46 protein-coding genes (2 of these 46 only partly in view) are annotated in these 57,671 nt (G+C 53.3%); 28 read left to right on the top strand and 18 right to left on the bottom strand.

Going from position 1 to position 57,671, the window contains the following annotated elements; genetic code table 11:
* From clpB to BM123_RS03195, 4 genes are all read left to right on the top strand, one after another.
* Nucleotides 1–1,214: the end of an ATP-dependent chaperone ClpB gene (gene clpB / locus BM123_RS03210; RefSeq protein ID WP_090165376.1), read on the top strand. It extends 1,411 nt beyond the left edge of the window; the window shows 1,214 of its 2,625 coding nt (coding positions 1,412–2,625); the start codon falls outside the window, past its left edge; it ends in the stop codon at nt 1,212–1,214.
* A 247-nt stretch (nt 1,215–1,461) separates the two neighbouring features.
* On the top strand, nt 1,462–2,025 hold the full coding sequence (locus tag BM123_RS03205; protein WP_090165435.1) for a UbiX family flavin prenyltransferase: 564 nt from the start codon (nt 1,462–1,464) through the stop codon (nt 2,023–2,025).
* Between the two features lie 264 nt (nt 2,026–2,289).
* Nucleotides 2,290–2,649 (top strand): hypothetical protein, encoded by a 360-nt coding sequence (locus tag BM123_RS03200; protein ID WP_090165375.1) that lies wholly within the window; start codon nt 2,290–2,292, stop codon nt 2,647–2,649.
* A 238-nt stretch (nt 2,650–2,887) separates the two neighbouring features.
* Nucleotides 2,888–3,256 carry a hypothetical protein gene (locus tag BM123_RS03195; protein ID WP_090165374.1) on the top strand — a complete coding sequence of 123 codons (369 nt, stop codon included), beginning with the start codon at nt 2,888–2,890 and terminating at the stop codon, nt 3,254–3,256.
* A 64-nt stretch (nt 3,257–3,320) separates the two neighbouring features.
* On the opposite strand, the gene BM123_RS03190 is transcribed toward BM123_RS03195, so the two are convergent.
* From BM123_RS03190 to BM123_RS03180, 3 genes are all read right to left on the bottom strand, one after another.
* A complete protein-coding gene (locus BM123_RS03190; RefSeq protein ID WP_090165373.1) occupies nt 3,321–4,217 on the bottom strand; it encodes a DUF4249 family protein in 897 nt (298 codons plus the stop codon).
* A 201-nt stretch (nt 4,218–4,418) separates the two neighbouring features.
* Nucleotides 4,419–6,803, bottom strand: a complete 2,385-nt coding sequence (locus BM123_RS03185; RefSeq protein WP_090165372.1) for a TonB-dependent receptor — start codon at nt 6,801–6,803, stop codon at nt 4,419–4,421.
* 442 nt (nt 6,804–7,245) lie between these two features.
* The gene (locus BM123_RS03180) at nt 7,246–8,154 is read right to left on the bottom strand and encodes a hypothetical protein (protein ID WP_090165371.1); all 909 of its coding nucleotides are present in this window, start codon (nt 8,152–8,154) and stop codon (nt 7,246–7,248) included.
* A gap of 144 nt (nt 8,155–8,298) precedes the next feature.
* Here BM123_RS03180 and BM123_RS03175 point away from each other — a divergent pair, with 144 nt between their 5' ends.
* From BM123_RS03175 to BM123_RS03160, 4 genes are all read left to right on the top strand, one after another.
* Complete coding sequence (locus BM123_RS03175) at nt 8,299–8,820, top strand: RNA polymerase sigma factor (RefSeq protein ID WP_245748402.1); 522 nt, start codon at nt 8,299–8,301, stop codon at nt 8,818–8,820.
* 131 nt (nt 8,821–8,951) lie between these two features.
* Nucleotides 8,952–9,866 (top strand): FecR family protein, encoded by a 915-nt coding sequence (locus BM123_RS03170; protein ID WP_090165369.1) that lies wholly within the window; start codon nt 8,952–8,954, stop codon nt 9,864–9,866.
* Nucleotides 9,867–9,878: 12 nt separating this feature from the next.
* Nucleotides 9,879–12,689, top strand: a complete 2,811-nt coding sequence (locus tag BM123_RS03165; RefSeq protein WP_090165368.1) for a TonB-dependent receptor plug domain-containing protein — start codon at nt 9,879–9,881, stop codon at nt 12,687–12,689.
* Between the two features lie 96 nt (nt 12,690–12,785).
* Nucleotides 12,786–13,079 (top strand): DUF3817 domain-containing protein, encoded by a 294-nt coding sequence (locus tag BM123_RS03160; RefSeq protein WP_090165367.1) that lies wholly within the window; start codon nt 12,786–12,788, stop codon nt 13,077–13,079.
* Nucleotides 13,080–13,089: 10 nt separating this feature from the next.
* On the opposite strand, the gene BM123_RS03155 is transcribed toward BM123_RS03160, so the two are convergent.
* From BM123_RS03155 to era, 3 genes are all read right to left on the bottom strand, one after another.
* On the bottom strand, nt 13,090–13,635 hold the full coding sequence (locus BM123_RS03155; protein ID WP_139211742.1) for a hypothetical protein: 546 nt from the start codon (nt 13,633–13,635) through the stop codon (nt 13,090–13,092).
* Between the two features lie 46 nt (nt 13,636–13,681).
* The gene (locus BM123_RS03150) at nt 13,682–14,404 is read right to left on the bottom strand and encodes a hypothetical protein (RefSeq protein WP_090165365.1); all 723 of its coding nucleotides are present in this window, start codon (nt 14,402–14,404) and stop codon (nt 13,682–13,684) included.
* 152 nt (nt 14,405–14,556) lie between these two features.
* Complete coding sequence (gene era / locus BM123_RS03145; protein WP_090165364.1) at nt 14,557–15,453, bottom strand: GTPase Era; 897 nt, start codon at nt 15,451–15,453, stop codon at nt 14,557–14,559.
* 255 nt (nt 15,454–15,708) lie between these two features.
* Here era and BM123_RS03140 point away from each other — a divergent pair, with 255 nt between their 5' ends.
* The gene (locus tag BM123_RS03140; protein WP_090165363.1) at nt 15,709–16,953 is read left to right on the top strand and encodes a competence/damage-inducible protein A; all 1,245 of its coding nucleotides are present in this window, start codon (nt 15,709–15,711) and stop codon (nt 16,951–16,953) included.
* 132 nt (nt 16,954–17,085) lie between these two features.
* Here BM123_RS03140 and BM123_RS03135 read toward each other — a convergent pair whose 3' ends face one another.
* Together BM123_RS03135 and BM123_RS03130 are read right to left on the bottom strand one after the other, a co-directional pair.
* Nucleotides 17,086–18,783, bottom strand: a complete 1,698-nt coding sequence (locus tag BM123_RS03135) for a hypothetical protein (protein WP_090165362.1) — start codon at nt 18,781–18,783, stop codon at nt 17,086–17,088.
* 390 nt (nt 18,784–19,173) lie between these two features.
* Complete coding sequence (locus BM123_RS03130; protein ID WP_090165361.1) at nt 19,174–20,337, bottom strand: acyl-CoA dehydrogenase; 1,164 nt, start codon at nt 20,335–20,337, stop codon at nt 19,174–19,176.
* Between the two features lie 308 nt (nt 20,338–20,645).
* Between BM123_RS03130 and BM123_RS03125 the strand changes: the two genes are divergently transcribed.
* The 4 genes from BM123_RS03125 (at nt 20,646) to BM123_RS03110 (ending at nt 27,760) form a co-directional block, all read left to right on the top strand.
* The gene (locus BM123_RS03125) at nt 20,646–22,346 is read left to right on the top strand and encodes a CotH kinase family protein (RefSeq protein WP_090165360.1); all 1,701 of its coding nucleotides are present in this window, start codon (nt 20,646–20,648) and stop codon (nt 22,344–22,346) included.
* Between the two features lie 115 nt (nt 22,347–22,461).
* A complete protein-coding gene (locus BM123_RS03120; protein WP_090165359.1) occupies nt 22,462–23,544 on the top strand; it encodes an alkane 1-monooxygenase in 1,083 nt (360 codons plus the stop codon).
* Between the two features lie 103 nt (nt 23,545–23,647).
* Nucleotides 23,648–24,313, top strand: coding sequence for a hypothetical protein (locus BM123_RS03115; protein ID WP_139211741.1), 666 nt, complete (start codon nt 23,648–23,650; stop codon nt 24,311–24,313).
* Nucleotides 24,314–24,406: 93 nt separating this feature from the next.
* On the top strand, nt 24,407–27,760 hold the full coding sequence (locus BM123_RS03110; RefSeq protein WP_090165357.1) for a hypothetical protein: 3,354 nt from the start codon (nt 24,407–24,409) through the stop codon (nt 27,758–27,760).
* A 107-nt stretch (nt 27,761–27,867) separates the two neighbouring features.
* Here BM123_RS03110 and BM123_RS03105 read toward each other — a convergent pair whose 3' ends face one another.
* Both BM123_RS03105 and dgoD read right to left on the bottom strand, forming a co-directional pair.
* On the bottom strand, nt 27,868–29,145 hold the full coding sequence (locus BM123_RS03105; RefSeq protein WP_090165356.1) for an MFS transporter: 1,278 nt from the start codon (nt 29,143–29,145) through the stop codon (nt 27,868–27,870).
* Nucleotides 29,146–29,411: 266 nt separating this feature from the next.
* Nucleotides 29,412–30,569: a galactonate dehydratase gene (gene dgoD, locus BM123_RS03095; protein ID WP_090165355.1), complete on the bottom strand. Its 1,158-nt coding sequence runs from the start codon at nt 30,567–30,569 to the stop codon at nt 29,412–29,414.
* A gap of 272 nt (nt 30,570–30,841) precedes the next feature.
* On the opposite strand from dgoD, the gene BM123_RS03090 reads away from it, so the two are divergent.
* The 12 genes from BM123_RS03090 to BM123_RS03035 all read left to right on the top strand — a co-directional run bounded on the left by BM123_RS03090 (nt 30,842) and on the right by BM123_RS03035 (nt 47,687).
* Nucleotides 30,842–31,183, top strand: a complete 342-nt coding sequence (locus BM123_RS03090; protein ID WP_090165354.1) for a YciI family protein — start codon at nt 30,842–30,844, stop codon at nt 31,181–31,183.
* 9 nt (nt 31,184–31,192) lie between these two features.
* Nucleotides 31,193–32,413 (top strand): RNA polymerase sigma factor, encoded by a 1,221-nt coding sequence (locus tag BM123_RS03085; RefSeq protein ID WP_090165353.1) that lies wholly within the window; start codon nt 31,193–31,195, stop codon nt 32,411–32,413.
* Between the two features lie 10 nt (nt 32,414–32,423).
* Nucleotides 32,424–33,587, top strand: coding sequence for an MFS transporter (locus tag BM123_RS03080; protein WP_090165352.1), 1,164 nt, complete (start codon nt 32,424–32,426; stop codon nt 33,585–33,587).
* A 256-nt stretch (nt 33,588–33,843) separates the two neighbouring features.
* Entirely contained in the window at nt 33,844–35,661 is a 1,818-nt protein-coding gene (locus BM123_RS03075; RefSeq protein ID WP_090165351.1) for an acetate/propionate family kinase, read from the top strand.
* A gap of 412 nt (nt 35,662–36,073) precedes the next feature.
* Nucleotides 36,074–38,614 (top strand): dockerin type I domain-containing protein, encoded by a 2,541-nt coding sequence (locus BM123_RS03070; RefSeq protein WP_090165350.1) that lies wholly within the window; start codon nt 36,074–36,076, stop codon nt 38,612–38,614.
* Nucleotides 38,615–38,759: 145 nt separating this feature from the next.
* Complete coding sequence (locus BM123_RS03065; RefSeq protein ID WP_139211740.1) at nt 38,760–40,325, top strand: T9SS type A sorting domain-containing protein; 1,566 nt, start codon at nt 38,760–38,762, stop codon at nt 40,323–40,325.
* 118 nt (nt 40,326–40,443) lie between these two features.
* A complete protein-coding gene (locus BM123_RS03060; protein ID WP_090165348.1) occupies nt 40,444–41,727 on the top strand; it encodes an NAD(P)/FAD-dependent oxidoreductase in 1,284 nt (427 codons plus the stop codon).
* A 241-nt stretch (nt 41,728–41,968) separates the two neighbouring features.
* Nucleotides 41,969–43,330: a dihydrolipoamide acetyltransferase family protein gene (locus tag BM123_RS03055; RefSeq protein WP_090165347.1), complete on the top strand. Its 1,362-nt coding sequence runs from the start codon at nt 41,969–41,971 to the stop codon at nt 43,328–43,330.
* The gene (locus BM123_RS03050) at nt 43,323–44,684 is read left to right on the top strand and encodes a tetratricopeptide repeat protein (protein ID WP_175489230.1); all 1,362 of its coding nucleotides are present in this window, start codon (nt 43,323–43,325) and stop codon (nt 44,682–44,684) included. The genes BM123_RS03055 and BM123_RS03050 overlap by 8 nt, the downstream gene beginning before the upstream one ends.
* Before the next feature lie 348 nt (nt 44,685–45,032).
* Nucleotides 45,033–45,608 carry a class I SAM-dependent methyltransferase gene (locus BM123_RS03045; protein ID WP_175489229.1) on the top strand — a complete coding sequence of 192 codons (576 nt, stop codon included), beginning with the start codon at nt 45,033–45,035 and terminating at the stop codon, nt 45,606–45,608.
* Between the two features lie 250 nt (nt 45,609–45,858).
* On the top strand, nt 45,859–46,308 hold the full coding sequence (locus tag BM123_RS03040) for a hypothetical protein (protein ID WP_090165344.1): 450 nt from the start codon (nt 45,859–45,861) through the stop codon (nt 46,306–46,308).
* Between the two features lie 191 nt (nt 46,309–46,499).
* Nucleotides 46,500–47,687: an OmpA family protein gene (locus BM123_RS03035; protein WP_090165343.1), complete on the top strand. Its 1,188-nt coding sequence runs from the start codon at nt 46,500–46,502 to the stop codon at nt 47,685–47,687.
* A gap of 184 nt (nt 47,688–47,871) precedes the next feature.
* Here BM123_RS03035 and BM123_RS03030 read toward each other — a convergent pair whose 3' ends face one another.
* Nucleotides 47,872–48,372, bottom strand: a complete 501-nt coding sequence (locus tag BM123_RS03030; protein WP_090165342.1) for a DUF6702 family protein — start codon at nt 48,370–48,372, stop codon at nt 47,872–47,874.
* Nucleotides 48,373–48,485: 113 nt separating this feature from the next.
* Here BM123_RS03030 and BM123_RS03025 point away from each other — a divergent pair, with 113 nt between their 5' ends.
* Together BM123_RS03025 and BM123_RS03020 are read left to right on the top strand one after the other, a co-directional pair.
* On the top strand, nt 48,486–48,875 hold the full coding sequence (locus tag BM123_RS03025; RefSeq protein ID WP_090165341.1) for a hypothetical protein: 390 nt from the start codon (nt 48,486–48,488) through the stop codon (nt 48,873–48,875).
* On the top strand, nt 48,868–49,287 hold the full coding sequence (locus BM123_RS03020; protein WP_090165340.1) for a type II toxin-antitoxin system VapC family toxin: 420 nt from the start codon (nt 48,868–48,870) through the stop codon (nt 49,285–49,287). Before BM123_RS03025 ends, BM123_RS03020 begins: the two co-directional genes overlap by 8 nt.
* Nucleotides 49,288–49,406: 119 nt before the next feature.
* Here BM123_RS03020 and BM123_RS03015 read toward each other — a convergent pair whose 3' ends face one another.
* From BM123_RS03015 to BM123_RS03000, 3 genes are all read right to left on the bottom strand, one after another.
* A complete protein-coding gene (locus BM123_RS03015) occupies nt 49,407–50,720 on the bottom strand; it encodes a M56 family metallopeptidase (protein ID WP_090165339.1) in 1,314 nt (437 codons plus the stop codon).
* Entirely contained in the window at nt 50,717–51,082 is a 366-nt protein-coding gene (locus tag BM123_RS03010; RefSeq protein WP_090165338.1) for a BlaI/MecI/CopY family transcriptional regulator, read from the bottom strand. Before BM123_RS03010 ends, BM123_RS03015 begins: the two co-directional genes overlap by 4 nt.
* Nucleotides 51,083–51,836: 754 nt before the next feature.
* Complete coding sequence (locus tag BM123_RS03000; protein WP_090165336.1) at nt 51,837–54,410, bottom strand: TonB-dependent receptor; 2,574 nt, start codon at nt 54,408–54,410, stop codon at nt 51,837–51,839.
* A gap of 201 nt (nt 54,411–54,611) precedes the next feature.
* On the opposite strand from BM123_RS03000, the gene BM123_RS02995 reads away from it, so the two are divergent.
* Entirely contained in the window at nt 54,612–55,067 is a 456-nt protein-coding gene (locus BM123_RS02995; RefSeq protein ID WP_090165335.1) for a DUF1569 domain-containing protein, read from the top strand.
* A gap of 10 nt (nt 55,068–55,077) precedes the next feature.
* Here the strand turns inward: BM123_RS02995 and BM123_RS02990 are convergent, their stop codons facing one another.
* The 4 genes from BM123_RS02990 to BM123_RS02975 form a co-directional block, all read right to left on the bottom strand.
* Entirely contained in the window at nt 55,078–55,389 is a 312-nt protein-coding gene (locus BM123_RS02990) for a thioredoxin family protein (protein WP_090165334.1), read from the bottom strand.
* A 110-nt stretch (nt 55,390–55,499) separates the two neighbouring features.
* Entirely contained in the window at nt 55,500–56,108 is a 609-nt protein-coding gene (locus BM123_RS02985; protein WP_090165333.1) for a biliverdin-producing heme oxygenase, read from the bottom strand.
* The gene (locus BM123_RS02980) at nt 56,095–56,637 is read right to left on the bottom strand and encodes a response regulator (protein WP_090165332.1); all 543 of its coding nucleotides are present in this window, start codon (nt 56,635–56,637) and stop codon (nt 56,095–56,097) included. Before BM123_RS02980 ends, BM123_RS02985 begins: the two co-directional genes overlap by 14 nt.
* 36 nt (nt 56,638–56,673) lie before the next feature.
* A protein-coding gene (locus tag BM123_RS02975) for an ATP-binding protein (protein ID WP_090165331.1) crosses the window boundary here: on the bottom strand, nt 56,674–57,671 show its 3' end. 1,240 nt of this gene lie beyond the right edge of the window; 998 of the gene's 2,238 nt are visible here — the last part of the coding sequence; its start codon lies beyond the right edge, outside the window; it ends in the stop codon at nt 56,674–56,676.

Below are 57,671 nucleotides of genomic sequence, written 5' to 3'. Positions count from 1 at the left end.
AAGAACGTATCGAACAGCTGAAGACGGACGCCAAACAGGCCGAACGAAGCGGAGAATTCAGTCGCGTAGCTGAGATTCGTTACGGGCTCATCCCTGAAGTAGAGCAAGAGCTGACTGGCTTCAATGAGCGCCTGATTGAAATGCAGGCCGACAACAAGATGCTCGTCAAGGAAGAGGTTGACGCTGAAGACATCGCCGAAATCGTAGCACGCTGGACCGGCATCCCCGTTACCCGCATGCTGCAAAGTGAGCGGGAAAAGCTACTCCGCCTGGAAGAAGAACTCCATGCCCGCGTAGTGGGCCAGGACGAGGCCGTAGAGGCTGTTGCCGATGCTATTCGTCTGAGCCGCACCGGCCTGAGTAGCCAGGACCGCCCCATCGGGAGTTTCCTCTTCCTGGGCACCACCGGTGTTGGTAAAACGGAACTGGCCAAGGCGCTCGCCGAGTACCTCTTCAACGACGCGGATATGATGACGCGTATCGATATGAGTGAATATCAGGAGGCGCACGCCGTGAGCCGTCTGGTGGGTGCCCCTCCCGGATACGTCGGCTACGACGAAGGCGGGCAACTGACCGAAGCCGTGCGGCGCAAGCCCTACTCGGTCGTCTTGCTTGACGAGATCGAAAAGGCACACCCCGACGTGTTCAATACGCTCCTGCAGGTACTGGATGATGGCCGGCTCACCGACAATAAAGGACGGATGGCTAACTTCAAGAACACCATCGTCATCATGACCTCCAACATTGGCTCTGATTTGATCCGGGAAAAATTCAGCCAGATCGACGGAAATAATGAGGAGGAAATCGTGGAAGAAACCAAAGAGCAGCTTTTCAACGTACTGAAGCAAACGGTACGCCCGGAATTCCTGAATCGTATCGATGATGTGGTGATGTTCCGTCCGCTCAGCCGGGGCGATATCCGTCAGATCGTGGAGCTTCAGCTTCGTGAGGTAACCCAGCAACTGGCCGAGCAGGACATCCTCCTAACCGTTGCGCCGGAAGCGATGGATTGGCTCGCGGCCGAGGGCTACAACCCGGAATTCGGTGCACGCCCATTGAAGCGTGTCATCAAAAAACGGGTGCTGCGGCAGTTGTCTAAGCAGATGCTGGCCGACGAAATTCAGCCCGGCAGCCAGCTGGTGCTTGATGTGTTCAATGATATCGTCGTGTTCCGTAAAGCTCGGGAAACCGAGCGGGTAGCGGAAGCGGTGTAAAGAAATGATGAGTGTTTTAGTGTGTGTTCGAGGCCGGGAGCTTATGCTTCCGGCCTTTTTTTATGCGCGGGACCGCAGGTGCAGGGTAAAGTCTAAATAAGCCATGCTCATTACAACTTTAACATTGCACCTGCGGCCGCGCCCCCTGATGGTTAGTGCCGTTTACTTTTCTTTAAACGGTATTAATCACTACCTCGCCATTTTACTAAATCCACAACCAATCAGCCTTTGTCCCCGTTCCAATTTTATGCATAAGCACAAAATCGTAGTCGCCATCGGCGGCAGTAGTGGGAGCCTCTACGCCAAACTTCTCCTCGACCGCCTCGCCACTCTGAAAGATCAGTGGGAAGCCGTCGGCGTGGTGATGACCGGCAACGGAAAGGTCAACTGGGAGCTGGAGCTCGGCTCCTTTGATGCTTCCGTTTACCCCTTTGATTTCTACGAAAAAAACGACTTTAACGCTCCCTTCGCCTCCGGCTCTGCGAAGTACGGCACGATGCTCGTCTGCCCCTGTAGTATGGGACTGATGGCACGAATCGCCACTGGCGTCAGTCAAGACCTCATCACCCGCGCCGCTGACGTAGTCTTGAAGGAACGCCGCCGGCTCATCGTCGTTCCACGGGAGACCCCACTTAGCCTGATCCATTTGCGCAACATGGTTACCATTACCGAAGCCGGTGGCATCATCTGCCCCGCCATCCCGAGCTTTTACTCGGGCGCGGAGACTAAAGAAGAGATCGCCCTGACGGTGGTGGACCGGGTGCTGGATCTGGCAGGCTTTGAATTGGAGAGCTATCGTTGGGGAGAGTAGTTTGTACCGCCGACTTCAGTCGGCGATTCAAACAGGGTAATCGCAAGCTCGGGTAATGCGGATCTCAAAGCGTCCCGCTGTATTGCGGGACCTTTGAGCGTTTCGGCGGAGAGATTGCGATTACCCTGGCGGTTCACCCCCATTCGTCGATCTTAACATCCTTTTTATCGTTAAATAATTTTTGAGTGCAACCCAGGGCGGACCTTTGTCGTCACTAATTACAAAGCATTTAACCCACTGTTTATCAATTTAATAACCTGAACCATGAAAAAGCTGATTTTTTCCGTTTTCGCCTTATTCCTTTTCGCAGCAAGCCCGGTTTTCGCTAATTCTGACAATCCACATGAGCCACTCATCGTGCGCAGCCAGGTGGCAGAAGGCGGGCTGGAAATAGTACTGGCGAACCTGGAACAACAAACCACTACCCTTTCACTTACCCGTCTTGATCGTAAGAAGAAGGTATTCACTGACTTCATTCGCAAGCACAACGGCTACAGCTACAAGCTGGCCCTTGACAAGCTCAAGAATGGACGTTACCTGCTCGCCGTCAAAAAAGGTGATGTGATACGCCAGCAGGTCATCCTCATTTCTGATCAGGGGATGATGTGTAGCGACTGGAAGTAATGACAGTGGTCATCCCCCTCGTCTGTTGGGGTGTTTGACTACGTCTAGTACAGTGTAACGTTTTTAGCGATCAGCGAAGAACGGTCAGGCCCAACGGCATTGACTGCTCTTCGCTGATCGCTTTTTTGTGCCCTGGACTAATCCCTCCATCTTTTTTTCACCAATAGGTAACCTTTTTCTCCCCTCCCAAATGAAGCTACTGAAAACGTATTACAACTAACCCAAAATTCAACCCGCCATGAAAAAGTTAATTTTCGCCTGTTTTGCCATTTGCCTGTTTGCCACTACGCCAGCTTTCGCCGATAGCGGCAACGACGGCAAGTATACCAACCCACTCATCGTCCGTAGCGAGATCGCCGGGAATGACCTGGAAGTAATCATTGCTAACCTCAACCAGGCATCCACCTACTTCACGCTCATCGACCTGGACCGCGACCGGGAGGTTTACCGCGACAAGATCCGCAAGCGCAATGGTTACAGCTACAAGCTGGGCATGGAGAAACTTAAGAATGGCCGTTACCTTCTTAGTGTAAAGAAAGGGGACGTCGTCCGCCAACAGGTTATCCTCATCAGCCGAAACGGGATGATGTGTAGCGACTGGAAGTAAGGTTGGTATCGCCGACTTCTGTAGGTGAAAACTATACTCCACCGACTGAAGTCGGCGGTACAAACTACTCCTCCAGCGTCCGTTCCGCCGCCGCTATTGCTGCTACATTAAAGACACCGAGCGCACGTTCTCCGCTATCTACGTTGAAAACATTACCGGGGGAACTAACGACGGGGATATCAAAAAGACCGCTCCCTCCGTTGACGATCTGATCTCCGGCAACGTTGAGGAAAAAGAAAGCTTCCTGGCTCAACGACCAGACTTCCACTTCTACTTTATCTCCCTCTACCAACGGTATGGGTGCCCCATCATCGTCCAGTTTATTAATGCTAAAGCGAATGGGAAAAATGAAGGTAATCCCGTCCGTCTCCGTGCCGGGATCAAAAGTGGCATCATAGACGCTGGACAACTCAAAGGGGCGCAACAACAAGGTATCGTTAATACGGGTACGAATCAGGTAAGCATCACCAATCCCTACCTGATCCCGGGCATACAATTGAGCATAAATACCTTCATCATTACCAATTGAAGCCTCCTCAAACTGAAAGCTGATGGAATCAATGATGGCCGTTCGGTTCATAGTGGTCACCGAAGTATATTGCTCCTCTCCCCGTTGGACACCAAGACCGAATTCTGTCCCTACCTCCCCGATGGTTTCGCCGGGGGCGGGCGTCCAGACGTAGCGGCCTTCGCCTTCGTCTTCGAAGACGAAGCAGTTGCTCGTCGGGGTGGCATCCACCGTTTCGCAGACGATGACCTGAGCGCCGGTTACCGGCGTGGGCAGGCGGTTGGCGTAGTAATCCTGGCTCTCCGTCAGAAGGATGGTTTGGGGCTCCGATTTATTCGTCAGCCAGGCTTCCACCACCAGTTCCGGTTCTTCAAACCGGCTGGGCAGGTCGACGGGGTCGGTACAGTGGAAAAGAGAAAAAGATAAAGCGAGAAGAAGAAGTAACTTTTTCATAGCTGAAACAGATGATTTTTTGAATCCGAAAGAGATAGTTAAAACCTCTCCCCCGGCTCCTGTCCGAAGGAGAGGGGTGACCCTTCGGTTATGATTTTGGGCAAGTATGCGGGAACCGTAAAATGACTGATAAACGGTATTCACTGCTGCTAAAAACTTCCTTTGCACCCGCGTTCGCGCCCAAAGAAAGCTTCGATTGATCTACTTGAATTTGAAGTTATAGCTCACACTGGGGATGAAATTACCGATCACACTCAGCTTGTTGGCCTCGGTCATGATGGGCTGTCCGAGGATAGGCCGCCCTTCACTCTGGGTCCCGGAAACGGTGAAGGCATTACGCCGATTGTAGAGGTTATAAACGCCGAAGATCCACTGGCCCTGCCAGCGTTTATTGGCCTTTTCTTTCTTCGGATTAAGCGTCATGGAAACATCGAGGCGATGATAATCCGGAATGCGGAAGTTATTCCGTTTACCGTCTTCCACGTGTGGGATAAAGTAGCCCAACTGGTAGTAACCAGCGCTGGCCAGGGTAACGGGCGTACCCGTGTTATACACGAAGGTAGCACTGAAGGTGATGCGTTCATTGAGATCGTAGAAGCCCGTCAGATTGAAGTTATGCGTCTGGTCAAACCGGCTGGGGTACCAGTCGTTGTTGTTCAAGCCCGGCGTCAACCGTTCGGTACGCGCCAGGGTGTAACTGAGCCAGCCATTGAAGCGGCCTTTTACCTTTTTTATTTGTAGTTCGGCGCCATAAGCGCGGCCTTCCCCTTCTACGATCTGCCCTTCCACCAGCTCATTCAGCACCAGGTCCGCGCCGTCGACGAAGTCAGCCAGCTGCTTGAAATCTTTATAGTAGGTTTCAAAGCTGGCCTCATACATATTGTCCTTGAAGTTACGGAAGTAGCCAATGGCGAACTGATCGGCCAGTTGGGGGTCGATGTTGTTCGTGCTGGGCGTCCAGATGTCCAGCGGAATCGAAGCCGTCGTATTACTGAGCAAGTGGATGTATTGGGCCGTGCGCTGATAACTGGCCTTGAAGGAGCTGGTGGGAGAGAGCTGGAGCTGCAGCGCCGCCCGCGGCTCCAGGTTCAGCCAGGTCTTGATCGTTTCACCACGCTCAGAGGTACGGAAGCCGGTAAGCGGGCGGGCAAAGCCCTCCGCCGGAGCGTCGCCGAATTCGTAGATCCGCCGCCCGCCCAGGTAAGCAAAGTGGCTGAGGCGCAGGCCGTAGTTCAGTTTTATCTTATTCTCGAAGAGTGAAAGTTCGTTTTCCACGAAGACGCTCGACTCCGTCGCCCACTGGTTGGCTACGGAGATGTCTATCTCCACACCGTCGCTCACCGCTACGGCGTTGGCTGGCTCAAAGCGGTAATAAATACCCTGGCCACCAAAACGGAGGATATTCTCTGGTGTGATGAAGTAGCTGAATTCCGGCTTTGCACTCAGGTTAACAATACTCGCATTCCAGTCAAAAGCGTCCTCTTCCGGGTCATCCCCGAAGAGGATGGCGTAGTCATAATCGCTGTAGTAAAAGGTCAGGTTGCTGAACAGGCGATCATTAAACAGGTGGTTCCAGCGGAAGGTCGTAGTGGTATTACCCCAATCAAAACCGCCGGCATCACTGGGCCGGAAAACGTCGCGCCCCAGGTAACCGGACAAGAAAATCTGGTCTTTATCGCTGAAGCGGTAATTGGTCTTCAGGGTTAGATCGTAGAAGTTTAGCTGCGTACCGTCCAGGTCTCCACTCAGGAAGGGCGCAGCCAACACATCGATGTAAGAGCGGCGTCCCGCCACGAGGAAAGACGATTTATCTTTCACAATCGGAGCCTCCAGGCTAAGACGGCTAAAGATGGTGCCAATGCCACCCTGAGCTTCGAACTGCTTACTGTTTCCTTCCTTCATTCGCACATCAAGAATGGACGACAGGCGACCACCGTAGCGGGCCGGAATCCCTCCTTTGTAGAGCTTCACGTTTTTCACTGCATCGGGATTAAAGACGGAGAAGAAACCGAACAGGTGGCTGGAGTTGAAGACCGGAGCCTCATCCAGCACCACCAGGTTCTGGTCAATAGAACCACCGCGAACGTTGAATCCGGCGGCGCCTTCCCCTACGGAGGTTACTCCCGGCAGCAGCTGAATGGAACGAAGAACGTCTACCTCACCCAGCAGGGCCGGCAGGCGTTCGATGGTGCCCATGTCGAGGTTTTCCACGCTCATCTGTACTTCGCGGACGTTCTGGTCTTCTTCTTCGGCAACGACGACGACTTCGTTGAGCAGGGTGCCGGCTTCGCCCAGTTCAAAGTCAACGGTAAAATTGCCGACCAGCTCAACGTCCTTCCGCTGATCCTCAAACCCGAGGTAAGAGGATACCAGGGTATAATTTCCGGGATCTACCGTTAAAGAGTAGAATCCATATTCGTTGGTGGTCGTCCCTTTGGTCGTTCCATCCAGGAAGACCGTTGCGCCAATCAGGGTCTCCCCGTTGGTGGCGTCCCGAACGTAGCCTTTGACGGTTACCCGGGTTTGGGCGGCGAGACTGCCCGCCATCACGAAGAAGAGAGAACAGAGGAGTAAAAATCGTTGCATTAAGCTGAATTTTGGGGTCGGTCTCTGTAATACGTTCGAGAATCGATTTTGATTGAGCAAAGGCGTTAAAACTTCTTTTTGACTGGATATAACATGGCGCGGACGCAGGTGCAATGTTCTTTCTTTTTCGGGCCTGAGGCCCGTTGCATAGGGAAAGAAGGGAATGTGGAGAAATCGTAAGTACTTCTATTTTCCGGAGGAGTCGGAGGAGAAAAGGAGAAAGGAGAGAGACTTACTGAGCAAGAAAAACTGCACTACTGTTTAACATCGTCCTATTACCATTTTTGGTATGACGGCTGGGCTTTAGTCTCTCAGCGGGAGGGTCGCTCCTCCCACTTCTCTTCCCGCTCCTTTGGAAAACAGCCCTGCAGAGGCAGCCGGAAATTAAAAAGCGCGACCGGAAGGGATCCGATCGCGCTGAGTAACAGGTCAGGAATTAAATCTATTCACAGAGCCCCCGCACCGCTCTCCAGCCTTCGCGGCTTTCGACGATGATTTCCTCCTGGGAGTCATTGAGGGTAATGGTAACCGGGAAGGCGAAGCGCACATCGGCATCGCGGCCGGCAGTGATGATAGTCCGTAGCCAATCTGCAGCGTTATCAACTTCCGTAAGCTCTCCATCAATGGTCAGGCTTACGGGGTAGTTGAAGCGGAAGCAGGGCGTTCCGTCTTCGTCCCGGTCAAAGTGCCCACAGGCATACCGCAGGCGGGCGTGCTGGGCGGCGTTGCGGATGATCAGCGCCCGGTCGCGGTTTTCAAAATTGACGCTGATGGGGTAGTTAATACGGATAACGGCATCGCGGCCGGCAGCGCGCAGGGTTTCCCGCCATTCGGCGCCGCTGTTGACGGTTACGGATTCGCCATCGACGGTGATACCGATGGGGTAGTTGTAGGTAAAGCAAGGCTCATCGCCGGCACTGTCGCGGGCATCGCAGAAAGCCCGCAGGCGGCGGAATTCGTTGAAGCGGAGCAGCGTCAGGGTGTTTCCGTTAGCGAGTTCCACATCGAAAGGATAGACGAAATTGGCACGCAGGTTATTGGTACGGATGCGGCTGACAAAGCCGCGTAGTTCCTCCCCGTTTTCAGCGGTCAGCACGGTACCGTTGCGCAATACCAACTCGATGGGGTAGACGAAACGGAAGCAGGGTGTCCGCTCATCATCCGGGTCGGTTTCCGTAGGGTCCGCCGGAGGAGGTAAAAGGGCTGCTTCTAACAGGATGGGTAGATCTTCTTCAGTAACTACATCAATCAGGGTTTCTTCCTGGAACTGATCTTCGTCACAGGACGTGAATACAAAGGCGCAACAAAGGGCAACTAAAAGGAGAGAAAGAATTTTGGGAATACGAATCATGACATTTATCGATGTGGGAGGTCGGGTAAAACGCGAACTCCCGGTTAAGGGTAATGAGAGATGCGCGGCAACGGCCGCACTTCACTCTACCAAATCCCTTCCCCTAAATTTACCCTACCTTCTACTATCATTTTTTTTAAAGCCATGGAAAAAGAACAATATAATAATGGTGTTTGCGACCAGACGGTCTTTGACAGCACCTTCCTGAGCCTGGCTCCACGACTGAGGAACTTCCTCTATTATCGTTGTGGCGATGCGGAGCAGGCGGCCGACCTGGTGCAGGAGTCCTTCCTAAAACTCTGGGAGAACTGTGGCAAAGTCTTACCGGACAAAGCGAAAGCCTGGCTCTTCCGGGTGGGCGAAAACCTGGTCTTTAAGCTGGGGGAACGGGCGAAGGTGGTCCGTAAATACGAATGGCGGCAGGAAGGGCTAACTTCTGTTGTTGCCTCCCCGGAGCACCAGCTGGAAGAGAAAGAATTTCGTGAGCAGTTGGAGGCTGCCATTGCCGGGCTCCCCGAAGGCGCCCGCGAAGTCTTCCTCCTTAACCGCATCGACGGCCTTAAGTATCGGGAGATTGCCGAGCTCCTTAACATTAGCCAGAAGGCCGTGGAGAAACGAATGCACCGGGCGCTGGTGACGCTGCGGGAACTTCATGCTAAAATTTAATCTCCTCCTGATCCCGCAGTACTGCGGGATCAAACATCCTTAACCCCGGACGAAAGACGATTGCAAAGCAATCGCTGTAGTCCGGGAAAGATAAAGTCCCGGCCCACAGCCAGGAAAGAAAAAAAGAAACCATGGAACCATCCTTCCAAGACGAAACCCTCCTCGCCCGCTGGCTCAGCGGTGAGCTGAGCCCCGCCGAAGAAAAAGCTTTGCGGGAGCGGCCGGACTTTGCGGACTACGAGCGCATCGCCCAGCTATCCAGCCAGCTGCGGGCACCAGACTACGACGCGCGCGCGGAGCTGGCGCGCCTCAAAGCCAGACGCGCCACTGCTGCTAAAACCAGAACCCTGCCCCTGCGTCAGCGCCCTCATTATCGTTGGGCATGGTACGCTGCGGCGGCCGTCACACTACTACTCGCCGCCTGGTTCCTACTACCGAAAGCCGGAGACCACTACGAAGAAACCGGTAAACACCTGCTGGCTGATGGATCAAGTGTACAACTCAACGCAAGCAGCAAACTGTCCTTTTTGGAAGGCGAAACCCGTGCCGCCACCCTTAGCGGAGAAGCCTTTTTCGAAGTCGAAAAAAAGGACGTTCCCTTCGTCGTCACCACGGAGTTGGGCACCGTCACTGTACTCGGCACCAGTTTCAACGTCTACGAACGTGGGCAGGAAATGCGGGTCGCCTGCCAGACCGGAAAAGTGAGCGTTCAATTCTCCGGCCAGTCAATGGCTCACCCACTTACTGCCGGAGAATCCGTCAGCCTGCTGCCGGATGGTACCGTGGCGAACAATCGCTCCACGCGGGAAGAAACCCTGGACTGGCTCAATGGTCATTCTTACTTCCAGAACCGGCCACTGTCCGAAATTTTCGCGGAATTCGAGCGACAGTATCAGGTAACCTTTAATCTTCCACCTGCTTTTGATGACACAGAACTCGCCAGCAGTCGTTTCACCAATGATAATCTTGAAAAAGCACTAGTCGAATTATTTGCCCCCCTGAATTTTGAACCTAACTTAGTGGGTAATCGGGTGATCGTAGAGTAGAGCCCTTTCAATATGATGATTAGGAAATACAAGGTTCGAAAGAGACGGAATGATCAGGTACTCGGGCAACGCGGATGCTCGAAGAACCTTCCAGGACGCTTCGAGGACCGCTTCACACTGTTGCAGGCCACTCGAAGCGCCGGATCAGGGACCTCGAAGCGTCGCGGAGCGACCTTCGAGCGTCCCGGAGCACCCCTCAACCGTCCCGGAAGTAGCGGCACCTTCTTCCTACTCTTTTTCTTTTTATGGACTACCGCGCTCAGCAGTCAGTCTTCCCCTACTGGCAGCTTCACCGCCCGGTTTAGCGATCAACCGCTGGTAGAAGCCGTTCGGCAACTCGAACAGGACTTCGGTCTGACCTTCTCTTTCCTGGAATCCACGCTAAAGGACAAACAGGCCAACTGTCTGTTTCAGGATGCAGCCTGGGAAGAAGTTGCCGACTGTCTCTTCCGCCCTCATGGCATCAAAGTCATTTACCTGGACGACAAGCAAATTGCGCTGCGGGCAGGCACGGAAGCCGACTTAAGCGATTGGACTATCCGCCTGCGCACCGTTGGTACTGACGGTACTCCCCTACCCTTCGTTTCTGTCGGGCTGGCCAGCCGGGGCATCAGCCTGGTGACGGATGAGGAGGGGTTGCTGGAAGCTACCCTCCGCGCTGCGCCTGCTGACAGTCTTTCCCTGCACTACCTCGGCTACAGCGTACGCCGGTACAGCCCGGAGGAGCTCTCCGGCCCCGGCCACCTCAATGTGGTGTTGCGACCTACCTCCATCGAGCTGGTCTCCGTTACCGTAACGGAGTATTTGACCGACGGCATCAGCGCCACTGAAGACGGCCGCCGGGTCATCATTGACCCCAATCAGGTAGATGTTCTCCCGGGCTTCGCCAACCGCGAAGTAATGCGCAACCTCTCCCTGCTCCCCGGCATCAACAACCTGAACGAGACCGCCGGAGACATCAGCATTCGCGGCGGAACGCCTGACCAAAACCTCGTGCTTTGGGATGGTATTCCGGTCTACCCCTCCGGCCACTATTTCGGGATGATTTCCAACTTCGCACCGGAGCTGGTGGAGACCATGGACGTCTGGCGCGGGCAGGCAGACGCGGAATACGGCGGGCGGGTGTCCGGTGTCATCCGAATGAAAACGGAAGAAGAAGTCGCCAAACGATTCACCGGTGGCGGCGGGGCTAGCTTTTTGCAAACGGACGCCTGGGGCCGGGTACCTTTCTTCAACGGAAAATCCGATCTGCAGCTTAGCGTGCGCTCCTCCCTTCCGGCCCTGCTGGACGGGCCGACCTATAAAGGTTACCGGGACCAGGCACTTCAGGGCTCTCTCATCGGTGAAGCACTTGCCAGAGAAGGAACGGAACAGCGGGCAGATGAAGACTTTCGCTTCCGGGAACTGAACGGCCGCTGGTTATTCCGCCCCGACCACCGGCAATACTTCCGCCTGAGCGGTTTTTGTCAGGATGATGAGTTGGATTACAGCCTCGGGCAGTCGGGCGAGCCGGGCTCTTTCACGGACGCTCTGGACAGTGGCAACTCAGGCATCAGCCTGCAGTATGGCCGTCAACTGGGCAAAGAACGAGAAGTAGAGGTCCAGCTTATCCACACCGATTTCGCCAATCGGGGGGAGAACGTTTATGACGGCCGGATCGGGAGCCTGACCATCTCCCGGGAGAGTGGTATCCGGGAGACCTCCGCCAAAGTGAATTACCGCAGCCGGCTCCATAAAACGGGCTGGTTCAAGACCGGCCTGCAGTGGCAGGAATACGGCTATAATTTTGGGCTGGCGGCAGAAAATTCCTTCGGGAGCTTACGGGAGGCCAGCATCCGGGACGGCAATGCAAGGGCAGTTTCCGCCTTTGGCAGCTACAGCTGGACACCGGCCAAACCCTTACATCTGGAAGCCGGGCTCCGCTTACCCTGGTATGCCAACACGCAAAAGTTGTACCCTGAGTTACGCCTCAATGGCAGCTATCGTTTGACGGACCAATGGCTACTCAAAGCTGGCTACGGCGCGAATCATCAATTCCCCGTTCAGGTACTCGAACTCAATGAAGAACGCATCAGCACCAGCGCTCCACTGTGGACCTTGGCGGATGGCATTGACTTTCAGGTACAGTCTGGTCGGGAGGCCAGCCTCGGCATCGCCGGAGATATCGGCACCTTTTTCCTTGACCTGGAGTTGTACCACAAGAAAGTAACCGGCCTGTCTTCAACGGAACTGGACAAAGAATCCACCGGATTCCCGACGGGAGACTCCCGGGCTACCGGCATGGACCTGCTGGTAAAAAAGCGTTGGGGCGGCTTCCGTAGCTGGGTCATTTACTCATTGAGTAAAACGGATTGGCTTTTCCCGACGGTAACGGAAGGTTACTTCCCGGCAGACAATGACCGCCGCCACCAGCTCCGTCTCATGCAAAGTTATGGAGTGGATCGTTGGACTTTTTCTCTGGGCTGGCGGATGTACTCCGGCGGGCGCTACACCAACTTCAAGGTGGGGCCCACCCGCGCCAACGGCGGCGGACTGCAGGCGGACCTGATCCCCGAAGACATCAATGCCGAGTCATTACCGCTTTATCATCGCCTCGACCTCTCCGTCAGCTACGACTGGTCCTCCAGCAAACTGAACGGGCATACCGGAGAGTTGTCTTTTTCTCTGCTTAACCTTTACGGGCGGGAGAATGTACTCGGCCGCGGCTTTCTGCTGGCCGAGCGGGAGGACCCGCTGCCCGGGCAGCGACGCTTTTTCCGCCAGCGGGTGGACCGGCTCGGACTGGCGCTGACACCGAATTTGTCGGTGCGGGTGGGCTGGTAGAGGATAAGGGGGAAAAGGAAAAAGGGGAAAAGTTGCCGAACTATCTTTTTACCCTGAGCTAACGGTCCGGGCAGCAAAATTCCAGACCTTTGCCCCATGCAACAGCTTCTAAAAACCTCCCTTGGCCGCCTGCGGATTCTCGCCTTCGTGGAAGGAGTTTCCTTTCTGCTCATTCTCTTTGTCACCATGCCACTGAAGTACCTCTTGGATCAACCCGAGCCGAATAAGGTCATCGGGATGGGGCATGGAGTGCTGTTTATCGCCTATTGTTTGCTGGTGCTGGTAGTTGGTATCAACCGGGACTGGAGCTGGAAGGTTATCGGCCTTTCACTATTGGCATCCATCATTCCTTTTGGGACGTTTTGGGCGGATAAGAAGTATTTCAGATAAAAGCGTCAGTTCAATAGCAATCTGGTAATCCATGGCTCTGCCAACCCGGGCAGCGGTCCACAAAAAGCGTTGGCAACATCTTCACTTTGACCATGCCGGACGTTAAGAGCCGGCCCATTTTCAGGGCGTTATCGACTCTTAAAAATTCGCTCTCCTGGCCTTTAAACCACATCTGACTCACACGATGATGTATCGCTACCGGCAGAACCAGCACTTTTTCATCCGCAGGCCGGCAACTTGCGTTGAAGACCGGTAAGCTCTCGAAAAAAGCCGTAATACTATCCTGCGGTATATCTACTGCGGAGCTGCTGTAAGTTTGATGAGAAAGGTAAGTAGCATTTCCCTTTTTATCCAGAGAGAAAAAGAGATAGAAAGCCAATGATTCATCGCTCACATCCGGGAGCTTCTCGTAAATAAAAATCATTGTTTCCAGTTCACATGCCTTATACTTTAAGCTCAGCGGCTTTCCATCACAGATCCTCTGTGCATTCAGCGGATGACCACAGCAACAAATAATTAATGCCAGCGAAAGAAGGCTAATGGATAGATCGCGCATGACTTTTCCGTTATGACAACCACAAGATAAACGAAATCAAAACTAGCTACTCCCTCACCCCTTCTGCAAACTCCGCCATCGGCACCCGCTCCACGAGCCGGCCTCCCAGGGAAGCTCCGCTGCCCAATTCCCGCTTAAACTCGACGAGGCCGAGGCCTTTAGCATAGATTTCGTAGCCTGAGAATTGAGGGCTGATGTCCCCGTCTTCCGGGTCCCGGAGGCTGACCTCTCCGGCGAGGCTGAAGAGCAGCGCGTCGTAGGTTTTATTCAGGACGGAGATGGTGGTATCCCGCACAAAGCGGCGGTCCATACTCACGTAGTTAACGGCATCCGGGGCGTCAGGCATGCTGAATTTAATCCGGTAGCCGAAGGGAGTTGTTGCCTCCTCATCCAGATAAAAGGGGAAAGCCCGATCGTAGATAACTTCTGTCTTCACCTCAGTAGCAATGCCGGTACTGTCCGTAGGCAGCAAACTAAGCGTCCGCAAATAGACACCATCATTCCGGATTTCCTCGCGACTTTGCTGTGCGGGGGAAAGATCATCGTTGTAGCGGGTGACGCTGAGATGCAGCGCCGTATCAACGTCCACCCCGAGGTAGTACCAGTATTCCAGGTCGGGGCCGGGTAACGTGCCGGTATTCTCGTAGGCGTAGACGAGGCCGTCGGTCAGCTCCCGGGCGGGGAAGTAATAGTTGCGGATGTCTCTGCGCCCGTCACAGGAACACAGGAGAACGAACAGAAGACATGGAATAAACAGGCGTAGGTACATAAGTGGGGAGGTTTGGGTCAGAAAGTCAGATAGTCAAGGAGTCAAACAGTACTATCTCCAGACTGTTTGACTACTTGACTCCCTGCTTCCCTCCAGCTGCAAAGCAGCGTGCCCAGCAACAGCGGCAGCGACTATTTGACTACTTGACTCCCCTACCGTTCATACCCAAACCGCTTCAGCGCCGACTCATCATCCCGCCAGTCTTCTTTGATTTTCACGTGTAGCTCCAGGTATACTTTTCGCTGCAGGAAATCTTCCATCCGTTTGCGGGCCTGACTGCCAAGTTCCTTAATGGCTTTTCCTCCTTTGCCGATCAGGATGGGTTTCTGACTTTTACGGGAGACATAAATCAGGGCAGAGATACGGGCCAGCTCGGCGCCGTCCTTGGTGGTAGTGTCCTGGAAACTCTCGATGTCAATTTCTACGGAGTAGGGAATTTCCTGGTGATACTGGGTCAGAATCTGCTCACGAATGATCTCGGAAACGAAGAAGCGTTCCGTGCGGTCCGTCAACTGGTCTTCGGGGAAGTATTGCGGGCCTTCGGGAAGCATTTCCACGATGTCGGCCAGCAGCTCCGGCACGCCGTCTCCCTTAAGGGCGGAGATTTCGTAGATGCGGTCGGGCTTCAACCACTTTTTGAACTGTTTCCGGAGCCGGTTGAGTGTGTCGGCCTCCGTGATGTCTGACTTATTGAAGACGAGGTAGAGGGGGAACTTCGAGTGCCGCAGTTTCCCCACCAGCATATCGTCTTCGCTGTATTCTTCCTGGGGGTCAATGAGGTAGATCATCAGGTCCGCATCGTCAAAACTGGTGTTAACGTAGCGGTTCATCATCTCCTGCATCTTGTAATTCGGGTCTTCGATGGCGCCGGGCGTATCGGAGAAGACAATCTGAAAGTCTTCACCCGTGAGAATACCGAAGATGCGGTGCCGGGTAGTTTGCGGCTTAGCCGTGATGATACTCATGCGTTCGCCGACCAGGGCGTTCATGAGGGTGGATTTTCCGGCGTTTGGCCGGCCGATGATGTTGACGAAACCGCTTTTGTGCATGGGGCAAAGATAGGGGCCAGAGATTCTCGATTCCCCATTCTTGATTGGCGATTCTTGATTTGGCCTAAAACCGGCTTTGCCGCAGGTAATTTAGTGGCGCAGACGCAGGTGCGATGAAGTACTAATGAAGCAAGGGGAACTCGAACGAAAGCAACTATCTATCTTACTTTAGGGTTACTCCCGGCTCTTTTACCGTCCTTTGCACCCGCGCCCCGGCGCCCACATTCACCCATTCCCGCATTCACCCATTCTCACTTGCGCGCATACATACTTACCATCGGCGATGAAATTCTCATTGGCCAGGTTACGGATACCAACGCCACCTTCATGGCTAACGCCCTGAACGAAGAAGGCTTTGAAGTCGTTGAACACCTCTCCGTCGCGGACACCCGCGAGGGCATCATGAGTGGCCTGATGCGGGCCACCGAAGCGGCTGATGTAGTGCTCGTCACCGGCGGCCTCGGCCCCACCAAAGACGACATCACCAAGCACGTACTGGCGGATTTTTGTAACACCGAGCTGGTTTTTCACGAAGAAAGCTGGAAACGGCTGAAAAAAATCTATCGCACCTTCGGCAAAAAAGCGACCAAGCATCATCGCGTACAGTGCGAGCTGCCGGCGACTGCCACCGTGCTGACCAACGAGCGTGGAACCGCTCCCGGCATGTGGCTGGAACTGGAAGGCAACATCATCGTTTCCATGCCCGGTGTCCCCTACGAGATGCGTCAGCTGGTGCGTAACGAGGTCATCCCACGCCTGCTGGAGTTCAATGGTGACGACAAACGCCTCCGGGCCCTGACCATTCTCACCGCCGGCGCCGGCGAGACAACCATCGCCGAACAGATCGAACCGGTGGAAGACAGTTTGCCCGAGCATATGTCACTCGCCTACCTGCCCAACCTCGGCACCGTCCGCCTGCGCGTTACCACCCGCGGCACCGACGAAGAGCGGATGAAGGCCGAGCTGGAAGACGTGCGGGTACAGATTGAAGACATCATCGGTGATCTCGTCTATGGCTACGGCAAGGGAGATCTTGCCCTGGCCGTTCAGTCCCGGATGCAAGATAAAAAACTAACCCTGGCCACTGCGGAGAGCTGCACCGGCGGCAGTATTGCAGCTCTGATTACCCGTCATCCTGGTTCCAGCAGTCACTTTATGGGCAGCATCGTTGCCTATGACAACAAGGTAAAGAACAAGGTACTCGGCGTACCCGTCAACATGATCCGTAAGAACGGCGCGGTGAGTGAGCCCGTCGTTAAAGCTATGGCTGAAGGCGCCCGCAAGAAGCTGGGAACGGACTATGCCATCGCTACCTCAGGAGTTGCCGGTCCGGGCGGCGGGACTAAAGACAAGCCCGTTGGCACCATCTGGATCGCGGTCGCTGGCCCCGAAGGCACCACCGCCCGACTGCTCAGCTCCGGTAAAGACCGGAAGCGCAACATCATCTACACGGTGCACCAGGCGTTGGATATGCTCCGGCGGGTGCTGGATGGGAAGTAGGGAGGGTTGCAGGGTGCAGGTTGCTGGTTGCAGGTTCCAAGTTGCAGGTTGCAGGTTGCAGGTTGCGGGGTGCAGGTTGCAGGGTGCAGAGCGTGAGGTGGAGGTTTATTTCCCTGAGGGTTTACTGGCTTCTTAGCGTTGAGTTTTAACCAGCTCTTCAACTTCCTTCAATGACAGCAATTGGTAGCGCCCTTCCAGCAGTACACCAACTGACTCAGGGATAGCGAGTAATGCCAGGTCTCCTGCTTCGCGGCCGGCCACCTGCTTACTGAAACGTTCCTCGTAGGGAGCGAAGGTCGGGAAGCGCATTTCTTCCAGTTGCTTACGGTCCGTTAACAGGTAGTCAATATTCCACTCTTCCATAAAGCCAAGCACTTGATCCAGGCTGTCAGCCGGAGCGGCAAAAGCCCGCCACTCCGCCTCAAAACGGGGGGTGATGTAGTCATAGTAAGCCCGAAAATAGAGCGCATGGCTCAGTTCACTGCTAATGAACACGGATCGATTTGTGAACAGCGGGATCATATCCGCTACCTGCGGCATGGCGGCGATCATGGCGTTCGGAGGTGTAGCTCTCACCGCTTCAAAGATCGGGTTCTGTGGGCGTACATCAGCATATCGCACGTTTTCCGGTGGCCGGTAGATATAGCCCCAAGCGAGGAGAGCGACCGTAAGTATACCCGCCACAACCTTCCTTGGCCAGCAATAGTAAAGCCCCCCCGCCAAAAAGGTCAGTATACCGCCAGCGAGCAATCGCCAGGGATAATTAACGTAGCGATCGGGCAAAAAGAGCATAGGCATTAATTCCCGGGCAAGTACGTATAAGAAACAGGTACTGGCCGCAAAGGCAAGCAACCAAATGGCAGGTCGGGCGAGGCGCTTCCAGAAGGTAATGGCCAGCCCGAAAGCCAGCAAGAAACCGGCATAGGCGAAGTAAACGTGATAGCCAAAAGTAAAATAACTCCGTACAAAATAGCGAAGGATGTTGCCCGGAGGCGCGTCTCGCAGGTTACTAAATGCAACCCGCCCTTCCCCTCCGAATTCGGGTAGCCAGCGCATTTCCGGATCCGTCAGAAAACCGTTTAGATCCGGGTGAACAGCAATTCGATGGCTGTGCAGCCAGGCGACGCCTACGGCCAGGAAACCACCACCGATAACGGGTAACCAGAACGACCATTTTACGGGCCCGGAAGGAGAAAAAAACCGCCGCCAGTCTTTTCCTTTTGTCTTCAGGCTATCCAGCAGGCGATAGACTGTCCAGCATACCAAAATTCCGGCATTGATCAATAAGGTCGGCGGGTAAAAGAGCGCACACAATAGCAACATAGCGGCCAGCTGCCAGGGCTTATCTCCTCTTACGAGGTAATAGGCGAAGGCCGTCAGTAGTGGCACGCAAAATGCCCGGGCCAGCCCGCCAAGCGATTCAGAGAGATTGTAGTGCGTGATGAGTAGCCCTCCCGTCAGGGCAAGCGCCAGAGGAAAAAAACGCCGGAATAGAGCCGTGCCGTAAACGACGGTCAGGACCGTCAGCGGAAGAGGAAGCCAGCGGGAAATTGTCAATGGATCAAGAAAGACGACCAGAGACCGCAATAAGGCATAATAGCCGAAGGGTTGGATCGCTCCGGAGGTCCTGGGATAGAAGCTGTCCGCCCATTCGGCGTCGAAGCGGATGGTATTCAACCATAGGTAATGCTGAACGACGTCTTCCTGAAAATGAAAGGGATCTGAAAGTAATGGCCAGTGGTAAATAAAAAAATAGGCCAGGGAAACCCCAATTAGCAGCAGCCATTCACGGGTAGAGAAGGATCGGTCTTGTGCCGGTATTGGAGGCATGGGGTAAAGGTCGGGAAATCCCGGGAAGTGGGTGTGCAGGTTGGGCCTTGTGCACAACTGACTTCCTTAATGAAAATAGGAGAACAAAGCCCGTACGCTAGGAGAGGCAGGCCTGCGGCCTGCAATTCTGCCGCTCTGAGGAGCTGAGATAAGATTTTCAAAAATCCGAAAGTCTCTCCTTCTCTCCTCCCGCTCCTCCGGAAAATATATCACGTAGCGGCTGAAAGCCTGCACATCAGGCTGCGTTCAGTGTGATGGTTTTCCGAAGGAGAGGGAGGAGTTGAGGAGCAGGAGCAGAGGCCTCCACAGGGATTGAGAACTTGAATCAATACTTGAGACTGAAAACGATTTGTGCCTTTTCGCATCCACACGGTAACACCTCAATACGCATCACTCCATATCCACGTACAGATCTCCCTTCAGCAGTCCACGGCTGATCACGATTTTCTGCACTTCGCTGGTTCCTTCGTAGATCTGGGTGATCTTCGCGTCCCGCATCAGGCGCTCTACGTGGTACTCTTTCACGAAGCCGTAACCACCGTGAATTTGTACGGCCTCTACGGTGTGCTTCATGGCAACGGAGCTGGCGTAGAGCTTCGCCATAGCACCGGCCTGGTTGTAGTCTTTCCCCGCGTCCTTGAGCCAGGCGGCCCGGTAAACGAGCATCTTGGCGGCTTCAATATCCGTCGCCATATCGGCCAGTTTGAAGGCAATGGCCTGGTGCTGGCTGATGGGCTTACCGAAAGCCTCCCGCTCCTGACTGTAAGCCGTTGCCAGTTCATATGCTCCTCCGGCGATTCCCAGAGCCTGAGCGGCAATCCCGATCCGGCCGCCAGCCAGGGTTTTCATGGCAAACTTGAAGCCAAAGCCATCTTCGCCAATCCGATTCGTCTTTGGCACCTTCACGTCGGAATACATGATGGTGTGCGTATCCGAGCTGCGGATGCCCAATTTATCTTCCTTAGCGCCAACGGTGACTCCCTCCCAGTCCGTTTCCACAATCAGGGCATTGATGCCGCGGTGACCTTTTTCGGCGTCCGTTTGAGCAATGACGAGATGTACTTTGCTCGTCCCACCGTTCGTAATCCAGTTTTTTGTACCGTTCAGCAAGTAATGATCGCCCATGTCCACGGCCGTTGTCCGCTGGCTCGTCGCATCAGACCCTGCTTCGGGCTCACTGAGGCAGAAGGCTCCGATCCACTCTCCGGTAGCCAGTTTCGTGAGGTATTGCTGCTTCTGCTCTTCAGTGCCGTAGGTCTCCAGCCCGTAGCAGACCAGGCTGTTGTTAACGGACATGATCACCGAGCAGCTATTATCAACTTTAGACAGTTCTTCCAGGGCCAGAATGTAGCTCAGGCTATCCATTCCGCCACCACCGTATTTGGGGTCAACCATCATACCCATGAAGCCGAGTTCGGCCATCTGACGAACCTCGTCAGTGGGGTAAGTCATCGTACTATCCCGCTCGATAACGCCGGGCTTCAGCACCCGCTGGGCAAAATCCCGTGCAGCTTCGCGGACGGCTAATTGTTCTTCGTTGAGAGTAAAATCCATGATCGTTTTATTTGGCCTGCGAAGTTAGCGAATTTTCGCCTGATGATGGCGAATGGCAAGGTAATGTGTGTGTAACAATGTTACCCTACCCGCAAGATTTGTACTCTTAGGAAACGAAGCTATGCATTGTCTTCGCACGAAAGCAGCATTGGATGAAACCCCTGGCCCGCTGCTTTTTGGAAGACGGTCGTACGTCAGCTGGTTGGATAGCAGACTATTCTTATTAATACTCCTCCTTACCTTGTGTACCGCCTGCCGCCACCAACGCTGCCGGAAGGTAAGTCCGTCTTCCCGCCAAAAGCCCTTCGATGAAAGTACGCTTCACTTATTTTTTGCTCCTCTTCAGCTTTACCATGCTAGCCCAAACAGAGGTTTTAGAACTCACTGCTGATCAGTATGGGCGGGACACGGTACTTAATATTATCGTTGCCCGAGCTGATTTGGCCTCCAGGAATGCCGAAGGAGAATTGCCCACCAGAATTCTCCTCGCCGGAGAACGCTATGTATTCGTTACGGCTCAGGTAAGCCTCACGACCGGCCTCCCCTACCTCGTTAGTTCCGGAGGAAAGAATTACCGGCTTTATTTCACGGACCTGCCACTGGTGAAAATTGATTCCAGAGAACGCATTCAGAATGAGCCTAAGGTAGCTGCTGACTTCGTATACACGGACGATGATCAAACCCTCCACGGCATCGTTGGTATTGAAAAACGGGGCTCTTTCAGTCAATCCTTACCTAAAAAATCTTACGACCTGGAATTCTGGGAAGATGAAACGGGAGAGGACAACAAGGATGTGCAGTTCGGAAACATGAGAGAAGATGACGACTGGGTTCTTGATGGTGTCTATAATGAACCTCTTCGCGTTAATGCCTTCGTAGCGCACAAGCTCTGGCTGGACTTACACCAACCCTACTACACGGAAGACGAACCCAACGCAAAGTCCGGTGCCGATGTGCAATGGTGCGAGTTGTTCCTGAACGGTAACTATCAGGGGCTGCACTATCTTTCAGAGCAAGTAGACCGATCGCTGCTGAAACTCAAAAAATTCAACCTGGCAACGGGTGAAATCCGTGGAGAACTCTACAAAGGTGAAGTTCCACTACCCGGTGTACTCCTGCGTGACGTTCCCTCTCGCAGCAACAACACCACTGACACCTGGGATGGCTACGAACTGAAGTACCCGGACACGGATGACGTCATCAACTGGGATAACCTCTACGATCTGGTTTCCTTCATTCTCGAATCCCCCGATGAACAGTTCGCGGACGAAGTAAGTCAGCGGCTTCACCTGGACAATATCGTCGACTACTTCCTTTTCATCAACCTGCTTGGTGCAGCGGATAACACTGGCAACAACCTCTACACCGGCCGGTACGATAACGACGAGCCCTACTTCTACACCCCATGGGACCTCGACGGTACGTTTGGAAATAATTTCGACGGCGAAGAAGTCGACTGGCCCATTGAACGCATACTAACCAACGGGCTTCATCGTCGATTGATCGCTACCAACGTCGCTGGCTTCAATGACCGCCTCTGCGCCCGGTACACTCAACTGGCAGAAAGTGGACTGTTGGCGCCTGACAGCCTTGAAGCCCGAATTAGAACCCAGTATCAACTCCTCGAGAACAACGGGGTCTACGAACGTGAAGAACTAGCCTGGCCCGGCTCCTTAGCCAACGGCCCTGACCGGGCCGCCTACACAACAGAATGGATCCGGGACCGGGCCAATTTCATGGCCGCCTGGACCTGTGACATGAGTGTAAGCACCAATGCACCCCGGTTAGAGCAGACACATATTCTTGCCCCCAACCCGGCCGATGGCTTCGTAAGGCTCATCCCAACCATTCAGAAAGACACCCGATGGGAACTTTATGACCTCTCCGGCCGCCGGCTTCGGCAAGGACAATTACCCATTGGCGCCTCCAGGATCGATTTCCCGGACCTCCATTCCGGGCTTTACCTCCTTCGGATTGGGCAAAATACCTTCCGAATTGTACTACAATAAAGGGAGGAATTTCCCCGGAAGACCCCATGATGGCAGATGCTTAAAGTAGATCAATTTCTTTTATGAATATTTATTCACTTTTCGTTATATTTGTCCTGTCACCAGACCATCACGTGTGTATCGCGACTTAAAATACCTCCTGGCTTACCTTCTTCCCCTCGCAGGTTATCTCGGTCTGTACTTCGGTGGGGTGTGGTCTTACGGCAGTATTTATGTTGCCTTCTTAATTCTTCCGCTATTAGAATTAGTCCTTCCTGCCAGCCAGGAAAACCACGCCCCGGAAGAGGAAGAAGCCCGTGGAGGAACACCGCTCTTCGATTGGCTGCTTTACCTCAACCTGCCCATCCTGACGGGAGCTCTCATCTTCCTCCTCATCAATGTCACCAGCAGAGAGCTTACCGCTAATGAGCTGACCGGAATGATCCTGAATGTTGGTCTGATGATTGGCACCGTAGGAATTAACGTAGCCCACGAGTTGGGGCATCGCACCAAAAAACACGAACAGTGGATGGCACAGGCACTACTGCTGACGGGCCTGTACATGCATTTCTTCATCGAGCATAACCGGGGCCATCACCGGCACGTAGCAACACCGCTAGACCCGGCAACCAGCAAAAAAAACCAAAGCATCTACGCCTTCTGGCTCCGCAGCACGACGATGAGTTGGTGGCACGCCTGGCAGCTGGAAGCACAACGCCTGGCTAAGCTCGGCCAGCCAGCCGTCAGTTGGCAAAACCAGATGGTACGCTTCCAGATCATTCAACTGGCTTACCTGCTGGCGATCTTCCTCATTTTTGGATTTACCGGACTTTGGGTAGCCATAACCGCCGCTGTTTTCGGGTTTTTAATGCTGGAATCCGTCAACTACATCGAGCATTACGGTTTACTACGGCGAAAAAATGCACAGGGTCGTTACGAACCCGTTTTACCCATTCACAGCTGGAACAGCAATCACGAACTCGGCAGAATATTCCTGTACGAGCTCACCCGCCACAGCGACCACCACTTTCGGGCCAGTCGGAAGTACCAGATTCTCCGGGCTTTCCGGGAGAGCCCGCAGTTGCCGGCGGGGTACCCGGCCTGTATGATCCTGGCACTCTTCCCGCCCTTGTGGTTCAGCATCATGAACCCCAGAGTAGACCGTTTTGCCCGCCAAACAGGATCGCAAAGTGCCAACCTTTCGCAGCCAATAGCGTAGGGGCGCGGGACCGCAGGTGCAGGGTAAAGCGCCCGGAAAGCAACGTTCTTTTAAATATTTGTTTTCTTTGTACCTGTTACACCGTCCTCCCATATACTACACTATGAGTAATTTTAGAAAACAGTTGCTGACTGACGTTAGTAGCCTGTGCCGTGAACTGTTTGTCCGACGGCTGGCCCGGGTCAGGAAACAGGAACTGGTCAGTGACAAGTCCAAAGCCGACATTTTGGTGCTCATCGTTGAGCTCGACCAACTCCGTCGGCTCGAGCCCTTTCCTGAAAAGGCTGACCTCGACGTAAGCCCTCTGGAGCAACTAAAAACAGCCCTCGCTGACCCTGAACATGACGACGAGTCCGGGCAACAAATCCTGTTGGACTGGGTAAAAGCTACCCGCCCGGAGGCTGACTCTGCAGCAGACCGGGGTGTGCCCGAAGGAGCAACAAGCCCCATTAACCAGCGTATGATTGATGAGCTGTCCTCCGTTCGGTCTGCCATTGACCAGACCCGGGTTCGGCTAATGATGGCCGGAGATGCTTATGACCGGCCGGCTTACACCGCCGCCAGAAACGCATTCACCCTATCGCGGGAAATCTACGCTGAACGTCTGCGCCTGAACCAGATTGACTGTAGTAACGAAGACTGCAGTACGGTGGAGCAGGTGCTGAAACCCGCCATTAAGACTGCCGACGGTGCCGGCTTTCCGGCCAGCATTCAGGCAGTAGCTGACTTTATGGAGGAACGTACTTTCCCCTACGTCAAAACTGACTGAGATAAGGGGCCAATAATCCCACTGCAACACACAACGTTTTCCAGCCCCTCCGACATCCCGGGCCCGTAATTTTCCTTTTCTAAGATATTCGGCATGAACAAGCTTTTCCTCATCTCTGTGCTGGCGATTCTGACCAGTCAACTATTTGCCCAAAACATCGGCGAAGACCTTCGCCGCGTTGTTCGCCTGGCGCCGCAGGCGCGGCAGGCCGCCACCGAAGCCACTAACCCAGCCCTGGACACCATCGTATTGGTCCTCGCTTACTACGGCGGGATGCCCCACGAAAAACGAGTGGAAGAGCTGTTTTCCGGGCCAGCTTTGCTGGCGCATTACCGGGACAATGCCGCCATCCGGGAGTTTTTACTGAACGAAAAGCTGGATAAATTGCTGGAAGGCTATTTGCCGCCGGAGGGCCTTGCTCTTCCACCTTCCTTTGCACCTGCGTCCCGCGCCGCCTTCCTCCAAAAATTACCCGGAGCGGAACTCTTCTCGCGCAACGGAAAGGTTGACCTGGGTAAAATTCGCCAGGTTTTCACCTCCCCACCCTCTGATGACTTCAGCCTCAGAGCCGCCGCCAATGCTGCGGCCACCAGCCCGGCCGGATTGTCCACCGCGAACCTGGCCAGCAATGCACTTGCTGGCCTGTCCGACTGGATCAGCCGCCGCGCCCAGGAAGAACTGACCTATACTTTCCTCACCAAGCTGCGGGAAGACATCAACCGCAATGATCTGGACGAGCTTTTCCCCAAGACCAGCCAGTTTTTGCCCACCCTGGACCTGCTGAACTACAAAGCTATTCTCCCCAGTATCCGGAAGGCCTTTACTGAAGACCTCAACGCCATTGCCTATAACTTTGGCAACTATCTGGAAGCGCGGGACATGGCCACCTTCCGCGACCCCATCGTTTATAACGTCTTTCTGATCTATCGCATCCTTGATCTGGAAATGCGGGAAGTTCCCCTCGCCGACATCCTTGCTTTCACCTACGGCGAACTCGAACGTGCCCGCATTGATACCCGCTGCCAGATCGATTTGCGGATGGCTAAAGCGGACACCACCAACGGTAACTACCAAAGCATTTTGGCGGCTTTTGATGAATACATCAAGGCCAACGAGCAGCTTAACCGGCAGTTTCAGAAAGCAAACGATCTGCTCAGCGAGCAATTCTTCAATCCGATTATGGACGCCGTAGACAGCGGCAATATGGGAGAAGACGGACCGGCCTTCATTCAGCGGGCGGCCGATCAGTTTCTGCCCCTCGACACGGAAAGACTCCCCCTCAGGAATAACTATTGGGAAACCGCCGCTGATCCGCCAGCCACCGGTATCGTTCGTGCCTGGCTACGGGGTCAGGAGGCCTACGAATACTATGAGGCCTACCCCAGCCTGACGCGCTTTGATGAGCTCTTCGGCCCTGACGCTGTGGCCTTCAACCCCAACGAACGCCGGGCTGCCGGCCTGACGGCCGTCCGCGAAATCCTGGCTCACCGCAGCGATCTGAACGCCTACCGGAAACAATTCAGCCGCTTACTGGCCGCCAGAGAAAACCTGCTTAATCTCCGGGCCGAGATCACCGAAAAGCAGCAGCGCTCCGAGCTGGCCAAGCGTTCTTCGGCGGATAAAAAGGCGGACCTACTGGTGGATATTGCCAAAGAAGAGTCCTATTCTCCTCACCCCGCTCTTCGCTTACTGCGGAAGCTCACCGAAGAGATTCAGCCCAACCTGCCGGCCTCGGGAAAACAGCTGGCCGCTACGCGCCAGCGCCTGGAAGAGTGGGTAAAAGAACGGGGAGACAGATCTTCTCCATACTGGAAAAAGATGGCCAGCGGACCGGCACTTGCCGCCAACCTCCCACCGCTGCAGCAAGCCATCGATGCTACGGATGCCGCCTACGACTTACTGCACGATGCCGTGACTCAGTATAGCAGCAGCCAGGCGGACAGCCTCATCCGCTCCTACCATAACCTGACCACTTTTGAGACTGTATTCGGAATGGCTCAGGAGACCTTCTTCCTGCTCTCCGGCTCAAACAGTGATTTATTTCTGGATAAAAAGGATATGTCTGTTTTTCAGACCAATGCCTCCGCCCGTCAGCTACTCAATGGCATCGGGCAGGAACGCATTGGGCGCATCCCGAACCTGGGTAAGCTTAACGCTCCGGGCATTTCAGACTTTTTGCTGGACTTTGGCTTGTACCTTTCTGACCTCCGGTCCGGAGGGCGGGCGCCTGACCTGAAAGGAGTCGACCCGCAGGCCGTTCGCCGCATCCTGGCCGTAAGTTTCATTTCGCGGACGCTGTCGGCCCTGCTGGAAGCCCCTGTTTTCCAGGACCTCGCCGGTAGTGCCAGTGGAGCCACGCTGGCAGAGCGTTTCCCCGCCTTCAGCAAAGTTCCGGAAGTAAGCGAAGAACTCAACGAACTCTTCCGCCTGAGCCAGACCGGAGAATTCCGCTATGCTGTTGACAATCTCCTCAACCTGCTACGACTCTTTGAGGTAGCCCCTACGGCCAGTAAAAAACAGCAGCGCCTGACGGCGCGGCGTGACCAACTCAGCGAACTCATTGATGACTACGTTGTGGAAAGGGACGAAGACCTCCGGGCCGTTGGGCTGGCGGCTCCGTCGGCAAAACTTCTCAAGCTCCCCGTCAAGGTAAGTGAGAAAGACCGGGTCCGCATCATGGCCTACGAATCAGAAGCAACGAATGGTATAAGTACTTATGACCGGGCAGAAGCAGCGGAAGGTATTCTGAATCTGAAAATACAGCGCATTCGGGAAGAGCTCAATCTGGTAGAAAGGAGACTGGCGAGGTTGAACCCGCAACGGATCAACAAATTCAGAGAAAGTCTTTTCCGCTACGGTACTTTCATGGCTGACGTTGCCGGTGCTAATGACGCGTCTGATTTTGAAGCGGCGCTGAATACCGTCGCCCTTCCGGTAGGCAGTTCTCAGATCAAGCGAACGCGGCCCTCCAGCGTGGAGCTGGGAGCTTACTTTGGCGGAGCCCTCAGCCGGGAACGACTGATTTTACCGGCCGGTGTAACGGATGCCAGCCTGGAAGAAGATGCCTTTGGAGCTGCTCTCTGGGTTCCCGTCGGCGTTTCTTACAGTAAGAACATTGGTGGCGGTAAGTCCATCACTCTTTTTGGCTCCTTACTTGACTTAGGCGCCATTACCGCTTTCCGGCTGGAGAAGCAGAATGAGGTAGCGGGGTCGGCGAAGGTGGAACGCTTGCCCGTGTTCCGGCCTGCCAACGTTATTGCTCCAGGCCTCCATTTACTTTATAACTTCCCTAAATCTCCTTTCTCCCTTGGCATCGGAGTACAGGACGGGCCGAGCGTCCGGGAGTTCACCACCGCAGGGTCTAACCGGGTCCGCGAAGCCAGAAGTGTCCGGGGGATGTTGACCTTTAGCGTGGATGTACCAATCTTCCGCTTCTTCAATCAATGATGAAGGGGAACAGATCAGCCTTTTCTCATTCGCTGCATCTTCTGCTGGTAGAGCCGTGAAATGTTTATCGGATGTAGGGTGATAAAGGGTGGAGCTAATCCAACGGGCTACCCTTTCTCCCCCACCCGTTCAATCTTACCCACCAGGAACAGGTAGCTGCAGAAACCAAGGAAGGCCATTGCTCCGATGAAAAGCAAGGCGGGCTCGAAATCACCGTCATTCGCCAACCAGCCAATAACCGTGGGAGTGATTACCCCGGCCAGGCCACCAATGAAGTTGAAGACGCCACCGACCAGGCCGATCAACCGCTTAGGCGCCAGAAGGGAAACGAACACCCAGGTAATGGACGCCAGCCCGTTGCCAAAAAAGGCCACGGCGAGAAAGAAAATGATGAGCGCGGTGCTGTCCGTATAGTTCGCACCAATGATAAACATCGACAGTAACATACCGATTAAAATCGGTCCCTTTCGGGAAGCTTCGTTGGACACGCCACGGCGGACGAGATGGTCCGATAAAAAGCCGGACATCAGTACGCCAAAGAAGGCCGCCAGAAAGGGGATAGAAGCGAGGAAACCGGACTTTATGAAGTCCAGTCCCCGAAATTCCACCAGGTAGGTGGGAAACCAGGTCAAAAAGAAAATGAACAGAGAGCCCATGCAGAACTGACCGAGATAAATGCCCCAAAGCTTCGGATGAACAAAGGCCTCCCGGAGGTCCGCTAAGGTAAAGTCTACCCTGCCCTCTTCCGTTCTTTTCTTTCCAGCGTCAATTAAGCCGCCGCCTTCCCGGATCAGGTTGAGTTCTTCCTCACTAACGGATTCATGGTCGCGGGGGTCTCGATAAAAAATCCACCAGATGAGCGCCCAGGCGATGCCGATCAGACCGGAAATGATGAACAGACCGCGCCAGCTGTAGTAAGCCTGGATGGCTACCAGCGCGGGCGTTAGAAAGGCCAGCCCAATGAACTGCCCAGAGGTATAAATTGCGATGGCTGACGCTCGTTCCTTCTCCGGGAACCAGCTCGTCACAATCTTATTATTGGTCGGGTAAGAGGGAGCTTCGAAGACCCCAATGGCCGCCCGCAGCCCGATTAATGCGGCAAGTGAACTGACCAGCCCCTGCAGTAAAGTCGCCAATGACCAGAACACTAAAATGATGGGGTACAGAATCCGTGGCTTTACGTAATCGACCATGATTCCGCCCGGAATCTGCAGTAGCGAATACGTCAGCCCGAAAGCAGAAAAAATGAGGCCCAGCTGCACTTTCGTCAGGGACAGGTCTTCGCCAATAGCGGCAGCAGCCACGGAGATGTTGCTTCGGTCCATGTAGTTGATTACTACGGTGACGAAGACCAGGGCGAGGATGTTGAAGCGTTTTTTGGTCATGGTTTTGAGTTGCGGGGTTCAGGGTGCAGGTTGCAGGTTGTAGGTTGCGGGGTGCAGGTTGCAGGGTTCAGGTTGCAGGTTGCGGGGTGCAGGTTGTAGGGTGCGGGGTGCGAGTTGCGGGGTGTGGAAGTTCAGGGCGCGGGGCGCAGGGTGCAGGGTGCAGGGTGTGGAATTCAGCGTGCAGGGTATGGGATGAAAGCTCCATCCGCAACCTGCAACCTGCAACTCACAATTTGCAACTTGCAACTCACAACCTGCAACCCGCCTCACCATTCCGTTACGGAGCCATCCGGATTACGCCAGATGGGGTTCTTCCAGTTGTGACCGATTTTAGCAGCGGCGCGGACTTTTTCTTCGTCGATTTCAATACCCAGCCCGGGCTTGGTCATCAGCGGAACGAAGCCATCCCGGAGCCCAAAGCCATCGGGGTCCGTGAGGTAATCTACCAGGTCAGCCCCTACGTTATAGTGAATCCCGAGGCTGGTTTCCTGAATCAGGGCGTTGATGCAGTTGAAGTCAATTTGCAGTGCCGCAGCCAGACTGATGGGCCCCAGCGGGCAGTGTGGCGCGATGGCGACATCATAGGCCTCCGCCATGGTGGCAATCTTCTTTACTTCCGAGATACCGCCGGCATGGCTGAGATCAGGCTGCAGGATATCGACGGTGCCTTGTTCGAGCACCCGTTTGAAGTCCCAGCGGGAGTACATCCGCTCGCCCGTAGCGATGGGGATGGAGGTATAATCGCTGATGGACTTCAGGGTGTCATTGTTTTCCGACAAGACGAGCTCTTCGAGAAAATAGGGATCGTAGGGTTCCAGCGCTTTAGCGATGGCTTTAGCCTGCCCCTTGTGCACACGACCGTGCAGATCAACACCGATACAGATGTCGTCACCGACGACACTGCGGACGGCGGCGAGCTTGGCCGCCGCCTGTTTCACCTTAGCCGGTGTATCGATCCATTCCATATGATCGCATACGTTCAGCTTAACGGCCTGGAAGCCATTGTCCATCCGCCATTGAGCGGCTTTACCGATTTCTTCGGGTGTGTCTCCGTGTACCCAGCCGTAGATTTTGACTTTATCGCGCACAGCTCCGCCGAGCAGTTCGTAAATGGGTACACCCAGGGCCTTGCCCTTAATGTCCCACATCGCCTGGTCGATCCCGGAGAGGGCGCTCATCAGCACGGGCCCGCCACGATAGAAGCCCCCCCGATAGATCATCTGCCAGAAGTCCTCAATCTTGTTGGCCGGGTGACCGATCAGGTGTTCTTCCATTTCACGGATGCAGGCTTCCACCGTGGCGGCCCGCCCCTCCACTACGGGTTCTCCCCAGCCAAAAATTCCACTGGCAGTGGTAATTTTCAGAAACAGCCAGCGTGGTGGCACCTTAAACAGTTCAACTTTGGTAATCGTCAGGTCTTGCATAATCAGTAATAATGAGTGTGGTCAGCCTTGAAATTACAGTTAAGCGGGCAGGCCACCCAGGTGAAGCCCTTAATCTGACCATATGCCGTAGAAAAGTGTCCGGATCCGTTGAAAATGCTTGCCGACTCTGCTTTGCTTTCAAAAAATCACATTGCATCCTGCGTGTTCGCCCAAATCATTCGTAAAAAAAATCCTGCGTCTTGTCCTATCTTGGAGTGCCCATTCGTAGTAAGAGTGTAAACCACCTTATTCAACTGCAAAAAACTACAATCATGCAGGACTTTATGATGCTCTTCCGCAGCGAAGAAAACCCCGACTTCCACCCTTCCCCCGAAGAGCTACAGGCAGAGATCAAGCTCTGGGAAACCTGGATCGGCGGCATTGCTGCTCAGGGGAAATTTGGTAGTTCCGAAGCCCTGGACTTCAGCGGCAAGATCTTACACGCTAACGGCACGGTTACTGACGGCCCTTACATCGAACTGAAGGAAATCGTTGGCGGCTACATTCTGGTAAAAGCCGAGGACTTTGATGACGCACTGCAGCTGGCGCAGGGCTGCCCCGTACTTTCCGTAGGTGGAAAGGTCGAGATTCGCCCCATCATGCACTTCGATTAAAAAAGGCCGATGCCTCTTTTACCCAATCTCTTCCGCACCGAGTACGGCAAAATGGTTGCCGTACTCGTGCGGTCGTTTGGCTTCTCCCACGTGGAGGAAGCTGAAGATCTGGTAAGTGACACCTTTGCCCTTGCCGCAGAAACCTGGGGCATGAAGGGAATACCCGAAAACCCAACCGGCTGGCTCTACACGGTGGCGAAGAACAATGCCCGCGACCGACTCCGTAGAAAGGGGCACTTCAGCAATCGTATTCTTCCGAATCTGAAGCAAGACCACCCCCTGACGGAGATGCCGGAACCAGACTTTAGCCCTGAAAGCTTTCAGGATAGTCAGCTGCGCATGATTTTCACCCTCTGCCATCCGGCGCTCAACCCAGAGCAGCAGGTGGCGCTCTGCCTCCGCATCCTGGGGGGCTTTGGCATCGACGAAATTGCGGCTGCTTTTCTGACGACAAAGTCGACCATCAACAAACGGCTGCAGCGTGGCAAAAGCCGCCTGCGGGAGGTATTATCCAGTATTGAATTACCGCCATCCAGTGCCCTGAACGAACGACTGGAAGCCGTACTAACCACCATTTACCTGCTGTTCAACGAGGGCTATCACGCTAGCGTCACCCCGGAAACCTTTCGCCGGGAGCTCTGTGCGGATGCCATCCGGCTGGCGCTGCTGCTCACCACGAACAAAAAAACCAACCTGCCGCAGGTCAATGCGCTGCTGGCCCTGATGTGCTTTCAGACTTCCCGCTTCGACGCCCGGTCAGGTACCGACGGAGAGCTGATTCTTTATGCCCGGCAGGATCGTTCCCTGTGGGACGAACGCCTCATCGGGCAGGGCAGAAAATTTCTTACGGCAGCTACCTCCGGTGGGCACAACGGACGCTATCACCTGGAGGCTGCCATCGCCTTCTTACATACTAAGCCAACCGAGAGTCCGGAAAAATGGCCAACGATTCTCAGCCTTTATAATCGGCTGCTCCAGCTTCATTATTCACCCGTAGCTGCTCTGAACCGCACCTACGCGCTTAGCCGGGTGCATGGCCCCGAAGCCGCCATTACGGAAGCCTTGAAAATAGACCTGAAGGGACATCTCTGGTTCCACCTGCTGCTGGCGGACTTATACGGGCAGGCTGAAGAAAAAGCGAAGGCGAAAGATCACCTAAACCAGTCATTAGTACTGACTAAAAACCCGGCGACGAAACGTTTCATCGCAGCCAAGATAGCGGCGTTGTAACTTACCGTCCATGCACTCGCTTCTTCTCATTCTCGGCAGCCGGCGATACTTCGCCCCCGCCTGGATTTTTGCTTCTTTGAATATCATTGTTGGCACCTGGGCACTATACATCCCGGCGGTCAAAGAACGGCTACAGCTAGACGATGGTGCGCTTGGGCTGGCCCTACTGGCCTTCTCCGTTGGTATGCTAACGATCATTCCTTTCTCAGCGAAAATCATCCGATTACTTGGCGTAGGTCAGGTCAGCTTTACCGGCATTATTCTTTTTGGCTTTGCGATGGTAGGCCCCGTATTGGCCCCCTCCTTCCCTGTTCTTTGCGGCTGCCTGTTTTTCGCGGGGATGCTAACCTCCCTGACCGATGTGGGCATGAACGCCCTCGTCTCAAATCTGGAGCGGGAAGACGGAGAAAACTTCATGTCTGCCGCCCACGGCTTTTTCAGTCTGGGGGGCGTAATTGGGGCAGGAATCGGAAGTCTGTTGATCGTAGTCTTTGCCGCGCCGTGGCAGCATATGCTGGCGGTGGCGTTAGTTGTTTCAGGGACCAATACTTACCTGTCTCCCAGCTATCGGCTGGCCGTAAGTCCGCCGGAAGACCGGCAGGAAGAAGGCGGTTTAAAGCTCGGCCTCCTCAGGCCCCTGCTGGGCCTGGCCGTGTTGAGCTTCATGATCATGGGCAGCGAAGGTGCCATCGAGCACTGGAGCAAGCTGTACATGCTTGACGTAGTGCAGACGGAGTCTGACCGATGGGCTGGTTTTGGTTTTGTCGCTTTTTCGGCTACCATGATGCTGGGTCGCTTTTTGGGCGACGGTGTCTCTGGTCGCTTCGGTGCGCTCAAAATCATTATGGGCGGTACGCTGTTGGCGGCTTTGGGTTTCTTACTGGTACTTACCGCTGGTTACTGGCCGGCCTTAATTGGGTTCGGGCTGGTGGGTCTGGGCTTCTCGGTCATCATTCCGGAGCTGTTCCGCCTGGCGGGCAAGACGAAAGGCGTAACCGCTTCGGAAGGTATCGCTCTGGTAGCCGGGCTGGGCTACGCAGGCTTCCTGGCCAGCCCGGCGTTGCTGGGCTTTTTGTCCAGCATTGGCACCTTACGGCTGAGTTTTACGGTTCTGTTGGGGGTCTCAGCAGCGGCATTTCTGATTGCTGCTTTCCTGAAACGGCGACGGGCATAGTAGCGTCTTCGGTAAGCTCAGTAGAGGCGCGGCCGCAGGTGCAGAGGAAGGTTGAAAGAGCCTTGCTTAATACTCCCCAGGCTATTTTAAAGGAAAACCGCGAAGTACTGCGACTGACAATCCATGCATCAAAAGCTCCTCTTGCACCTGCGGCGATCGCCAGACCCGCCGAAGTGTTTGTGCCCAAATCTTCTGTCCTGCAAACTGTATCCTTATTGGGTGCGTTACCCCAACGAACCCCTTAAAAACACTCTCTTTGAATATCCTCGTTCTCAACGCCGGCAGCTCCTCCGTTAAAGCAGCCGTTATCAACCCGGCTACGGGTGCCCGTGGCCTGGAAATGTCTGCCGATCGTTTACTCGACGCTCCGCGTATTGAATTTTCTGACGGGACGGTCATCGAACCGGAGAGTAAAGGCCCGGAGCGGACCATTGCCGTTTGCCTGGAAGCGCTGAAGGATAAACTTTCCGGTACGGATATTGACGGAGTCGGGCACCGGGTGGTTCACGGCGGCGAAGATTTTGACCGGGCGACGCGCATTGACGAAGAAGTAGAAGCCAGGATCGAGAGCCTGAGCAAGCTGGCTCCCCTGCACAACCCCGTCAACCTGCGCGGCATTCGTGCGGCCAGAGCTTTGTTTCCCGATGTTGATCATTTCGCTATTTTCGACACGGCCTTCCACCAGAGCCTGCCGCGCCGGGCAAAGACCTACGCCCTGCCTAAAGAACTGATGGCCGAGCACGGTATCCGTCGCTACGGTTTTCACGGTACGAGTCATCAGTACGTGGCAGCCAAAGCTGCCAGTTTTCTGGGAGCAGAACCGCGGGATCTGCGCATCATCAGTTGTCACCTGGGGAACGGTTGCTCCGTGGCGGCCATTGAATTTGGCCGCTCAGTAGAAACGAGCATGGGCATGACGCCGCTGGAAGGACTCGTGATGGGGACCCGTTCCGGAGACATCGACCCCGGCATCATTGACTACCTCCACGAACAGGCGGGGCTGAGTACCAGTGAGATTGACGAGTTGCTGAACCGTAAAAGCGGACTAGCTGGTCTGTCCGGCGTGGGCAATGACATGCGAACCATTTTGGACAAATCGATGGCGGGCGACGCAGACTGCCAACTGGCCGTTCAGGTCTTTACGCATCGTTTACGGAAATACATTGGTGGCTATGCCGCCATTATGGGCGGCGTAGATGCTATCGTCTTCACCGGCGGAATTGGAGAGAACAGTCCCGTTATTCGCCATCGGGCCAGTCAGCGACTCCACTATCTGGGGGCAGTCATTAACGAAGACAAAAACTCCACGGCGGAGCTGTCGGAAACGGTTCCCGTTGTTGACTTCAGCATGCAACACAGCCGGGTTAAGCTGTTGGCGGTGCGCACGGATGAGCAACTGGCCATTGCCCGGCAGTGCGGAAAGCTAATTGATAAGGCGGACGCCGTCAATACGATGCCTTCAATACCCATTGCTGTTTCCGCCCGTCATATTCACCTGCGGCAGGAAACCCTGGATGTTTTATTTGGTAAAGGGCACGAACTAAGCGTGAAAAAGTGGCTCAGTCAACCCGGGCAGTTTGCCGCCGAAGAAACCGTTACTGTGGTCGGGCCCCGTAACTCCATTGAACGGGTTCGGGTCTTAGGCCCCGTACGTAGCAAAGACCAGTTGGAGATCAGCCGAACGGATGAGTTTTTCCTGGGCATTGACGCCCCCGTCCGCGAGTCCGGAAAGGTGGAGGACACACCCGGTTGTAAGCTTATTGGCCCCGCTGGTGAATATGACCTTGAGGACGGGGTAATCTGTGCCTGGCGCCACATCCACATGACCCCGGAGGATGCTGCCACTTTCGGCGTACAGGACCGGGACGTAGTGGAAGTTGCCGTGAGTAATAATGAACGAGCACTCACTTTCGGCAACGTCCTAATTCGCGTCTCTCCGAAGTATAAACTGGAAATGCACATCGATACTGACGAAGGTAACGCCGCCGAAATCAGACGTGGAGATCAGGGCGTACTGACGATGACCGGGCAGGAAGGGACACTGCGTAAGCGAAAAGTAAGCCTCTCATCTTAGATCGTGCATCCTCAAAAAAAGGATAAATACAGGCTACTGCTAATCAGCTGATCAACACTCTCGGGCCAAAAAAGAGCCCCTTCCCCTACCTCTTTTCAGAACATTAATTTATTCTTTTCTAAAAGAAAAAATGATAAAATGCAGCTATTGCAACCGTACTGAGTCTTTCAACCGACAATTCCGTAGCCATCACATTACCAAGTGTTTACACACTCTTTTCATTGTCTTTAGCTATTTAAAAAGCAGCTATCAGACCAGCCTAAATAAATAGATGACATAAATTTTAATTTGTACATTAAAATTTATCATTATACATTGTACCAACTTTTATAGTTTTGTTCAGGTAGAAATGTTTGTTCAGTTTTTTTTGCATTTCTATTGTTTTTGTCTCTCATAGTAAAATGAATCCCTAATGTTTAGATTTTTAATTGGGCTCCTGCTCATAGCCACTCCTATGTTGGCTATAGGCCAGTCTTCTCATGAATGCGGGTTTGAACTTGACGTTCTATCCGCAAAAGCAGCCGATGCTGCTTTTAAGAGCTTTCACGCAAGTAAGCCTCTTCCTTCAGAACTCAAAAGCCAGGACACTCTCCAGCTGCCTATTCGGTTTACTGTTTTCAGAAATGACGATGGATCAATGCCTGAGGTGTATGGCAGGTCTTCAGGTGTGGTGACTCAGCAGGAAGTGGATCAGGCACTGTCTAATCTTAACCTCGCATATGGCCCTTTGAAGGTCCGGTTTATCCAGGAGGGTCCCATTAATTACGTTGATAATAGCCGGGCCCGTCTTGCCGAAGTTCCGTCCCACTACTTTTCTTTTACCTCATCTAATTCTAATGGTTACGTTAATTGGAAGCTCCCTTCAGGAGTTGTTGGTAAAGGAAGTCGGTTATTTTCCCCTCCATCCTCCTACAATCAGTATGGTCCAATTGGAAACGGGGTGTTTTACATCCGGGACTCAACCTATTTGCTACGCCCTACGGTAGTCCATGAGATGGGTCATGTATTTGGCCTGCTACATACTTTCCACGGAGGAGACGAGCTCTATGACAACCCTTCGGACCCCATCGAAAACAGTCCACAAGTTTTTGCGGATAAGAATACAAGGGAGTTGGTTATTCGTGAAGAAGTACCTGCGGACTCGGCCCCTTTCCCCGTCCCTAATTACCGTACTGCCGGAGACCGGTTGGAGGACACTCCTGCCTGGGGGCGGATGAACTCCAACTGGCCCAACCCCAACGATTCTGACTGTTCAGAATATGTTGGTGCCCTAGAAGGAGTATCCCGCTGTTCCTCTGGTTTTTTCCAATATGACTGCATTTACCGGGGTAACTACGTTGACTATAACGGAAATGAATTTATTGACACTGATGTTTCCATCAGCAACTTCATGTCTTACAGTGACTCTTCCCCCTCAATATGCAGAACGAGTTTCACCAATGACCAATACCTCTTACAAAATTCAACCATCAGAAGATACGCCGTTGATATCTGGGACGGGTCAAAAGGAACCAGCTTTACCGACTCCGTTTTATTTTGGGGCTCCAACACACCGGTAAAGGATATCAACATCACCCTCACGCACGCCGCAGACGGTCCTGCTAATGGACGATACTCGCAAGTAACCACCCCAACGGATGGTAGCTTCACGGCCAGCCTGTTTGACGAAAAAGTGAAAGCAAAGCTATCCTTCCTGGGCAGTGGATCCGTTAACAAGGACTACGTTCAAAGCAGTGACACCTCTTACAACATCTTCCACTACACTGATTCGGACTGGCTTTCTGGTGTGAGTACCGCTGACATGATTCTCACCATAAAGTATATATTGGGGATGGAAGAATTTAACTCTTTCCAAATGCTGTCAGCAGACGTCAACAGAGACGGAGAAGTAACCATCATTGATGCTCTGGAATTGAGAAAACTTATCCTTGGTCAGTTAAGCGGATTTGAAGCTTATTCTTCCGGGCCATGGCAATTTGTTCCGGAGGTGATTTCTGCCTCTGCTGATTTTGCGACCAATCCTTTCAACATGAGTATTGAAGGAATACAGTACCACGGCGAAGCTCCTTACCTGAGTTCTACTTTCGAATATATTCCTCAGGTTGGTTCAGCGGCAGGTTTCAGTGCCTTTAAGCTGGGCGACGTAACGGGCGATGCTCAAGCTATAAATAATAGTCGTAGTTCTAACATTTCGGCTTCGGGCTGCCCTCGTGAAGCAGACGCTATTACGTTCTACGCTTACTCCTCTGAGTCCAACCTTGACAACAACGTCACCTTCCAGTACCGCCTTACGCCTACTTTCTCCGGGCCTGCATCTGGGTTCCAGGGTGAAATTAGTTTTGACAATACGACACTAGAGCTGTTGGAACTCCTTCCTGCTGCAAAAAGCGAAGACTTTGGCTCAGACAACTATAACGTTATTGAGCGCGGATCAGAGACCGTCGTTCGCTTCTCCTATACCTATAATAAGGGCCGCTCCACTCAAACAAAGCAACTCTCTGCCGACGAACAGATGCTTGTGCTCAGGTTCAGGACCAAAGTAGCGGGCCTTGACCCGTCTCAGGAAATCGAATTAGGAACGGGCCTTCCACTGGAGGTTTACCATGCAGACGGCTGCTCACTCTCAGGAGAGATCCTGGCTGACGTGGAGCTGGAAACTGAATCAGGTGCAGTCGGTGATCCTTTGAGCTCACCAACGGACTTCACGCTGGCTCTTGCTCCTAACCCCGCCAGGGACAGGGCTAACATTATTATCAATTCCACTGACAGTAAGCATTATAGAGTAATTATCTATTCAGTCACTACCGGAAGAGAATTTAAACAATGGGAAGCCCGGACAATAGATGGCTATTACCGGCAGGAAATTGACATTTCGGATCTACCCAATGATGTGTTTCTTGTCAAAGTGACAGACTCCCAAAAGAGTCAATCATTGAAGCTAATCAAAATTTAGCGGTATCTTTCTGGCCAGTTGCACAACATATTTTTGCACAAAGGATTGATTTTCAGCCTATAAAACCTATACTCCGTCAAAGCTAACCTTTGGCGGAGTATAGTCGTTTTTGTTTGAACATCAGCTACATTTTGCCCGGTACCCAATGGCCAGATTTATTTACATCTTAATATTTAGTCAATTCTTTTGGCTAACTATGGTAGCCGCCCAAAGCCACCTGACCAACGAAGTCGTTCTTTTTGATGGTGTTGCTGATGTTACAGCGCTACCGACTTTTGAGATTTCTCCTCTGGATGGAAGTGTGCTTGTGGTCAACTCCAGCGGAATACACGACAATATCAGAGTTGCGGAATTATACAATGAAGACCTGCTGCTGATCGCTAATGAAAACGACACCAGCGATGTTGATGGCACACTTACTCAGATAACCAAAGACTCGGGCCTGGGGCATGTGGGGGTAACCAGCCACCTAACCTTTCAAAACTCCTTTAACTGGTTTGAGATTTTTTCGTTTGGTGCTTCAGGTTCGACCTCTCTTTTCCAGAGCGATGATACGGAAGAGTCCTTAACGGCAACGCATATTCTTTCCGTTAACAATGCCACGCTTTTTGCGGCTGGAAATACTTACGGATACTTCACACCTACTCCGGATTCGGTGTTCATTGAACAGTTCAAGGATCGCCAACCAACCTGGAGGGTTAATGAACCAGGCAATCATGTTTTGGCGCTTGACCGTAGTGATGAATTCATCCAATTAACCATTGTGCAGGCGAACAAGCTGAATGTCTTCTCCTATAATATGGGCACTGGAGCGATGGAAAACTCTTACTCTATCGACATTTCAGATTACAGATTCATGCCGCTGGTTTACAGGTTTCCCAAGAGCAATGTTACCCTGGTGGCAAAAGCTACGGAAACTTACGAGGTATCCTGTTTTGACGTCAATGGTTTTAAATGGGGATACCACAAGCTTCAGACAGCAGAAACTACTTCTATTGACCGGATTGGCGACATTCAATTCGACGATGAAGGGAATGTATACCTCACCGGTATATTTTACACCCAGGAAACTGGCTCGGGGGTGCTTATCTCTAAGCTATCTCCGGACGGAGACCTGAAGTGGGAACGGAGATATGACAATGCTCCGAATTTAAAGACCTGGTCTTCCCACTCCATCATTAATGGTGACATCTTGTACGTGTCGGGGCAGGAGACTACCGAAAACGGGGGGTGGTCCCAATTCCTTGTTGCCTATTCACTGGACGATGGGCAACTGCTAAAGGAAAGTAAAACTCCGGAAAACGGCGAGTATAGGTTCAGCACCAAAGCCTTAAAGGTTTGTGACAATCAGGTGTTAGCGCTCGGTACGGTTAATGGCCCTGACCGGGAGGAATTCGTTTTAAGGAAATTTGACTTCCCAACGACGCCTACCAGTACGGACAACCTTTCGTCTTCCCGGCTTAATGGTGAAAAGCTCATTGTTTACCCCAATCCGGCGGAAAGAATGTCTGCGTCAGTGAAGCTGACGGACCAACACACTATCTCTTATTTAGAAATTATTTCTATTAGCGGCCAGGTAGAGGATCAACTCCGGATAGCGCCAGGGCAGCAGGAAGTTAGAATTCCGGTAACAAAACCAGGTGCATACATAGTGATTGCTTACAATCAGGACCACCAGGCCGTTGCACGGGAACGGGTGATTATTCGATAAAACAGAGAGCCGGTGAAGCTTTAGCCTTAGCGGGGACTGGTCAAGCATGAGTGCATGATTTCGTCGCATGCCGCCAGGCATAGCAAGAATTAGAATCAACTCCCGTACCTTCGCCCTCATGTCTTCCCATACTACCAATATCGCCATTATTGGCGCTGGCCCCGCCGGCGCAGCAACGGCCCTACGCCTTTCCTATCTGAACATTCCGTGTGTACTGATTGATAAGGCAACCTTCCCTCGTGATAAAATCTGTGGTGACGCCCTGAGTGGTAAAGTTCCCACCCTCCTGAATCGTCTCGACCCAGCCATCATGGACCGTTTTCGCAAACGATTCACGCCCATTGATGTTTGGGGCATTCGCTTTTATCCTCCTTCCAAGAAATTGATCGAGCTTCCCTTTAAGGTTGGCTACGAGCGCATCCCGGACGAGGCCCCCGGCTACGTTAGCAAGCGGATGGACTTTGATGCCTTCCTGATCGAGGAAGTGCAGCGACGGGAGAATATCGAATTGCGACTCAACACAGAAATCGGCAGTTGGGTAAAGACCGAGCGTGGTTATACTATTACCACCAAAGACAAAAGCGAAAGCTGGGATTGCCGTTTACTGATTGATGCCAGCGGAGCCCACAGTCGTTTCAGCCGCAAGGAAGCCGGGCAGGAAGTAGACCACGACCACCACGCCGCCGCCGTGCGGGCTTACTATAAAGGAGTAACGGGTTTTCACCCCGACAACTTCATCGAGCTGCACTTCCTGGAGAAGTATAACCCAGGCTACTTCTGGATCTTCCCACTGCCCGACGGGCAGGCCAACATTGGTCTCGGCATGCGGTCTGACATCGTCAAGAAGAAAAAGATCAACCTTCGCGAAGCACTCGATGAGATCGTAGCATCCCCGGACTTTCGCGAGCGATTCGCTAACGCCGAGCAGGTAGACCCAACGGCTGGCTATGGCTTACCCTTAGGCTCCAAAGACCGGGTGCTTTCGGGAGACAACTATCTGCTGACGGGTGACGCAGGTCACCTCATTGACCCACTTACCGGTGAGGGAATTGGTAATGCGACCTATTCAGGCTTCATTGCCGCCGAACTGGCAGAAAAGTGTTTGGCAGAAAACCGTTTTGATGCAGAATTCCTTTCGGCTTACGATGTACGCATCGCCCGGGTATTGCGTACGGAACTACGCCTTAGTTACCGGATGCAGCAGATAATGCAGATAAAATGGCTAACTAATTTCCTTACTGGCATCGTTGCAGCCAACCCTAAGGTGATTGAAGTACTCTGTAGAATGTACACTGACTTTGAATTGCGGAAGCAACTCGTAAAACCGATGTTCTGGTGGAAGCTTTTCCGGGCAAAATCCGGCAAAATGCCCAGCGTGAGCAGCCCGGGATCAGACCAATAGGTCGTTTGACGGACGTTGGCGGAAAAAATTCAGCGTAAGTGTAACAAATTCCCGACTCAGTCGGTTAAAGAATATAGTTGATTAAGTTTCATATACTAGTGAGTGTAAAGTGAGCCTCCTACCCTTGTATGATTGGGTAAGGAGGTTCTTTTTTTGGTGCTTATCCCTTCCGGATTGCGTAATTTTGTACTCTAACCAAATAACGTCGGCCTAACCATCCGCAACCAAAAACAGCAACGCCATGGCTCAAGTAGAGCTGATCATGCCCAAAATGGGCGAATCTATCGTTGAAGCAACGATCCTTAACTGGGTCAAGCAGGTCGGTGATACCGTAGAGGTCGATGATACCATTCTCGAAATCGCAACGGACAAGGTGGACAGCGAAGTCCCCTCCCCCGTAGACGGAACCATTGCCAAAATCCTCTTCAATGTAGATGATGTAGTTGCCGTAGGGCAAGTCATTGCCCTCATCGAAACGGAAGCAGGAGCCGATATTGCCGCCAGCCCGGCAACGGGAGAGGCGGTCTCGGACTCCGCCGCGGCGAAGCCGGCGGAGAAGCCAGCCCCTGCTCCTCCACCTTCCCCTGCACCTGCGCCCGCGCCCCCTGTTGCCCCGGCTACTATGCAAGCAGCGTCCAGCACCATCGGTAAAACCTCTGCCGGGCGTTTCTACAGCCCGCTCGTTCGCACGATGGCAAAGCAGGAAAATATTAGTCAGGCGGAACTCGACCAGATCCCCGGAACGGGCAAAGACGGACGGGTGAACAAAGCCGACATGGTCGCGTACCTCAAGCGACGGACGAATGAGTTTATCCACGGCAAACAGCAAAGTAATGTTAAGGGACAAAGCGCGCCAATACGGACTGCTCCTGCTCCCATGACGGCCTCCGGCCAGGATGAAATCATGGAAATGGGCCGGATGCGCAAGCTGATCGCGGAGCACATGGTGATGTCTAAAGCCACCAGCCCACACGTAACCAGCTTCATTGAAGTAGACGTGACGGACATCGTCGACTGGCGAAACAGCGTCAAAGGTGAATTCCAGAAAAAACACGGGCAGAAGATCACCTTCACGCCCATTTTCATCGAGGCTGTTGCCAGAGCCATCAGTGATTTTCCGATGGTGAATATCTCCGTGGACGGAGATAAGATCATTAAGAAAGCCAACATCAACATTGGAATGGCGGCGGCTTTGCCAACCGGAAACCTCATCGTTCCCGTCATCAAGAATGCGGACCAGCTGAATCTGCTGGGCCTCACCAAAGCCGTGAACGATCTTGCTGGCCGTGCCCGCGAGAACAAACTGAAACCCAACGAGATTCAGGACGGCACCTTCACGATGACCAACGTTGGCACCTTTGGTAACGTTATGGGCACCCCCATTATCAATCAGCCTCAGGTAGCCATTCTTGCCGTTGGCGCTATTCGCAAAAAACCGGCAGTAGTAGAGACGGAATATGGTGATCTTATTGCCGTCCGGCAGTTGATGTTCATGTCCTTAAGCTATGACCATCGTGTTGTTGACGGTATGCTGGGCGGGAGCTTCCTGCGCCGGATCGGAGATTACCTGGAGGCTTTTGACAAAAACAGAACGGATGTGTAAAGGGGAAAAGGGGAAAGAAGTAAAGGAAAAAGGGAGCAAAGGAGTAATGGGTAGCAAGTATCTTTTCTCTCTTTCCCTCTACCCCCTTTTCACCTTACTGCTTGTTGCCTTTTTCTCCCTTCCCCTCTCCGCCCAAAAGAAAGACAAAATGGATCGCGCCCAGCGCGAGTTCGCAGCGGGCGATTACGCCGGTGCCATCCGGACTTTGCAAAGTGCCAGAGGCCTCACGGAGTCTGATGCAGAAGCAGGGCTTCTCCTTGCCGTCTGCCAGTTTCACGCCAATGATCTGATTACGGCCGAGCAAGGTTTGCTCACCATCACGGAGCAAGAGAAGGACGGTTACCCTTTAGCCTGGTTTTACCTTGGGCGGGTGTATCACGCCCAGCACCGGTTTGTCCGTGCCGCTACGGAGTATAAGCGTTATCTGCGCAGCCTGAGCGGTGACGGGCCGGAGCGAAAAACGGTCGTTCGTTTACTGCGCAACGTTGACAACGGTATCCGGGCGGGCTTTGTCAATGATGAGATGGTAGCCGAGAATATGGGCGCTACGGTAAATACGGAGAATGATGAGTTTGGCCCCATTCCGAGTCCTACGGGCAGTGGTCGTCTTTATTTCAGTTTGCTGCGACCGGATATTAGCGGCAACCGGGGGCAGACGGACATCGTTGCGACAATGGCCTCTGACCTGGGCTGGTCACCGCCGAGCCCGGTAAACCCCTTACTCAACACCAGCGGTCAGGAAAACCTGCTGGACATCAGCCCCGACGGGCAAAGACTCTACTACTACCGTGGGAATGACGCCACTGACGGGCGCTTTCTGATTGACACCTTTAGTGGTGCGGGGAATAACCAGCTGGTAACGATACAGCCCCGTGCGCCGATATCTCCTGCTATGGGAGATGTTACACCTTTCTTCGGCGCGGCGGATGCGGTCTACTTTTCCAGCCGCCGGCCGGGCGGCTACGGCGGGCTGGATCTTTACCGTATGGTCCGCCTGCCCGGCGGGCGCTTTGGGCCGCCGCAAAACCTGGGGCCAAACGTCAATGGTCCTTACGATGAAGTGTGCCCCTTCGTAGCAAAAGATGGGCGCACGGTATACTTCAGCAGCAATGATCCGGCGATCAGCGTCGGTGGTTTTGACGTCGTTCGCACCTATCGGGTGGCGGGAACGGAGAACCGGTTCACAGTTCCCGAAAATGCCGGGATGCCGCTCAACTCCGCAGGAGACGACACCCACTTTCGGCTGGCTTCAGACACTTTTACGGGCTTTCTGGCCAGCGACCGCAAGGAAGGCTACGGAAGCCGCGACATTTACGTCGTTTATTACGTGGAGCCGCGGGAGGAGATGCAGTAGGTATATTTGATTCTCGGTTCTCGATTTTGGATTTAGCTGCCGCAAGGCGATATGTGGTAAAATCGAATCACCATCATATTCCCAATAGAACGATGAATTTAACGCCATGAATAGTCTCTAGTCCTGATAGGGACGGGTCCAAACGCTTAGTGAGGTACGCAAGAGCGGCGAAGCCAGCGATGGAGTGCCTCCCGCAGGGAAAGGATTTACTGCGCAGCACATCGTGCACTTGATTAAGCGGCGCGGACGCAGGATGCAAAGGAAGGTTTTTGGAGCATGGCTAAAGCCCCCCTCCAACTTATTTTACTAGCTTGCAGCCCGGCAGGTTGCCAAACATTGGCCTGCAACTTGATCACCACCTCAACCAAGGAATCATTGTCTACTTTCTCATTTCTTCTGGAAGGCATCCGAAATCTGCGCACCACCGGTACGCTTACCCGCAGCAGCCCGGCCCTCTGTAAAGCAGCCATCGACCGTATTGATTTCGATAAGGCACGGACCATCGTTGAGCTGGGAGCCGGTGACGGCGTCATCACTGAATACATCCTGAAACGTTTACACCCGGAAGGAAAAGTAATCGCCTTCGAAGTCAGCCCCGAACTCTGCGATGACATGCGTGCCCTGGGCGATGACCGTCTCGTAGTAGCACAAGACAGCGCCGAAAACATCCGCCACTGGCTTGATCAGATCGGAGCGGACAAGGCCGATCACATCATCTCCGCTATCCCCTTCGCCGCTCTTCCCGTAGAACTTGGCAAAAGCATCGTTAAAGCCTCCCGGGATAACCTCCGCCCCGGTGGTTGCTACAATCAGGTCCACTACAGCCTGAAGACCAAAAATTATTACGAACAAGCATTCGACTCCGTAGAAACACATCGGGTTTGGGCGAATTTGCCGCCGGCGTGGGTGTTGTACTGTAAGTAGTCTGGTAGTTCGGTTGTCTGGTAGGCTTCCGCACGTTGGAGGAAAAGTTTCGAACTTCATAGCTATCGCACTTTGCCGCCTATAAAACCTATAAAATTCGGCAGCCTACCGAACTACAAGACCACCATACTACAAGACTAAATATGACATTCTCTTTATGCTCCGGCCCGTTACCTTTGCAGTCCCGTCTTTTATTGCTTACGCTTACTGATTACAGAAAGAGGAGTAATATTGGGCTAACTGACTAACCATGCACCGACTTTCCTCCAATTCCACTCTTTTTCTGAAGATATTCGTTCCGGTTTTCTGGACGACCATCCTTAGCGGGCTTACGCTCGTTGCCTGGTTGGCGGAAGCAAAATACTTTCGGGGGATTCCGCTGACGTCCTTTCGCTGGGCCATGCTCTTTACCCTCGTTATGAGCATTCTGTTATTTTTCTTCCTTTTCTGGCCGCTTAAGCGTGTAGAGACTGACGGGGAGAAAGTGTTCGTGAGCAATTATTTCCGCACAGCCTTTTACCATTGGGATCGCGACGTGGAGCGGGTAACCACTTCCCGTATCCTGCTGTTTAAAATTGCCACCATTGAGCTCAACGGCATCGGGAGTTTTGGGCGCACCATGCGCTTTATTCCCAGTAGAAAACTGATGCAGTCTTTCCGGGAAAGTCACCCCGGAGTGATGAAGGAGGAGCAGCTGTAAGGGGTCCGACATCACCTAAACCTGCTGTTAAACTTTTGTTCTTGTACCGGCCCCGACAGCAACCGGGACGCCAAAACACCGTACTTTACCGTTCCAACCAGTCTAAAACCCTGGTTCTTAGCACCAAAAGGTCGCTATTTACAACAGCGACCCAATCCTAAACGTTACTACGGTAAATCAAGTAGTTGCACATGCGTCCATACCTACGCGCCCTAAATCTTTGCTTAGCTCTTCTGCTCGTCGGCGGAGCCACTGCTCAGGACACGGAAGACCTGATCTTCCTGCGGAATCCTTCCTTTGAAGACATGCCCCGCAACAGCCAGCCGCCCCGCGGCTGGACGAACTGCGGCTTCCCCGGAGAAACCCCACCTGATGTACAGCCAGACCCCAAGTTTGAGTTCCGGGTCAGCAAGCCAGCCTTTGCCGGCAACACCTATCTCGGCATGGTAACCCGGGAGAACGAGACTTATGAAAGCGTTGGGCAGCAGCTCGGTCAGCCGATGAAAGCAGACCAGTGTTATGAATTTCGTGTTCACCTGGCCCGTTCGGAAGTATACCTGAGCCGAAGCCGGAAAACGAACCAACCCAGTAACTACGTTACGCCCATCAAACTCCGCATTTTCGGTGGTTACTCCATCTGTGACCGGGGAGAATTGATTGGTGAATCCGCACTGGTAGACAACTACGACTGGCAAGAGTACCGCTTCGAGATCAAACCCGGAGACGCTTATACCCACATCATCCTGGAAGCTTACTACAAGCAACCCATCATGTTCCCCTACAACGGAAATGTGTTGGTAGACAATGCCCAGCCCCTCCGCCCTATCGATTGTGGAACGGACCTTTCTCTCCCCTACGAAGAGCCCGTCGATGCTGTTGCCATCACGGATCCCGATAAGCAAATCAAGGTACAACCCGTAGTGCCTCGTGGCGGCACCCAAACCAGCCCGGCTACGCCCGTCGGGAATGCTCCCCCGAAGGAGCCAACTGTCCGTCTGGGCCGAACAGAAGCCGCGCTTAAGGAAGGCCAGGTCTTCGCCATCGAGAACATCACTTTCAAGGCCAACAGCGCTGAGCTGGAAGAAGCCAGCGAAGACGCCCTGCAAGAGATTGTAGGCTTCCTGCAGGAAAATGATGACATCATTGTGGAAATCGGTGGCCACGCCAGCCGCCGGGCCAGTAGCACTTTTGCCAACGACCTGAGTACGGACCGGGCGAAAACGGTAGTCTCTTACCTGAAAACCTACAACATCGGCTTCGAGCGGATGCTGCCCAGAGGCTACGGGAAGAGTAAACCCGTTTGCACCAGCAATGATATGGAGTGTAATCGCCGTAACCAGCGGGTGGAGGTGAAAATCCTGAAAGTGAAGGGGAAGTAGATGGTAGACTGTAGATGGTAGACTGTAGACTGTAGACTGTAGAGATACAATTTCTCTGACTCGTCCTAAAATAGAACGACAGTTAAAAATCCCGCGTCGGCGGGTAGTTGACATAATTTGTTCCAACCTATTTTAGAGCGAGTCGATCTAAAGCCTACCGTCTACCGCTCTACCGCTCTACCGTCTACAAACTACTCCACTCCGCCTCTGCCCGATCCTTGCTCATCAGGAGCGTAGCGGAGCGCTCGCGGCCATTATAAAACTTGAGGATATTCTTTTGGTCGGCGTAGGTAGCCGTGATCATCGAATTATAGAAGTGGATCGTTTCCGGTGCCGACTCTACGACAGCTACCTGGTAGATCCAAAAGCCGTGCAGATCATCCGCGAGCTCGTACCCGATCGTTTCCAGTGGCAGGTACTCACCGTTCCACTTGACGCGGAAGTGCTGCCGGAGATAAGTTTCCAGATAGCGGTCAGCCTCCTGGTGCTGCCGTTTAGTACCTAACTCCAGGGTGGGTGCACCTGCGGCGATCAGGTCTTTTTCCAAATCTTCGACGAAAACGTGCATCTCTATCTGTACCTCGCTTTTTTCAGCGACGTAGCGTACGTTAGTCTTAGAGACATGGTAATCGTGTACCGGGGCCGTACCCGTAAACAGGGTAATTAGAATCGTAAAAAGTAACATAACTGGGGGGGGATAACTAAGGGGGCAAATGCCCAAAACGTAAGAGTAAAGATAGGAACTATTGGAAAGTTGGGCTCGTTGTATCTTTAAAGCAAACTTAAAAGACCTGAATTATGGGCGCTCCCGTAGATACCGGACTGGAAAATTTTGAAGAAGCCATCCTGAAGCTTTCGGTCGCTGACCGGATCAAGCTGATTCATTGGATTTCAGAAACAATGGTGACAGGAGAAGCCGAAACGGTTACCTCCCCGCCCGCCACTAATACGGTGGAGGAGCCCGCCTCGGCCTGGCCGCCGGCGAATATGCGGGTGGCGGAGAATCCTTCAGGGAAGGAGGCTTGGCATGCAGGGATTCCCAGGGCTGAGGACTTGACGGAGGAAGAACGCTTGGAAGTATTAGACGAATTAAGTGGAGCCTGGAAAGATTCAACTCCAGACGATTTAGCAGAACAAATAATTAGCAGCAGAACAATTTCAACACGAGAAATTAATCTAGATGGCTAAATATTTACTAGACACAAACATATGTATCTTCATCTTACAACAAAAGTTTTTTGTTAGGGAGAAGGTTATATCAGTAGGAATCATCAATTGTTTCGTTTCTGCAATTACTATCGCGGAGTTAACCTTCGGCGCTTACCAGAGTAACGATTACGAAAGCCATAAAAATGACGCTCAGCGAATAATGAGTCTGGCCACTGTTTTACCTATCCTTGATTCCTTAAATACTTACGGAAAAGAAAAAGCCCGATTCCGTAAGGATGGCAACTTAATCCCAGAATTCGACCTCCTCATCGCCACCACCGCCCTGCATCATGGCATGACGCTGGTTTCCAATAACACCAAACACATGAGCCGTATTGAAGGGCTGATGCTGGAGAACTGGACGAAGGCGGAGGATAACGAGTTTACCTAAGCCCGAACGCTTGCAAGTCGCTACGCGACGCTACAAGGTTCTGGAAACCTATGGAAGGGACCTCGAAGCGTCCTGAAAGGACCTTCGAGCGTCCGCTGTGTCAAAGCTGAGAGTTAAACTTATTTTTCCAGTTTGAAGATAAAATCCACTGTAAATTGCATCGGGGTAGGGCGTCCCTCGACCGATGCAGGACGAAACTTGTCCAAATTTCGAATAACCGTGAGTAATGATTCACGACTTAGGCTTTCCGGATGCTTTCGATCCGTAGTCAGCGGCGTAGTGGGGTATCCAACCACAACAATTTGCTCAAGAGCCTTACCATCTTTTCTTTCATCCGCACTAATAGGGCTTACCTCATAGTCTTGCAGTTTCCCGTTTATGTCCACTACTGCACTAACCCTAAAATCTCCTTCAGTTGCGGATTCCCTTGCCTCATAAGGGTACCTCACCGTTTTATACATATCGGTCAGGAAGGCCTTCACAGAGGTTTCTCCCGGGGGTTCTTCTCCATACCGGAAATAGGCCGGGTCATTAACGTTTACGGCCTCTTCGGTGGTGGTCAGTACAATCTCCTCCGCCACATCACTACAAGCCACCACCAAGCCCAGCAGGAGCAGGCAAAGGGTGAATAGGGGCAGGAAGCGAAGGCTTCGGTTAGTATTTTTATCAGTAATCATCTTAATTCGTTTTTGTAAGGGTGAAGAAAAGAGCCCCAGGCTGCCGGTCGGGCCCAACGAGCAGTGGAGGAGCTGGAGGCCGTAGGTCCGCGCCGGCACCGATTGGAGCACGGCCGCGTCGGCCTCATATTCGTGTACGGTGGCGAGGAGCCGCCGGTAGACCCATACGAACGGGTGAAACCAGAAGACGATGCCGCCGAGGGTGAGTAACAATTTGTCGTAGTGGTGGCGCGCCCGCAGGTGCGATGTTTCGTGGAGGAGCGCCGTGTTTTCCAGTGCCGCATCGGGCATCTGCTCGGGGAGAAAGACATAGCCCCGGGCCGCAAACGGACTCCGGACCAAGCCGCTCCGCACCACCGGGTAACCAGCGTAGGTGCTTCGCTCGCCGCCGCGCAAACACTGCTGCACAAACCGCCATTGCACCAGCGTCCGCGCCCCGAAAATGATCACGCCCAGGAGGTAAATCCACGGTAGCGCATCCAGCAAATTCCAGCTGTTCTCCACGGCTACTTCGCCCGCCTGCGCTACAAAAACCGGCGCCACGTAACTGGCCGTCGGCAGGCTCTTCACCGGCAGGCTTGTACCCACCGCCAGCGCCGGCAGCAGCGGCACCAGCAAGCCAAACAGCCAGCCCCCCAACAGCAAAATTCGCTGAAAGCGGAAGCCCTCCCGCCGTCCACTCACGAAGTAATAGGCCAGTAAGACCGCCCAAATGGCGGTGGCCCGTAACAGGTATTCCAGGATGTCAGGTGTCATTCTTCTTCGAGTTTACGGACGAGGCTGTTGAGCTCTTCCAGGCTAAGGTTTTCGTGCTCCACCAGCTGGCTGACTGCCAACGACGGAGAGCCACTAAAGAACTTCTTGATCAGCTGCCCCAGGCTCTGCCGGCCGTATTCCTCCCGGCTCACCGCCGGGGTATAAACGAAGGTCCGCCCATACTTCCGATGAGTTACGAAGCCCCGATCATCCAGCGCCAGAATCAGCGTCGACACCGTACTGTGCGCCGGCTTCTTCCCGTCGCGCGCTTCAATGGCGCTCCGCAAATCCCCAACGGTACACTCGCCCAGTTCCCAGACGAAGTGCATGATGTCCTCTTGTGCTTTAGTTAATTTCTGCATACTACGTTAATTAACGTAAAAATACGTTATAAGTTTTATTTCTGCAAAAATTCCTGCTTAGACCTGCTCAATCTGGTGACGCTCAATACCCCTCGGATGTTAGCGGAGAAGACGTGGACTTCGTCAAACTAACCGTCCTGGCTCCAGCAACTATCTCCCCCACCCCGATCAATGACGGGTTGCCCTATCCAAACTTATCACTACATTCATTTTCCAATGCAATGTACTGTCCTCACTCCGGCGTCTTACAAGACTTTACGATTACTCCTAGGCCTCTCCTTCGGGCTAGGTTTTGCCACCATTCTCTACACTATTTTCTTTGCCCTAGATAACCCTATTCTCAGGTTCATCGGCCCCGTCCTCCTACTTTTCTTTTTTATCCTTTCGCGATACCATTACCTCTTTTTCCTAAAGCAAACCCTTTTCATTTCTCCAGCTGGTCTGAAGTTCGGAGAAGAAGGAGCCTTGCTCACGCCCGAAAAAATTACGGCAATCGACTTAGACATCGGGGGCTATAAAGGGGAATTGTCTTTTTCACAACACGCCTACTTTAAGGGAACGGGGTTTAACAATATCATCACCATAAAAATGCCCGACCGGGAACTCAAAACTCATTTCCTCCTGAAAAATCCGAATGAGGAGAAGGAGGTGGTGTCTTTGGTGAAAAGGCATTTTAATGGGACCTCAAGGCGTAGACTTTAAGGAAAACGCTTCGCGCTTCGCTTGCTAGCCATCGGCTGAAGCCGATGCTACCCTAAAAATCCATCGCCAACCGCAAATTAATCCGCCGCCCCGTCAATCGGTTCGGTACGGCGTATTGCTGCAGTCCGATCGTTTTAATGAAGGTGTTACCCGCCTGGTTAGCGACCTGCATCAGGTTATAGACCTCGAGGCTCAGGTGGGTAGCGCGGGAAAATTTAAAGAGGTTCTGCTTTGTCTTCCCCTGTTCGTAGAGGCGGAGGCTGAAGCCGATGTCAATCCGGTGGTAAGTATCGAAGCGCAGGGTATTACGTATCTCCCGGTTGTTACCGGGGATGCCGAAGGGCAGCCCCCCGCCAACGGTCAGGTTAACGTGGGTGCGGAAGTTCTCGTTGTTGCGTAGGTAATCCTGGAAGAAGAGGCTGAGCTGGAAAAGTTGATCCGTGGGTCGGGCCACGTATTCCACTTCCTCGGTAATGGTTTCTCCTTCTGCGTCGCGGCCCACTACTTCCAGGTGAGTAACGTCATTGAGTTTCTCCTTGGCCTGCAGCAGGCTGAGGTTCAGCCAGGAATCCGCCCCGGGCACGAACTCTCCGTTCAGACGCAGGTCGATGCCCGCCACGTAGCCCGTGGCGTCGTTCTCTCCGGAATAACGGATGCGGACGTTCTCGATCTCATAACTCACCAGATCCGTGAGGTTCTTATAAAAAGCCTCAGCGATGAAGCGGAACTTCTTGGGGTTGCGCTTACCGTAGTAGAAGTCCGAAGTGATGCCACCAACGAAGTGGGTGGATTTCTGGCTCTTCAGGTCGGTGTTCACCGAGCCGTCCGGGCGGCGCATCTCCCGGTAGAAGGGCGGCTGAGCGTACTGGCCAACGGCCAGCTTATAGGTGATATCCGCCGTGCCGCCGAGGGGTTTGTAGAGAACCTGAGCACGGGGACTGATGACGGTTTCTTTGTTCAGGTCCCAGTAATTGAAGCGCACACCGGCGCTGATGCGCAGGTCGGATTTATCCTCGATTCGCTTCGTCCAGGTATCCTGCAGGAAACCGGTGAAGCGAACGCTGTTGAGCTCGTTCTCCGTTTTCAGGGTAGAGAAAAGCTCGACGGCGTCTTCGTTGTAGGGCAAGCTGTAGCCCGCCGAGTCCAGGCGCTCCCATTCGTTAATGAAGTCATTGACGCGCTCGTTCTGGGCCTTGACGCTCCACTGCAAAAAGTGGCTTTTGTTGGCGTCGCTGTCGACGTCTTCGGAGGCAATCTCCAGCCCGCCGCGCAGCTCGGCGTTGTAGACCTGAATGTCCAGGAAGTTGCGCACAAACTGCTGCTGGGTGCCGGAGCCCAGCTCGTTGAGCACCTCACCGAAGGTGCTGGAGCCCAGATCGGTGTCCAGCTGCCCCAGGCTGTAGTCTCCGCCGATGGCGATGGCTTCGTTTTCGTCGGAGCGGAAAGCCGAGGTCAGAAACTTGAGGAAGAGCGGATTCTTGTCCCGTTCCGGAATGTAGGTCAGGGAGAGCCCGCCCATCTGGGTCAGGAAGTCGTTGCGCTCGGCCCCGTCGAAGCGGGTGAAGAGTTGCAGCGTTTCGAAGAAGCCGCCGAAGGCCGTGCTGCGTTCTTCGGGGGTGAAGTTGTAGATACTGCGGTTGTAATCCGCAATCAGCCCGAGTTGCAGCTGCGGGCTGAAGTCGTAGGTGATGTAAGTCTGGATGTCGGCGAAGTCCGTAATGTATTCCCCGGTGGTTTCCAGGCTGCCGAGCAGCAGGCCGGTCGTTTTGTAGCGGGCGCCTACGAGGTAGCGTAGTTTTTTGAGGCCCTTTGCGTTGGCTTTCGAACTACCTTCCAGGTAGGCGGAGCCGCCCAGCAAACTGGCCTGCAGCCCCATGCGGAGGCTGTCCGGCCGCTTGTATTTGATGTCGAGCACCGAGCTGAGTTTGTCGCCGTAGCGGGCCTCAAAGCCACCGGAGCTGAAACTCAGACTACGCACCATATCCATATTGGCGAAGGTGAGCCCTTCCTGCTGTCCGGCGCGAATGAGCTGGGGGCGATAGATCTCGAAGCCGTTGACGTAGACGAGGTTTTCGTCGTAGTTACCGCCACGGACGTTGTACTGGCTTGTGAGTTCTCCACCCGATCCGGAGCTGACCCCAAGGGCGATGTGGGGCAGGAGGCTTTCCAGGTTACCGGTCACGGAGGGCAGCAGGCGCAGAGCTTCGGGTTGTTCGCGGATCATGCCGCCTTCTTCGATCTTGCTTTCGCGGACGACGACTTCGAGGGTACTCTCCGTCGGGGCCAGGGCGACGTCGATCTGTTTGCCACTGCCTTCCGGCAGGGCGGCGATGTCGACCACCGTTTCCCGGTAGCCGAGGCGGCTGAAGACTAGTTGGAAGTCTTCGCCAGCGGGGACGGAGATGAGGTAGCGGCCGGTAGTGCCGCTTTCCACGGCGCGGGTGGTGCCTTTGATGTAGATGGTGGCGAAGTCGACCGGGCGGTCACTCAGCAAATCCGTCACTTTACCCGTGATGGAAGCGGTGCTCACCTGTGCGCCAAGCGGAGCGGCCAGCAACAGGAGCATCAGGGCGCGGACGCAGGTGCGAAGGAATGGTAAAAGAGCAGAGTGGGTAAAGTCGTTCATCAGGCGGGGCGGTCTTTCTTGGCCGGAAGGTTGAGAACGACAAAGGTAGCCCCGCCGGTATACATTAGGACTACGGGAAGCGGAACACTTTGCGCATTCGTCCTTCTCATTGCACCTGCGGCCGCGCCCAGAACATCTTTTGATTCTCAAACTTGTCCTATTTTAGTCGCCCCATTCGTCTTAGAGAAAAACAACCATACTATGTACCCCTCTATTTTTGACACTGCCACCACCGAAGCTATGCTCACCCGCCTTGAGGGCATATCCGCTGACACTACCCCGCAGTGGGGAAAGATGAATGCTGGCCAGATGCTGGCGCATCTGAATGTCGCCTACGACATTACCAACGGCAAGCTCCCCGTGAGCTACAACCCTTTCATGCGCCTCATGCTCAAGATGTTCGTCAAAAAGATAGTGGTAGGCTCAAAGCCCTACGCTAAGAACGGGCAAACGGCTCCTGTTTTTATCATTGAGGGTGACCGGGATTTTGCAACGGAAAAAGCTAAGCTCATCGCAAACATGAATGCCGTCGAAGCCGAAGGTGCTGCTGCTTACGAAGGCCGCGTGAGTCCCTCCTTCGGAAAAATGAGCAGCCAGGAGTGGAGCAACCAGTTCTGGAAGCATATGGATCACCACTTTACCCAGTTTGGGGTATAAGGCCGCCCGCTCAGGCCAGGTGCTTGTTGAGTCGGTTGAAGAGACGCTTCTTATTCGTCAGTCCGGAAATGACATCAACCACTTCCCGGTTCTTTAGCACGATGACGGTAGGCACCTGCCCGATTCTGAAATACCGGAGCAGTTCAGGGTTTTCTTCAACATCAAATTGAAGGGCGGTTACGTTATCATGTGTTTTTACAAACTCATCCACCTGATCACCGGTAATGATCGAGCCTGCTGACCATCGGGTAACGGCCATTGCAACCACCAGCTGTTGCTGGCTGGGTTCCAGTATTTTTTGAAGGAACTGGTTGGAGTTCATGGTTTATTGGTGGCTAAAAAGACAACACTTTATGGAAAGTTCTTAAAACTTAAGCGGTTAGACCATTCGGTTTGTTCGCTCCACCCCATAAAATTACTGTTATACAAGCGTTATTTTTTACTGCTGGCAGAAAAAGATTGGTAAAAATGACGGAAGGCACCGAAAGTGCTTGTTGCAGCAGAGAGTGCTGACTGCCGATTTTCCTCGCCTGCCACCACCTCGTCGAGGAGGTTCCTGAAGCGCTTCCAGTCGGTCATACGGAGTGCTGCGCTGCTGCTATAGAACCGGAAAGCATCGTACGCTTTCAACTCCGGGCAATTGCGCAGCCGGGGGAGCATCATACCTGCACCAAGCCCAGCCCCCAGCAATACATAAGCAACGCCCATTTTCCCGGCGGTCTGCTGTTGTGCTGCGAACAGGTCTTCAACCGGTGGCAGTTTCATGCCCAGTTCAGTAAGGTCATTGCCAACTGACTCCTGAAGTTTCAGGGCCAGAGGTTGATAAGGAAGGAGTGTTTTTTCCTCTCCAAATATGCTTGTCGTTGCAGCGGACCACAGCTTATGATGAGTAAGCAACAAGTGCGTATACTCCAACCTACTGATTTCTGAGCGCATAATTTTTGCTGAGGAAAGCGCCTGCTCAGTCAGCAAATGTTCTTCCCGGGTGCCCTGTTTCAGGTAAGCGGCTGCGGAGGAAAGAGTCAAATCAGGCTTGATCATCGTCTTCCATGGCTTTACGAAGGCTATCGAGGATTACCTCCCGATCAGGAAAATCTGCGGCCTGTTCAAGCATACCCAAAGCTTTCTGTAGCATTAGCTTTCTTGTAGCCGTTTTTTCAGCGGCCAGACGGGCCTTTTCTCTTCGCTGATTTGATTCTTCCAGCACCCGCACTACGGTAGGCTGCAGGTTTTCCATGTTCTCTTTGATTACGTAGCCGTTAGCACCCTCCAGAATAGCATCTGCTGCTTTCTGCTCATTGTTGAGCATGCCGGTAACGAAGACAAAGGGAAGATCCGGCAGATGTTCCTTAACGTAGAGCAAAGCCTCCAGGCCATTGTAAGCGGGCAGGTTATAATCCGCCAGCATAATGTCGTACTTCCCCCAATGGATTTTCTCCAGGAAAGATTCTTCACTATCCGCCATGGTGAACATGGCATTAGGGGCAAATTTAAACACGGCGCGTTTAGTCAATTCGGCTTCAGCGGGACGGTCTTCCAGCAGGAAAATATTTAGAACTTCTTTAATCATATTGTAGAGAATAATTACGGTAGTCTGCCTTTGTGTTTAACCGGCGTTATCAGGAAGATGAATAGTGAATGTAGTGCCCACTCCGGGTGTACTCTGAACGCTGATGGTTCCGTGTAGTTTCTCTACCATCTGTTTTACTATAGCCAGCCCGATACCGGAGCCTTCATATTTTCCGTCAGGAACCAGCCTGTTAAAAACGGTAAAAATACTGTTGGCGTGCTTCATATTAAAACCAATGCCATTGTCAGCAACCTCAATGACCGTAGCGTTCTCTCCATCGTAGGAGCTGAATTTCACCCAGGGGGCATCGATATCCCGAGCGTATTTTATGGAGTTAGTCAGTAAGTTGAGGCATATCTGCTGCAATTGAATCAGGCCGGTATTAAGGACGGGCTTTTTAACGTCAAACCGAAGATCTAACCTGGGTGATTGCTCACCGTGGATATCCTGCCATATTCGATTGACCATCGGCGTAAGTTCCACCGCTTCAATCCGGGTCTTTGAACGCCCGAGGCGTGAGAACTCCAGCATATCAGAAATGAATTGGTTCATCCTGTCGACATTATCGAGGATAACATTGATGGCAGAAAGTCCGTATTCATCCAGTGCTTCTGCATAGTCTTCCTCCAGTATTTTTGCGTAGCCCTTAATACTCCGGAGGGGAGCTCTCAAGTCATGGCTAACGGTATAGCTGAAACTTTCCATTTCGTCATAGGCCCTGATCAGCTTGGTATTCAGACCGTTTACCTGCTGGAATTTCATCAAGATAATCTCTTTGAGATCATTCCTCAAGGCCATGGCGGCATCAATTTCGTAAGACTTCCAGGGGAGCGCCTTATCCTTTACTAATTCAGTCCATTTTTCGAAAGAGAGTTCCGGGTGAAGCCTCACCCGCCCATCTTTAATGTGCTTACGCTGCTCTGGCTGGCCGCCCCAGTCTACAGACTGGACAGTTTCGGGCCGGAACCAGATGATGTATTCTGCAGGCTCCCGGGTGAGCCGAAGAGAAAGCAAACCTGCCGGAGGAGAGCTAA

Origin of the sequence: Neolewinella agarilytica (genome assembly GCF_900110645.1) — a bacterium.
In the GTDB taxonomy this organism is placed as follows: domain Bacteria; phylum Bacteroidota; class Bacteroidia; order Chitinophagales; family Saprospiraceae; genus Neolewinella; species Neolewinella agarilytica.
Note: the sequence above shows the minus strand (reverse complement) of the source record. Positions and strands in the feature narration are given on the sequence as shown.

Excerpts from the sequence above, each read along its gene's own strand:
- BM123_RS02995 (WP_090165335.1), top strand. The coding sequence starts at position 54,612 with ATGTACCCCTCTATTTTTGACACTGCCACCACCGAAGCTATGCTCACC.
- BM123_RS03195 (WP_090165374.1), top strand. The coding sequence starts at position 2,888 with ATGAAAAAGTTAATTTTCGCCTGTTTTGCCATTTGCCTGTTTGCCACT.
- BM123_RS03115 (WP_139211741.1), top strand. The coding sequence starts at position 23,648 with ATGAGTAATTTTAGAAAACAGTTGCTGACTGACGTTAGTAGCCTGTGC.
- BM123_RS03110 (WP_090165357.1), top strand. The coding sequence starts at position 24,407 with ATGAACAAGCTTTTCCTCATCTCTGTGCTGGCGATTCTGACCAGTCAA.
- BM123_RS03170 (WP_090165369.1), top strand. The coding sequence starts at position 8,952 with ATGGAACCATCCTTCCAAGACGAAACCCTCCTCGCCCGCTGGCTCAGC.
- BM123_RS03070 (WP_090165350.1), top strand. The coding sequence starts at position 36,074 with ATGTTTAGATTTTTAATTGGGCTCCTGCTCATAGCCACTCCTATGTTG.
- BM123_RS03155 (WP_139211742.1), bottom strand. The coding sequence starts at position 13,635 with ATGCGCGATCTATCCATTAGCCTTCTTTCGCTGGCATTAATTATTTGT.
- BM123_RS03055 (WP_090165347.1), top strand. The coding sequence starts at position 41,969 with ATGGCTCAAGTAGAGCTGATCATGCCCAAAATGGGCGAATCTATCGTT.
- BM123_RS03025 (WP_090165341.1), top strand. The coding sequence starts at position 48,486 with ATGGGCGCTCCCGTAGATACCGGACTGGAAAATTTTGAAGAAGCCATC.
- BM123_RS03080 (WP_090165352.1), top strand. The coding sequence starts at position 32,424 with ATGCACTCGCTTCTTCTCATTCTCGGCAGCCGGCGATACTTCGCCCCC.
- BM123_RS03050 (WP_175489230.1), top strand. The coding sequence starts at position 43,323 with ATGTGTAAAGGGGAAAAGGGGAAAGAAGTAAAGGAAAAAGGGAGCAAA.
- dgoD (WP_090165355.1), bottom strand. The coding sequence starts at position 30,569 with ATGCAAGACCTGACGATTACCAAAGTTGAACTGTTTAAGGTGCCACCA.
- BM123_RS03105 (WP_090165356.1), bottom strand. The coding sequence starts at position 29,145 with ATGACCAAAAAACGCTTCAACATCCTCGCCCTGGTCTTCGTCACCGTA.
- BM123_RS03010 (WP_090165338.1), bottom strand. The coding sequence starts at position 51,082 with ATGCAGAAATTAACTAAAGCACAAGAGGACATCATGCACTTCGTCTGG.
- BM123_RS03040 (WP_090165344.1), top strand. The coding sequence starts at position 45,859 with ATGCACCGACTTTCCTCCAATTCCACTCTTTTTCTGAAGATATTCGTT.
- BM123_RS03085 (WP_090165353.1), top strand. The coding sequence starts at position 31,193 with ATGCCTCTTTTACCCAATCTCTTCCGCACCGAGTACGGCAAAATGGTT.
- BM123_RS03205 (WP_090165435.1), top strand. The coding sequence starts at position 1,462 with ATGCATAAGCACAAAATCGTAGTCGCCATCGGCGGCAGTAGTGGGAGC.
- BM123_RS03165 (WP_090165368.1), top strand. The coding sequence starts at position 9,879 with ATGATGATTAGGAAATACAAGGTTCGAAAGAGACGGAATGATCAGGTA.
- BM123_RS03015 (WP_090165339.1), bottom strand. The coding sequence starts at position 50,720 with ATGACACCTGACATCCTGGAATACCTGTTACGGGCCACCGCCATTTGG.
- BM123_RS03000 (WP_090165336.1), bottom strand. The coding sequence starts at position 54,410 with ATGAACGACTTTACCCACTCTGCTCTTTTACCATTCCTTCGCACCTGC.
- era (WP_090165364.1), bottom strand. The coding sequence starts at position 15,453 with ATGCACAAAAGCGGTTTCGTCAACATCATCGGCCGGCCAAACGCCGGA.
- BM123_RS02990 (WP_090165334.1), bottom strand. The coding sequence starts at position 55,389 with ATGAACTCCAACCAGTTCCTTCAAAAAATACTGGAACCCAGCCAGCAA.
- BM123_RS03125 (WP_090165360.1), top strand. The coding sequence starts at position 20,646 with ATGAAAGTACGCTTCACTTATTTTTTGCTCCTCTTCAGCTTTACCATG.
- BM123_RS02985 (WP_090165333.1), bottom strand. The coding sequence starts at position 56,108 with ATGATCAAGCCTGATTTGACTCTTTCCTCCGCAGCCGCTTACCTGAAA.
- BM123_RS03175 (WP_245748402.1), top strand. The coding sequence starts at position 8,299 with ATGGAAAAAGAACAATATAATAATGGTGTTTGCGACCAGACGGTCTTT.
- BM123_RS03200 (WP_090165375.1), top strand. The coding sequence starts at position 2,290 with ATGAAAAAGCTGATTTTTTCCGTTTTCGCCTTATTCCTTTTCGCAGCA.
- BM123_RS03030 (WP_090165342.1), bottom strand. The coding sequence starts at position 48,372 with ATGTTACTTTTTACGATTCTAATTACCCTGTTTACGGGTACGGCCCCG.
- BM123_RS03135 (WP_090165362.1), bottom strand. The coding sequence starts at position 18,783 with ATGCCTCCAATACCGGCACAAGACCGATCCTTCTCTACCCGTGAATGG.
- BM123_RS03130 (WP_090165361.1), bottom strand. The coding sequence starts at position 20,337 with ATGGATTTTACTCTCAACGAAGAACAATTAGCCGTCCGCGAAGCTGCA.
- BM123_RS03090 (WP_090165354.1), top strand. The coding sequence starts at position 30,842 with ATGCAGGACTTTATGATGCTCTTCCGCAGCGAAGAAAACCCCGACTTC.
- BM123_RS03060 (WP_090165348.1), top strand. The coding sequence starts at position 40,444 with ATGTCTTCCCATACTACCAATATCGCCATTATTGGCGCTGGCCCCGCC.
- BM123_RS03035 (WP_090165343.1), top strand. The coding sequence starts at position 46,500 with ATGCGTCCATACCTACGCGCCCTAAATCTTTGCTTAGCTCTTCTGCTC.
- BM123_RS03065 (WP_139211740.1), top strand. The coding sequence starts at position 38,760 with ATGGCCAGATTTATTTACATCTTAATATTTAGTCAATTCTTTTGGCTA.
- BM123_RS03180 (WP_090165371.1), bottom strand. The coding sequence starts at position 8,154 with ATGATTCGTATTCCCAAAATTCTTTCTCTCCTTTTAGTTGCCCTTTGT.
- BM123_RS02980 (WP_090165332.1), bottom strand. The coding sequence starts at position 56,637 with ATGATTAAAGAAGTTCTAAATATTTTCCTGCTGGAAGACCGTCCCGCT.
- BM123_RS03190 (WP_090165373.1), bottom strand. The coding sequence starts at position 4,217 with ATGAAAAAGTTACTTCTTCTTCTCGCTTTATCTTTTTCTCTTTTCCAC.
- BM123_RS03185 (WP_090165372.1), bottom strand. The coding sequence starts at position 6,803 with ATGCAACGATTTTTACTCCTCTGTTCTCTCTTCTTCGTGATGGCGGGC.
- BM123_RS03020 (WP_090165340.1), top strand. The coding sequence starts at position 48,868 with ATGGCTAAATATTTACTAGACACAAACATATGTATCTTCATCTTACAA.
- BM123_RS03150 (WP_090165365.1), bottom strand. The coding sequence starts at position 14,404 with ATGTACCTACGCCTGTTTATTCCATGTCTTCTGTTCGTTCTCCTGTGT.
- BM123_RS03160 (WP_090165367.1), top strand. The coding sequence starts at position 12,786 with ATGCAACAGCTTCTAAAAACCTCCCTTGGCCGCCTGCGGATTCTCGCC.